This window comes from Pseudomonas sp. PS02303, from assembly GCF_029959925.1.
GTDB lineage: Bacteria > Pseudomonadota > Gammaproteobacteria > Pseudomonadales > Pseudomonadaceae > Aquipseudomonas > Aquipseudomonas mandelii.
Map to the genome: position 1 here is coordinate 1 of NZ_JASCOM010000031.1, position 47,176 is coordinate 47,176.

General features: G+C 60.1%; 37 protein-coding genes and 1 pseudogene. 13 read left to right on the plus strand and 25 right to left on the minus strand.

Annotated elements, in window-relative coordinates:
• Window positions 1-69: 69 nt before the first annotated feature.
• The 7 genes and pseudogenes from QMX98_RS10635 to folE2 all read right to left on the minus strand — a co-directional run bounded on the left by QMX98_RS10635 (window position 70) and on the right by folE2 (window position 6,217).
• Window positions 70-975: a His/Gly/Thr/Pro-type tRNA ligase C-terminal domain-containing protein gene (locus QMX98_RS10635; protein WP_172791955.1), complete on the minus strand. Its 906-nt coding sequence runs from the start codon at window positions 973-975 to the stop codon at window positions 70-72.
• Window positions 976-1,005: 30 nt separating this feature from the next.
• A complete protein-coding gene (locus tag QMX98_RS10640; RefSeq protein WP_282410741.1) occupies window positions 1,006-2,343 on the minus strand; it encodes a dihydroorotase in 1,338 nt (445 codons plus the stop codon).
• Window positions 2,344-2,345: 2 nt separating this feature from the next.
• A pseudogene (locus QMX98_RS10645) lies at window positions 2,346-2,906 on the minus strand (DapH/DapD/GlmU-related protein).
• The gene (locus QMX98_RS10650; protein WP_010465393.1) at window positions 2,903-3,778 is read right to left on the minus strand and encodes a metal ABC transporter substrate-binding protein; all 876 of its coding nucleotides are present in this window, start codon (window positions 3,776-3,778) and stop codon (window positions 2,903-2,905) included. The pseudogene QMX98_RS10645 and the gene QMX98_RS10650 overlap by 4 nt, the downstream one beginning before the upstream one ends.
• An 11-nt stretch (window positions 3,779-3,789) precedes the next feature.
• Window positions 3,790-4,656 (minus strand): metal ABC transporter permease, encoded by an 867-nt coding sequence (locus tag QMX98_RS10655; RefSeq protein ID WP_083375421.1) that lies wholly within the window; start codon window positions 4,654-4,656, stop codon window positions 3,790-3,792.
• The gene (locus QMX98_RS10660) at window positions 4,656-5,324 is read right to left on the minus strand and encodes an ATP-binding cassette domain-containing protein (protein WP_282410752.1); all 669 of its coding nucleotides are present in this window, start codon (window positions 5,322-5,324) and stop codon (window positions 4,656-4,658) included. The genes QMX98_RS10655 and QMX98_RS10660 overlap by 1 nt, the downstream gene beginning before the upstream one ends.
• Window positions 5,321-6,217, minus strand: coding sequence for a GTP cyclohydrolase FolE2 (folE2, locus tag QMX98_RS10665; protein ID WP_010465390.1), 897 nt, complete (start codon window positions 6,215-6,217; stop codon window positions 5,321-5,323). The genes QMX98_RS10660 and folE2 overlap by 4 nt, the downstream gene beginning before the upstream one ends.
• A gap of 86 nt (window positions 6,218-6,303) precedes the next feature.
• Between folE2 and QMX98_RS10670 the strand changes: the two genes are divergently transcribed.
• The gene (locus QMX98_RS10670) at window positions 6,304-7,500 is read left to right on the plus strand and encodes an N-acetylmuramoyl-L-alanine amidase (protein WP_282410742.1); all 1,197 of its coding nucleotides are present in this window, start codon (window positions 6,304-6,306) and stop codon (window positions 7,498-7,500) included.
• Here the strand turns inward: QMX98_RS10670 and QMX98_RS10675 are convergent.
• The gene (locus QMX98_RS10675; protein WP_282410743.1) at window positions 7,497-7,874 is read right to left on the minus strand and encodes a glutamine synthetase; all 378 of its coding nucleotides are present in this window, start codon (window positions 7,872-7,874) and stop codon (window positions 7,497-7,499) included. The two genes, QMX98_RS10670 and QMX98_RS10675, sit on opposite strands and share 4 nt — an antisense overlap.
• A gap of 143 nt (window positions 7,875-8,017) precedes the next feature.
• Between QMX98_RS10675 and zigA the strand changes: the two genes are divergently transcribed.
• Window positions 8,018-9,226 carry a zinc metallochaperone GTPase ZigA gene (gene zigA, locus QMX98_RS10680; protein WP_154502311.1) on the plus strand — a complete coding sequence of 403 codons (1,209 nt, stop codon included), beginning with the start codon at window positions 8,018-8,020 and terminating at the stop codon, window positions 9,224-9,226.
• Window positions 9,226-9,876 (plus strand): DUF1826 domain-containing protein, encoded by a 651-nt coding sequence (locus QMX98_RS10685; protein ID WP_282410744.1) that lies wholly within the window; start codon window positions 9,226-9,228, stop codon window positions 9,874-9,876. Before zigA ends, QMX98_RS10685 begins: the two co-directional genes overlap by 1 nt.
• On the opposite strand, the gene QMX98_RS10690 is transcribed toward QMX98_RS10685, so the two are convergent.
• Window positions 9,873-10,229 (minus strand): NADH:ubiquinone oxidoreductase, encoded by a 357-nt coding sequence (locus QMX98_RS10690; RefSeq protein WP_172791950.1) that lies wholly within the window; start codon window positions 10,227-10,229, stop codon window positions 9,873-9,875. The genes QMX98_RS10685 and QMX98_RS10690 overlap by 4 nt on opposite strands.
• A 27-nt stretch (window positions 10,230-10,256) precedes the next feature.
• Between QMX98_RS10690 and QMX98_RS10695 the strand changes: the two genes are divergently transcribed.
• Window positions 10,257-11,222 carry a CobW-like GTP-binding protein gene (locus QMX98_RS10695; protein ID WP_282410745.1) on the plus strand — a complete coding sequence of 322 codons (966 nt, stop codon included), beginning with the start codon at window positions 10,257-10,259 and terminating at the stop codon, window positions 11,220-11,222.
• Here the strand turns inward: QMX98_RS10695 and QMX98_RS10700 are convergent.
• Window positions 11,219-11,632, minus strand: coding sequence for a DUF3301 domain-containing protein (locus QMX98_RS10700; RefSeq protein WP_010465383.1), 414 nt, complete (start codon window positions 11,630-11,632; stop codon window positions 11,219-11,221). The two genes, QMX98_RS10695 and QMX98_RS10700, sit on opposite strands and share 4 nt — an antisense overlap.
• Before the next feature lie 118 nt (window positions 11,633-11,750).
• On the opposite strand from QMX98_RS10700, the gene pdxY reads away from it, so the two are divergent.
• The gene (gene pdxY, locus QMX98_RS10705) at window positions 11,751-12,623 is read left to right on the plus strand and encodes a pyridoxal kinase PdxY (RefSeq protein WP_010465382.1); all 873 of its coding nucleotides are present in this window, start codon (window positions 11,751-11,753) and stop codon (window positions 12,621-12,623) included.
• Between the two features lie 51 nt (window positions 12,624-12,674).
• Here the strand turns inward: pdxY and QMX98_RS10710 are convergent, their stop codons facing one another.
• Entirely contained in the window at window positions 12,675-13,157 is a 483-nt protein-coding gene (locus tag QMX98_RS10710; protein ID WP_010465381.1) for an acyl-CoA thioesterase, read from the minus strand.
• A 204-nt stretch (window positions 13,158-13,361) separates the two neighbouring features.
• Here QMX98_RS10710 and QMX98_RS10715 point away from each other — a divergent pair, with 204 nt between their 5' ends.
• Window positions 13,362-15,125, plus strand: coding sequence for a cation:proton antiporter (locus QMX98_RS10715; protein WP_010465380.1), 1,764 nt, complete (start codon window positions 13,362-13,364; stop codon window positions 15,123-15,125).
• A gap of 21 nt (window positions 15,126-15,146) precedes the next feature.
• Here the strand turns inward: QMX98_RS10715 and QMX98_RS10720 are convergent, their stop codons facing one another.
• The 3 genes from QMX98_RS10720 to uvrD form a co-directional block, all read right to left on the minus strand.
• Complete coding sequence (locus QMX98_RS10720; RefSeq protein ID WP_008007803.1) at window positions 15,147-15,554, minus strand: SMI1/KNR4 family protein; 408 nt, start codon at window positions 15,552-15,554, stop codon at window positions 15,147-15,149.
• Window positions 15,555-15,690: 136 nt separating this feature from the next.
• Window positions 15,691-16,563: a Tim44 domain-containing protein gene (locus QMX98_RS10725; protein WP_010465378.1), complete on the minus strand. Its 873-nt coding sequence runs from the start codon at window positions 16,561-16,563 to the stop codon at window positions 15,691-15,693.
• A gap of 311 nt (window positions 16,564-16,874) precedes the next feature.
• Window positions 16,875-19,058, minus strand: a complete 2,184-nt coding sequence (gene uvrD / locus QMX98_RS10730; RefSeq protein ID WP_282410746.1) for a DNA helicase II — start codon at window positions 19,056-19,058, stop codon at window positions 16,875-16,877.
• Window positions 19,059-19,316: 258 nt separating this feature from the next.
• Between uvrD and QMX98_RS10735 the strand changes: the two genes are divergently transcribed.
• The 3 genes from QMX98_RS10735 (at window position 19,317) to QMX98_RS10745 (ending at window position 23,653) form a co-directional block, all read left to right on the plus strand.
• Window positions 19,317-22,190 (plus strand): EAL domain-containing protein, encoded by a 2,874-nt coding sequence (locus QMX98_RS10735; protein WP_010465376.1) that lies wholly within the window; start codon window positions 19,317-19,319, stop codon window positions 22,188-22,190.
• Between the two features lie 135 nt (window positions 22,191-22,325).
• Entirely contained in the window at window positions 22,326-23,192 is an 867-nt protein-coding gene (hexR, locus tag QMX98_RS10740) for a transcriptional regulator HexR (RefSeq protein WP_008027445.1), read from the plus strand.
• A gap of 251 nt (window positions 23,193-23,443) precedes the next feature.
• Window positions 23,444-23,653 carry a hypothetical protein gene (locus QMX98_RS10745; protein WP_010465375.1) on the plus strand — a complete coding sequence of 70 codons (210 nt, stop codon included), beginning with the start codon at window positions 23,444-23,446 and terminating at the stop codon, window positions 23,651-23,653.
• Here QMX98_RS10745 and QMX98_RS10750 read toward each other — a convergent pair.
• A complete protein-coding gene (locus QMX98_RS10750) occupies window positions 23,595-24,557 on the minus strand; it encodes a LysR family transcriptional regulator (protein ID WP_282410747.1) in 963 nt (320 codons plus the stop codon). The two genes, QMX98_RS10745 and QMX98_RS10750, sit on opposite strands and share 59 nt — an antisense overlap.
• A 190-nt stretch (window positions 24,558-24,747) precedes the next feature.
• On the opposite strand from QMX98_RS10750, the gene QMX98_RS10755 reads away from it, so the two are divergent.
• Window positions 24,748-26,163, plus strand: coding sequence for an acetyl-CoA carboxylase biotin carboxylase subunit (locus tag QMX98_RS10755; protein ID WP_169857215.1), 1,416 nt, complete (start codon window positions 24,748-24,750; stop codon window positions 26,161-26,163).
• An 11-nt stretch (window positions 26,164-26,174) separates the two neighbouring features.
• The gene (gene oadA, locus QMX98_RS10760; protein WP_010465372.1) at window positions 26,175-27,983 is read left to right on the plus strand and encodes a sodium-extruding oxaloacetate decarboxylase subunit alpha; all 1,809 of its coding nucleotides are present in this window, start codon (window positions 26,175-26,177) and stop codon (window positions 27,981-27,983) included.
• Between the two features lie 135 nt (window positions 27,984-28,118).
• On the opposite strand, the gene QMX98_RS10765 is transcribed toward oadA, so the two are convergent.
• The 4 genes from QMX98_RS10765 to QMX98_RS10780 all read right to left on the minus strand — a co-directional run bounded on the left by QMX98_RS10765 (window position 28,119) and on the right by QMX98_RS10780 (window position 35,388).
• Complete coding sequence (locus QMX98_RS10765) at window positions 28,119-29,978, minus strand: autotransporter domain-containing protein (RefSeq protein WP_282410748.1); 1,860 nt, start codon at window positions 29,976-29,978, stop codon at window positions 28,119-28,121.
• A 707-nt stretch (window positions 29,979-30,685) separates the two neighbouring features.
• Window positions 30,686-33,649: an autotransporter domain-containing protein gene (locus QMX98_RS10770; protein WP_282410749.1), complete on the minus strand. Its 2,964-nt coding sequence runs from the start codon at window positions 33,647-33,649 to the stop codon at window positions 30,686-30,688.
• A gap of 84 nt (window positions 33,650-33,733) precedes the next feature.
• Window positions 33,734-34,570 carry an amino acid ABC transporter permease gene (locus QMX98_RS10775; protein WP_010465367.1) on the minus strand — a complete coding sequence of 279 codons (837 nt, stop codon included), beginning with the start codon at window positions 34,568-34,570 and terminating at the stop codon, window positions 33,734-33,736.
• Window positions 34,567-35,388 (minus strand): ABC transporter substrate-binding protein, encoded by an 822-nt coding sequence (locus tag QMX98_RS10780; RefSeq protein ID WP_077748538.1) that lies wholly within the window; start codon window positions 35,386-35,388, stop codon window positions 34,567-34,569. The genes QMX98_RS10775 and QMX98_RS10780 overlap by 4 nt, the downstream gene beginning before the upstream one ends.
• A gap of 113 nt (window positions 35,389-35,501) precedes the next feature.
• Here QMX98_RS10780 and QMX98_RS10785 point away from each other — a divergent pair, with 113 nt between their 5' ends.
• Window positions 35,502-36,401, plus strand: coding sequence for a homocysteine S-methyltransferase family protein (locus tag QMX98_RS10785; protein ID WP_282410750.1), 900 nt, complete (start codon window positions 35,502-35,504; stop codon window positions 36,399-36,401).
• A 130-nt stretch (window positions 36,402-36,531) separates the two neighbouring features.
• On the opposite strand, the gene QMX98_RS10790 is transcribed toward QMX98_RS10785, so the two are convergent.
• From QMX98_RS10790 to QMX98_RS10800, 3 genes are read right to left on the minus strand one after another with little or no spacing between them, the layout of a single operon-like run.
• The gene (locus QMX98_RS10790; RefSeq protein WP_172791945.1) at window positions 36,532-37,203 is read right to left on the minus strand and encodes a GNAT family protein; all 672 of its coding nucleotides are present in this window, start codon (window positions 37,201-37,203) and stop codon (window positions 36,532-36,534) included.
• A 17-nt stretch (window positions 37,204-37,220) separates the two neighbouring features.
• Window positions 37,221-37,667 (minus strand): GNAT family N-acetyltransferase, encoded by a 447-nt coding sequence (locus QMX98_RS10795; protein ID WP_083375434.1) that lies wholly within the window; start codon window positions 37,665-37,667, stop codon window positions 37,221-37,223.
• Window positions 37,668-37,676: 9 nt separating this feature from the next.
• Window positions 37,677-38,300: an FMN-binding negative transcriptional regulator gene (locus tag QMX98_RS10800; RefSeq protein WP_221107817.1), complete on the minus strand. Its 624-nt coding sequence runs from the start codon at window positions 38,298-38,300 to the stop codon at window positions 37,677-37,679.
• A gap of 90 nt (window positions 38,301-38,390) precedes the next feature.
• Between QMX98_RS10800 and QMX98_RS10805 the strand changes: the two genes are divergently transcribed.
• Window positions 38,391-39,941 (plus strand): PLP-dependent aminotransferase family protein, encoded by a 1,551-nt coding sequence (locus tag QMX98_RS10805; protein WP_221107815.1) that lies wholly within the window; start codon window positions 38,391-38,393, stop codon window positions 39,939-39,941.
• Between the two features lie 132 nt (window positions 39,942-40,073).
• On the opposite strand, the gene QMX98_RS10810 is transcribed toward QMX98_RS10805, so the two are convergent.
• From QMX98_RS10810 to QMX98_RS10820, 3 genes are all read right to left on the minus strand, one after another.
• Window positions 40,074-44,657, minus strand: a complete 4,584-nt coding sequence (locus QMX98_RS10810; protein WP_282410751.1) for a DUF6543 domain-containing protein — start codon at window positions 44,655-44,657, stop codon at window positions 40,074-40,076.
• Between the two features lie 150 nt (window positions 44,658-44,807).
• Window positions 44,808-45,908, minus strand: coding sequence for a polyamine ABC transporter substrate-binding protein (locus QMX98_RS10815; RefSeq protein WP_010465352.1), 1,101 nt, complete (start codon window positions 45,906-45,908; stop codon window positions 44,808-44,810).
• A 12-nt stretch (window positions 45,909-45,920) separates the two neighbouring features.
• Window positions 45,921-46,952, minus strand: coding sequence for a histone deacetylase family protein (locus QMX98_RS10820; protein ID WP_221107811.1), 1,032 nt, complete (start codon window positions 46,950-46,952; stop codon window positions 45,921-45,923).
• Between the last annotated feature and the right edge of the window lie 224 nt (window positions 46,953-47,176).

Genomic DNA, 47,176 nt, shown 5'->3' on the forward strand with positions numbered 1-47,176 from the left:
GGCAAGCCTCGCTCCTACAGGGTCGATGCAGATCCTGTGGGAGCGAGGCTTGCCCGCGAAGGAGCCGGCTCAGACTCTCGCAATGCCAATTGACCTCAACCACTCACACACCGCATCAACCGCCATCCTGCCGAAATCCTCTCCGGTGCGGCTGCGCACACTGACAAACCCGCCGGCTTTTTCTTTCTCACCGATCACCACCAGATACGGCACTTGCTGACTGTGCTCGCGGATCTTGTGGCGGACTTTCTCGTTGCGCAGATCGGCACGAGCGCGCACGCCACCCCGGCGCAACGCCTCGGTCACCGACTGTGCGTAATCCGCCTGACGCTCGTCCATGCTGACAATGATCACGTGCAGCGGCGCCCGCCAGTCATCCAGTTCCTGTTGGCTGGGCCAGCACGTTCCATAAATCCGTTGTGGCGTGGTGCCGCTGATGTGATCGAGCGCGAATGCCTGCAACACCCGGGTTGCGGGAACATGCGGCCCCACTGACAGACACTCGAAGTCCCCAAGGAGATAGGGCAATGACTTTTCCGGGGGCGTCGATCCGGTTGGCGGCTTTCTGCGCCGGATCGAGTGGTTGGTTGCAGCCAGGGTCCTCATGCGCGCTTCGATACCGGCAAGGTCGACCAGGTGTAACAGACGCTCAAACGCAAACTCGTAGAAGAAGCCATCACCCATCGCCGATCCGATCTGTAATTGCGCTTTTGGATAGAGTTGCTTGATGGCCACCGCCAGCATCAATGCGCAGGAGCGTCGCAAGATCTCCAACCCATCGGGTTCCTGAGGCGTGACGATTCCGACCCGGGCATCGGCCTCGATCATGAACTCACAGTCCACCAGAACACCGTCCACCCGACCAGCCACGGCCGCTCTGGCCAGCCCGGCACCGATGCTCGCGGCGAATTCATACACCGACAACGGCTGGTCGTATTCACGCAATGAACCATCGCTCAGGGTGATGTGAATCATGTCGGTGCTCTCGAGTGCAATTAACGCGCGTTAGCGCATAAACCGTAGGGGTAAACCCTGGCAGTTGTCATTAAGACGTTTGTCGTGCCAGGCGATTTGCCCCGATACGATCGTGGTGCTGACGCTGTGGCGAAAACGCTGGCGAGCGAAGGGTGTCCAGCCGCATTGCGACAAGATCGGCTGCCTGGAAACGGCCACGCCCTCTGGCTCGGCTTTGATCAGAACGAGGTCGGCCCAGTAGCCTTCGCGCAGATAGCCACGGTCGGGAATGGCAAACAGATCAGCCACGCGATGACTGGTCTTGGCCACGAGGGCAGTTATCGGCAGTACTTCGTCGATCACCAGTTCCATTAACGCGGGCAGGGCGTGTTGCACCAATGGCAATCCGGACGGGGCCTGGTGATAGGGCCGTTGTTTTTCCGCCCAGGTGTGCGGCGCGTGATCGCTGCCGATGACGTCCAGCCGATTGCTCATCAGGGCTTGGCGCAGGGCATCACGATCGGCCTGAGTCTTGATCGCCGGATTGCATTTGATCAGGTTGCCGAGGCTCGGGTAGTCGCGATCATCGAACAGCAAATGATGCAGGCAGACTTCGGCGCTAATGCGCTTGTGTGTCAGCGGTTTGTCTTCGAACAACGCCAGTTCACGCGCGGTGGTCAAATGCAAAACGTGCAGGCGGGTGCCGTGTCGCCTGGCCAGGTCCACGGCCATTGAGGACGAACGAAAGCACGCTTCGGCATCGCGAATCTGCGGGTGCACCGAGGCGGGAATGTGCTCCCCTAAACGCTCGAGCACTTTTGCAGCATTGGCTTCGATGCTGGGTGTGTGTTCGCAATGGGCCAGCAGAAGGGTCGGCACCTCGGCGAACAATCGTTCGAGCGTCTGCGGATCGTCCACCAGCATGTTGCCGGTAGAGGCGCCCATGAACACTTTCACACCGGCTACTTCACAGGGATTGAGCGCCGCCACGGTGTCGAGGTTGTCGTTGCTCACGCCGAAGTGAAAGCCGTAGTTGGCGACGGAGTTGATCGCTGCTCGACGCTTCTTGTCATCGAGTGCCGCGAGGGTCAGGGTTGCCGGATTTGTATTGGGCATGTCCATGAAACTGGTGATGCCGCCCGCCACGGCCGCCCGCGATTCGGTGTAAAAGCTACCCTTGTCCGGTGCCCCGGGATCTCGGAAATGCACCTGGTCATCGATCATTCCAGGTACTAGCCACTGTCCTTGTGCATCGATTTCGACGTGGGCATTTTCTCCGTGGATACTGCCCGCGATCTTCACGATCCTGCCGTTGCTCACCAGCAGGTCGCCATCGAATTCACGACCTTCGTTCACCAATCTGGCATTGCGAATCAGCACGCTGCTCATGGTTAAAACTCGTTCTGCAGGGCTTTGTAGCCGCGCACCAGGTCGACGTTGGTGCGCGCCACGTCCTCGGAAAATTCCGAGGCACTGACGCTCACCGGTGGGAACTGCTACAGGTCGGTGTTGGGGCCGATACGGGTGGTGGAGGGCACGTAGAAGTCTTCGGGCAAGTCACGACCGTCGACCACCGAGTTGTGCCGCACCACGCAGCCATCGCCGACCGCGCAGTTGAACAGTACGCTGTTGAAACCGATGAACACTCGATCGCCAACCGTGCAAGGGCCATGAACGATGGAGCGGTGAGCGATTGAACTGAACTCGCCAATGGTCACCGCCGCGCCGGACTTGGAGTGGATCACCACACCATCCTGAATGTTCGAGTTGGCGCCGATAGTGATGGGCTCCATCTCGCCTGACGCGTCCACTTCGTCAGCCCGAATGACGGCGTAGGGGCCGACGAAGACGTTCTCGCCAATCACCACCTTGCCGCAGATGATCGCAGTTTTATCCACATAGGCGGATTCCGCAATCAGTGGCAAATCGCCTGAGGGGTTCTTGCGGATCATGGCTTGCTCAATGCGTCGTAGAGGGTGTTGAGGTTGTATTCGAACAGGCCGGCAAAGGTACTCGCCGGACCGCTTGCGGCGAGCGCATCGGAGTACAACGTGCCACCGATGTGCGCGCCGCTTTCATCGGCAATCTGCTTGAGCAGACGGGCGTCCTTGATGTTTTCCATGAACACCGCTTTGACCTTGGCCTGACGAATCTGGGTGATCAGTGCAGCGACTTCCGCAGCTGAAGGTTCGCGTTCCGTCGACAGGCCTTGCGGCGCCATGAAGTCGATGCCGTAGGCCTGGCCCAGATAACCGAACGCATCGTGAGAGGTGACGATCTTGCGATTGCCTGGTGGTAGCGAACCGAGCTTGGCCTTGGCTTGGGCGAGCAGTGCGTAGATCTGTTTCAGGTAGGCCTGGCTGTTGCGTTGGTAGTCGGCTGTGTTCGCCGGGTCGGCGGCGATCAGCGCCTTGGTGATGTTGCTGATGTACAGCTCGGTGTTGGCCAGGTTGTGCCAGGCGTGAGGGTCGGGCACGGTCTCGCCGTCTTCATCCAGGGAGCGCGGGATGACGCCGTGGCTCGCACTGATGACGGGGGCCTTGGTCTCGGTGCTGGTCACCAGGCGGTCCAGCCATGGCTCGAAACCCAAACCGTTTTTGATGATGAGTCTGGCCTTGAGCAAGGCTTTGGCATCGTCCGGAGTCGGCTCGTAGGTGTGGGCATCGGCGTCAGGACCGACCATGTTGGTGATCTGGATATGGTCGCCGCCGACCTGATGGGTCATGTCGGCAAGGATGCTGAAACTGGTGACCACCTGAAGTTTTTCCGCCGCAGACAACGACATCGACAGCATCAGACTGAACAGCACGAGTAAAGCGCGCATCGGAAAGAACCTCATTGGGATGTGAGCAAAGGTGGGCGGCGCAGCAAACCGTGCACCGGACCGAACACCACGGACAGCGCATACAAACCGCCCGCTACCAGCACGATCGCCGGGCCGCTGGGCAGCGAGTAATAGAACGACAGCAATAAGCCGAGCCATACCGAGAGGCAGCCGAGCAGGGCGGCAATCGCTATCAACATGGGTAAACGGCGACTCCAGAACCGCGACGCGGCGGCCGGCAACATCATTAAACCGACCACCATCAAGGCACCGATGGCCTGGAAGCCGATCACCAGGTTCAGTACCACCAGGGTCAGGAATACGCCGTGAGCCAGCGGGCCAAGACGGCTGACGGTTTGCAGGAAAAGCGGGTCGAGGGTGTCCAGCAGCAAGGGGCGGTAGATCAGTGCCATGGCGATCAGGCTGAACCCGGAGACCCACAGCATGCCGGTCAGCGTCGGCCCATCGACCGCCAGCGCGGAGCCGAACAGCAGGTGAAGCAGGTCCAGGCGTTTGCCGGCAATGCCGAGGATCAGCACGCCGCTGGCGAGGGAAATCGGATAGATCGCGGCGAGGCTCGCGTCTTCGCGCAACCCCGTTCGGCGGGTGATCCATGCGGCGAGTCCGGCCATGCTCAGGCCTGCACCAAGTCCGCCAATGGTCAGTGCCGGGAGGCTCAAACCGGCGAACCAGAAACCGAGCGCTGCACCCGGCAGGATGCCGTGAGCTACCGCGTCGCCGATCAGGCTCATCCGGCGAAGGATCAGAAACACGCCCAACGGCGCGGTGCTGCAAGCCAAGACCAATCCGCCCAAGAGTGCCCGGCGCATGAATACAAACTCGTGGAACGGTTGCCAAAGCTGAGCGGCAGCGAGCATCAGGCCACCTGCACTTGCTGTGGTTGGCGGATCAGTTCGGTACTGGGTCCGAGGATGCAGCCGCTGCTTTTGATCAGCAGGCTTTGAGGAATATGTTGGCGAACGGCGGCCAGGTCATGACACACGACCACCAGGGTTCGACCTTCGGCGTGCCAGTTATGAAGGTGTTTCCAGAGCAGCGACTGGCCCAGCTCATCGAGTGCGGCGTGGGGTTCATCGAGTAACAGCAAAGGCGCTTCGGCAAGACTCAAGCGAGCGAGCAGGGCGCGCTGCAATTCGCCGCCGGAAAGGGCCATCAACGGGCGCTGTTCCAATCCCGTCAGGCACCAGTCTTCCAGCACGGCTTTGATACGTTGGTGGCGTATCTCTGGCGATTGCTTGCTGCCCCAGAAACCAGCGGCTACCAACTCCTGAAGGCTGATGGGGAATTGCCTGTCCAGGTGTTGCTGTTGAGGGAGGAAGGAAAGCGAGCCCTTGCGTGGAATAGCGAGGCTGACTTTTCCGGCCAAGGGTTTTTGCAGCCCCGCGATGACTTTCAGCAGACTGCTTTTACCCGAGCCATTGGCGCCGATCACGGCAGTCAGACTGCCTTCGGGCAATTCAAAATTCACAGGGGGCGTAAGCGGTTGACCGGGCGCCCCCCAGCGCAATGCCTGACAACGGATCATGCGGTTACCCAGTTCCATCGGCTTTCGGCAACGGCATCATGGGCATGAAGGCTTTCGGCGTGGACGACGCGTATGTGGAAAGCGTTGATACCGGGGGAGCGTTTCAAGGCCAGATTCAATCGGCGAGCGGCGTCCTCGCAGAACATCAGGTTTTGCCCATTGGCCAAGGCGAAGGCTTGTTCATCGGCACGCTTCACCGCGGTTTGTACGGCGGTGCCGAGTGCCGCTTCGGCGTCATTGATGAGTGCGATCAGCGGCAGGTCATCCAGATAGTCGTCCAGCCGCAGCTGTAAACGTGCGTTGCTGCGTTGGCTGTGCGGTGTCGCAACAATGCCTTTGGTAGAACCAAGCCACGCCAATACATCAGCGTGTTGCAGCGACTTGTTGGCGAAGTCGTCGACGAATTGTTGCTGAATCAACTGCCGGGCAAGTGCGGCTGAACACGGACAGGTCGAGGAGTATGGAACATCGATTTTTAGTTCCACGTGGAACATCGCGTTTTTCAAACGCGCTTCGATGCTCACTGGATAGGTTTTCCAGCCGGCCAGCGGACTGATCAACGCAGGCCTTTTGAGCAATAAATCCGCATCAATTTTTAAATAAGCGCCGTGGGACAGCCCTTCATGACTGTCGAGAAAACGTTGAAGAGCTCGCCGCAATAGGGCGGGCGTCAGGTTTTCCTGTTCAAGTGCTTCCAGCGCTAAATACAGCCGGGACATGTGAATACCGCGCGCTTCTCCATCATCGAGGCTCACGCCGGCGTCCACCTTTGCACTAAGCCGTTGGCCATCGAACAACACAGGAAGAGCGATGCCGCACATGCCCACCCAGTCGAGTGGCAGGGCTTGGCGGGAAGCCTGCGCGGCGATATCCGGCAGAGTCAGCGCATTCATGAGCAGGTCCGTCGTAGGAGTGGGGTTCCATATGTTATGTTATTACATTGAAATCGACCATGCCTTTTTCACGAGCGGCTTCCAACATGCACCGACGTCACTTGCTCAACTGGATGCTGGCCTGCGCGGCCTTCGCGTTGCCCTTTGGTGTTTCGGCTACGCAGATTCGCAACGCGCGGCTCTGGCGATCGGATGACAAGCTGCGTCTGGTGTTCGATTTGAGCGGGCCGGTGCAGTACAAAACCTTCTCGCTAAGCACTCCCGAGCGGCTGATTGTTGACCTGCGTGGTGCCAGCCTCAGCGGCGACTTCAGCCAACTGGCGCTTGGCAATACGGTCATTCGTTCGATCCGGTCCGGGCGTTTTGGTCAGGGCGATACGCGGATCGTCCTCGACCTCAGCGGCCCGGTTCAGCTCAACAGCTTTCTGCTGCCGCCGCAGGATGGCCAAGGAGACCGGCTGGTCCTCGATCTGAAGCCATCAGCGCCGCTCAACATCGCCGAGGCGACCCAGGCGAGGGTCGACAAGGCTCACCCCAGGCGCGACATCATCGTGGTGGTCGACCCCGGTCACGGCGGCAAAGACCCCGGTGCAGTGGGCGCCAAAGGGGAGCGAGAGAAAGACGTCGTCCTGTCCATCGCCCAGCTATTGGCCAAGCGGTTGAAACGCGAGAAGGGCTTCGACGTGAAGCTGGTGCGCAACGACGACTTCTTCGTTCCGCTGCGTAAACGTGTCGAGATTGCCCGCAAGCACAACGCCGATATCTTCATCTCGGTGCATGCGGACGCGGCGCCGCGTCTCACCGCTTCAGGCGCGTCGGTGTATTGCTTGTCGGAGGGCGGCGCCACCTCGGCCACGGCGCGTTTCATGGCGCAGCGGGAGAACGGCGCGGACTTGTTGGGCGCCACCAGTCTGCTCAATCTCAAGGACAAGGACCCAATGCTCGCCGGGGTGATTCTCGACATGTCGATGAATGCCACTATCGCCGCGAGCTTGCAGCTAGGGAGCACCGTGCTCGGCAGTCTGGCGGCCATCACCTCGCTGCATCAGAAGCGTGTGGAACAAGCGGGATTCGCGGTGCTGAAGTCGCCGGACGTGCCATCGATCCTGGTGGAAACCGGCTTCATTTCCAACGCTCGCGATAGTCAGCGACTGGTAACCGCCCGCCATCAGCAGGCTGTGGCTGATGGATTATTCGAAGGATTGCTGCGCTATTTTCAGAAGAACCCGCCGCTCGACAGCTACATCGCCTGGCAACAGCAACAGAAAAAAGCGCAGGCCTAGCAGCCGCTGATCCTGCTACAGGTGAACCTGGCGCTACTGCCGCCTGAGCTGGAGAAGCGGTTGATCGTAGTCCAGCCGACTCGCCGGTTGTAACCGACCCAGGCTTCGCCGTCGGAAGCGATGCCGGTGAAAAACGTGAGCTGACCGTAACGGCTGTTGGTCTGCGCCCAATAGCGTTTGCCTACCTTTTCGAAACCGCGCAAGTAGATCGTGCTGCCAACGGTGTTGACGCTATAGGCATTGCCATCGGCATCCATGCAGGCGAGCAGATTGGCGCTTCGGGTGCATGTGGCCAGGTTCGGGATCTGAGCCCGGGCGTCTATGGCGAGCAACAGCGAAAAGGTAACCAGCGCTGATTTCAGGGCAATGCGCATGGGAATTCTCACGGCGTGGGCGGGTTTCAGCATCGTACCCTTTATCGTGAAGGACAAGAGCAGACTGGCTTGATTGCATTGTTATACTATAACATTGAAGTCAGCCCGACACTGCGATCGGGCATCTCTGTGAGGAAATCCTGATGCCCAATCGTCTCCCCGTGACCGTCCTGTCCGGCTTTCTCGGCGCCGGTAAAAGCACGCTGCTCAATTACGTGTTGCGTAATCGCGAGAACCTGCGAGTCGCGGTAATTGTCAACGATATGAGCGAGATCAACATCGATGGCAGCGAAGTCCAGCGCGACGTCAGCCTGAACCGCGCCGAAGAAAAACTCGTGGAGATGAGCAATGGCTGCATTTGCTGCACCTTGCGCGAAGACCTGCTCGAAGAAGTCAGCAAGCTCGCCAAGGAGGGGCGTTTCGATTACCTGTTGATCGAATCCACCGGTATCTCCGAGCCATTGCCCGTGGCCGAAACGTTCACTTTCCGTGATGAAGAGGGGCAGAGCCTGGCCGACATCGCGCGGCTCGACACCATGGTCACGGTGGTCGATGGCATGAACTTCCTGCTCGACTATCAGGCGGCCGAAAGCCTCGCTTCCCGTGGTGAAACATTGGGCGAGGAGGACGAGCGCTCGATCACCGACCTGCTGATCGAGCAGATCGAATTCGCCGACGTGATCCTCATCAGCAAGATCGATTTGATCAGCCGCCACGAACGTGAGGAGCTGATCGCGATTCTTGAACGCCTCAACGCTCAGGCGCACATCATCCCGATGGTCATGGGTGAAGTCCCCCTGAAGGAAATCCTCAACACCGGGCGTTTCGACTTTGAAAAGGCGGCTCAAGCGCCAGGCTGGCTGCAGGAGTTACGCGGCGAACACGTGCCGGAAACCGAGGAGTACGGCATCGCCTCGACGGCTTACCGAGCTCGCCGACCGTTTCATCCGCAACGTTTTTTCAGCTTCATCGATCGACCGTGGGTGAACGGCAAACTGTTGCGCTCCAAAGGCTTTTTCTGGCTGGCCAGCAAGCATATGGACGCGGGTAGCTGGTCCCAGGCCGGCGGCTTGATGCGCCATGGTTTCGCCGGGCGCTGGTGGCGCTTCGTGCCGAAAACCCAGTGGCCGCAGGACGAAGAAAGCACGGCCGGGATCATGGAAAACTGGACGGCAGCCACCGGCGATTGCCGTCAGGAGTTGGTGTTTATCGGTCAGAACATCGACTTTGCGCAACTCACCGCCGAACTCGACAATTGCTTACTGAGCGATGATGAAATGGCCTTGGGTATCGAAGGCTGGCGTTTGCTGTCAGATCCGTTCGGCCCTTGGGACGAAGAGGTTGCCGCCTGATGCTGGCGCCCAGTCTGAAGTCGCGGCCGGTCGTTCATCAGGTTCAAGGTGAAACGCCGCAAACCCTGACCCGAATTCTTGAAGACGGGGTAAATCTGGCGATCTGGCAGCGCCAGCTCCCGGCGCACATCAGTGATTTCGGGTGCTTGTTGCTGTCCCTGAACGAGCCACTGGCCGAGTCGCTGGTCCTGGAGTTACCCAACGAAGACACCGAGCCCGATCTGCATGAATTGGCATCCGGTTTCCGCGATCTCGAAGGCTATGCCGGTTTCATTGCCGACGTGTCCTGGCTGGTCAGCGCATTCGCTTGTCTGTTGGGCGCCAAGCGCATCGGCCTGCGCGTGCGCGTTCTGGACAAGGCCATGTGCCCGCGTTTTCACGTCGATCATGTGCCGGTGCGGTTAATCACGACGTATTCCGGAGCTGGCAGTCAGTGGCTGAAAGAAGGGGTGATGGATCGCCGGCAACTGGGCCAGCCTGGTGCCGAGCCCACGCAGCATTCGCTGATCGAGCAGATCGTCAGCGGTGAAGTGGCACTGCTGAAAGGCGAGAAATGGCACGGCAACGAAGGATTCGGCCTGATCCACCGTTCGCCGCAACCCGCATCGGGCGAACGCCGTTTGATCCTGACCCTGGATTGGCTGGCCTAAGGCTTGAGCCAGTTGCCCTGGCTCTGGCCTTCGCAAAACGGCTTCAGATACGCCGCATCGGTGGCTACGCCGTAATAGTGAATATCCTGTCGGTAAGGCATATTGGCGACTTGGGCGTTGCTGCACACGCCGAACGCGCCCGTGGGACATTGGTCGACGTATTGCACGTCGACGTTCTGCCCGGGAAGGTTCGGCTGGCAGAATCCGTCGGCGAAGAGCTTTTGCGGGATGTTGCGGTTCTGCTGGCAGACTTTCACGTCAAGTCGTTCGGCTGTGCTATGTACCACGCAAGCCTGGGCCAGCGCCTCACCGGAACAGAGCGCCAACAGCAACGACAATTCCATCAACCGCATCCATTACCTCCTCAGAAAACATCGACCATGTTGCAGAACATTCCCACTCACGTCATTGCCGGCCCATTGGGCGCGGGCAAGACCAGTTTGATCAAGCACCTGCTGGCGCAGCGGCCAGCGAGCGAGCGCTGGGCGGTGCTGATCAATGAGTTCGGCCAGATCGGCCTCGATGCCGCGCTGCTGACCCGGGACGCCGATGGTATCGCACTGGGGGAAGTGGCCGGGGGCTGTTTGTGTTGCGTGAATGGTGCACCGTTTCAGATCGGCCTCGGGCGGTTGCTGCGCAAGGCGCGGCCGGATCGGCTGTTCATCGAGCCATCAGGGTTGGGCCACCCGGCGCAGTTGCTCAAGCAATTGAGTGAAGCGCCGTGGCAAGGCGTACTGGCGGTACAACCTTGTGTACTGGTTTTGGATGCCCAGGCGCTCGCCGCTGGCAAACCATTGCCCGAGGCGCAACAGGAGGCGTTGAGCCGTGCCGGTTTGTTGGTGCTGAACAAGGCGGAAGGTCTCGACGTCAATGATCGCCAGCGAATCGCCGCGCAGCTGCCTGCTCGTCCTTTGTACTGGACGCAGCAAGCGCGCCTGCCGTTGAACGAATTACCGGGCCTTGGCGTTCAGGCGGAGGCGGGTGTGGATAACTTTATCGTGCCCAAGGGATTGGCGCAGATGCCGGCCATCTGGACCGATCCTGCGCTGCCGATTTGCTTGAGTCAGGCGCAGGACGGCGGCTGGAGCGTCGGTTGGCGGTGGCATCCGACTCAGACCTTCGATGCGGCTCGCGTTGGCCAGTGGCTTGAAAGCTTTGCCTGGCGGCGGGCGAAGCTGGTTATCCACAGCGTCGACGGTTGGGTATCAGCGAATGCGCTGGATAACTCGCCGTTGGAATGGCAGCCGAGCGAATGGCGCCAGGATTCGAGGATCGAATTGATTTTCGGTGAGCCGCAGGAAGTGGCTTCACTGCAAAAAGCGTTGGCCGACTGTCGGACCGGTTAAGGACGCCACTTGGTGTGCTCTTGCCGCCACTGGCTCAGCTCGATCACTTCCGCGCGAGGCTTCTCCACGTCGACCACAGCAGGCGTGTCGTCGAACGGCATTGGGTAAGGCGCCAGTTCGATCTGTGCGCTGTGGGCGCCGAATTGGGTGATGGTGCCGTTGTGGCGGGTTTCGCCGGTCACGGTGAACTCGAAGTTATACACACGAGCCAGGCGCCGCCGGTCGTTGGCGTCTTTGATGAACGCGATCTTTTTCAGCGCCACGTTACCGTCCAGCAACTCGATCCCGAGCTTGGTGCAATGCAGCTTGACCCTTTCCAGCGCGCGCTCGCGCAAGCCGTGGTTGTGCCACAGCCATGCGCCGCCAGTGGCGAGCAGCATCAGCACGAAGATATTTCCGAGGGTCAGCATCAGCAAATTGCTCCAACAAGATAGTGCCAGCTTAACTGCGTCGCCGGTCTGTCGTACAGGCCGTGTTTCGTCGCATACTGCGCGGCTCGAATTTCAATCGTTTTACGGAACTCACCGCATGAAACGTACGCCCCATCTGCTCGCCATCCAGTCCCACGTGGTGTTCGGCCACGCTGGCAACAGCGCCGCGGTTTTCCCGATGCAGCGGGTCGGGGTGAATGTCTGGCCACTCAACACCGTGCAGTTCTCCAACCACACGCAATACGGCCAGTGGACCGGTGAGGTGCTGGCACCGCACCAGATCCCCGATCTGGTTGAAGGGATCGCGGCGATTGGCGAGCTGGGCAATTGCGATGCGGTGCTGTCCGGGTATCTCGGCAGTGCGGCTCAGGGCCGGGCGATCCTGACGGGTGTGGCGCGGATCAAGTCGATGAACCCCAAGGCGCTGTATTTGTGCGACCCGGTAATGGGCCATCCGGAGAAGGGCTGCAGCGTGCCGGCCGAAGTCAGCGATTTCCTGCTGGAAGAGGCGGCTTCGGTGGCGGACTTCATGTGCCCGAACCAATTGGAGCTGGACAGTTTCTCGGGGCGCAAGCCGCAGTCGCTGTTCGATTGCCTGGCGATGGCACGCGCACTGCTGGCGCGCGGACCGAAGGCGGTGTTGGTCAAGCATCTGGACTATCCCGGCAAGCCGGCGGATGGCTTTGAGATGTTGTTGGTAACGGCGGAAGGCAGCTGGCACCTGCGTCGTCCGTTGCTGGCGTTTCCGCGTCAGCCGGTGGGCGTTGGCGACCTGACGTCGGGGCTGTTCCTGGCGCGTGTGCTGTTAGGCGACAGCCTGTTGGCGGCCTTCGAGTTCACGGCGGCGGCGGTGCATGAAGTGCTGCTGGAAACCCAGGCGTGTGCCAGCTATGAGCTGGAGCTGGTGCGGGCGCAGGACCGGATTGCGCATCCGCGGGTGAAGTTCGAAGCGACTGCCATCAGCCTTTAAAAGCTTCGCGGGCAAGACTTGCCCGCGAAAGCGATCTAAAGCCTGAACACGTCAGGCATCGCCCTTGATTTCCTGATACCGCTTTTCCAGTTCCTGACGAATCTGCCGGCGTTGCTGAGCCTGCATGAAGCGGCGCTTGTCTTCGCTGTTCTGCGGTTGCAGCGGCGGTACGGCAGCCGGTTTGCGGTCGTCATCCACTGCCACCATGGTGAAGAAGCAGCTGTTGGTGTGGCGCACCGAGCGCTCACGGATGTTTTCGGTCACCACCTTGATGCCCACCTCCATGGAAGTGTTGCCGGTGTAATTGACCGAGGCCAGGAAGGTCACCAGTTCGCCGACATGAATCGGCTCGCGGAAAATCACCTGGTCCACCGACAAGGTCACCACGTAGCGACCGGCGTAACGGCTGGCGCAGGCGTAGGCCACTTCGTCGAGGTATTTGAGCAGGGTACCGCCGTGAACATTGCCAGAGAAGTTGGCCATGTCAGGGGTCATCAATACCGTCATCGACAGCTGGGCGTTTCCGGGTTCCATAGCGTTCTCACGGGTCAAGGCAGAATGGCGGAAGGGCGGCACCTCTGCGGGTGCCTGGTCGGTTTTTTTCAAACCACAGTTATCGGGACGCCGGGCGGCTGCTCGCCGTCACGCCGGATCGATCTGTTTCCATATATTGCACCGCCTTTCTGGCGGAAGTCCCGGTGTTAACCTCCGGACGTCCACCTCAAGGAGCCCGACACCATGCATGCCATCAGTTTTATTCAGGATCTGGCAGTGATCATGTTGGTCGCAGGGGTGGTGACGGTGCTGTTCCACCGCTTCAAACAGCCGGTGGTACTGGGTTATATCGTCGCCGGCTTCATCATCGGTCCGCACACGCCGCCGTTCGGCCTGATCCACGACGAAGAAACCATCAAGACCCTCGCGGAACTCGGGGTGATTTTCCTGATGTTCTGCCTGGGCCTGGAGTTCAGCCTGCGCAAGCTGTTCAAGGTCGGTGCCACGGCATTCATCGCGGCGTTCCTCGAAATCGTGCTGATGATCTGGATCGGCTACGAAATCGGCCAATGGTTTGACTGGAACACCATGGATTCGCTGTTCCTCGGCGCGATCCTGGCGATTTCCTCGACCACCATCATCGTCAAGGCGCTCAACGACCTGAAGATGAAGAACGAGCGCTTTGCCCAGCTGATCTTCGGTGTGCTGATTGTCGAGGACATCCTCGGTATCGGCATCATTGCCTTGCTGTCGAGCATCGCGGTCAGCGGCACGGTCAGTTCCGGCGAAGTGTTTTCCACGGTGGGCAAGCTCTCGCTGTTCATGATCGTGGCACTGGTCATTGGCATCTTGCTGGTGCCGCGATTACTGGCCTATGTGGCGAAGTTCGAAAGCAATGAAATGCTGCTGATCACTGTGCTGGGCCTGTGTTTCGGCTTCTGCCTGCTGGTGGTCAAGCTTGAATACAGCATGGTCCTGGGCGCGTTCCTGATTGGGGCGATCATGGCCGAGTCACGGCAATTGCTGAAGATCGAGCGCTTGATCGAGCCGGTTCGCGACCTGTTCAGTGCAATCTTCTTTGTGGCGATCGGGTTGATGCTCGATCCGATGATCCTGCTGCAATACGCCTGGCCAATTGCAGTGATTACCGTGGCCGTTGTGCTCGGCAAAATGCTTTCCTGCGGCCTCGGGGCCTTTATCGCCGGCAATGACGGACGCACCTCACTGCGCGTGGGGATGGGGCTTTCGCAGATTGGCGAATTCTCCTTCATCATCGCCGCGCTGGGCATGACGCTGCAGGTCACCAGCAACTTCCTCTACCCGGTCGCCGTGGCAGTCTCGGTGATTACCACGTTGCTGACGCCGTATCTGATCCGCGCGGCTGATCCGCTGTCGATCAAGCTTGCCGCGGTGATGCCGCAGCGGCTGGCGCGAGTGTTGGGGATGTACGGCGAGTGGCTGCGCAGCATTCAGCCTCAGGGCGAGGGCGCGCTGCTGGCGTCGATGATCCGGCGGATTCTGTTGCAGGTCGGGGTCAATCTGGCGCTGGTGATTGCGATCTTTTTTTCCGGCGCGTATTTCGCCGAACGCATGTCCGTGTACCTGCAAGCGTGGATCAGCGATCCGAGCTGGCAGAAAGCGTTGATCTGGGGCGGGGCGTTGCTGTTGTCGCTGCCGTTTCTGATCGCCGCTTATCGTAAGCTCAAGGCGCTGTCGATGCTGTTGGCGGAGATGGGCGTGAAGCCGGAGATGGCAGGGCGCCACACGCAGCGAGTGCGCCGGGTGATCGCCGAAGTGATCCCGATCCTCTCGCTGCTGGTGATCTTCCTGCTGCTGGCAGCCTTGTCGGCCAGTATTTTGCCGACCAACAAGTTGCTGGTACTGATCGTCGTGGTGGCCGCCGGGGTGGCAGCACTGCTCTGGCGCTGGTTCATCCGCGTGCACACGCGGATGCAGGTGGCGTTGCTCGAAACACTGGACAACCACAAGGAGTCGTCCGGGCATTGACCACGCGGCGCGTCAGACGACTCAGCTTTCCAGCCAGACGTCCCGCGCCCAGTGCCACACCGATTCCCAGGTTTCTTCGGCAATCAGTTCTTCCTCGGCCAACCACAGCACCACTGTGCCGTCTTCTTCGACCAGGTAGTAATTGTCGCCGTCCTGGCAGATCGGGATCATGCTGCGATCAACACCCGCATCCCAGGCGTTGGCAGCAACGTCCGGCAGGTAGGTGTGGGATTGCGGGTCGGTGACGGTCACCGGCTCCAGGCTGCCGTAGACAACGTCGCTGACAGTCAGCAAAAACTCTCTGAAGACGAAGGGAATGTCGATGAACAGTTGTTCCTCGATTTCCACGATCTGGTCTTCGTCAGGCAACTCCAAGGGGACCGGTACCGGTTCGTTGGCTTCACGCAGTTGTTCGATGATTTCTTCCACGTCCGGGATCCTCTTGCTTGATGGCGCGGTTTAGTTGGGGCGGTTTATACAGTAGCTCGCTACAGATGCAACTGCGAAATAGAAAACCCCGGCCGAGGCCGGGGTTTCTATTACAGCATGCGTAACGCGGAGGGGATCAGCCGTTCTGGCGGATACCGGCCACCAGCCAAGGCTGGTTTTCGCCCTGCGGACGTTCCATGTTCCAGCTTTCGCTGAACACTTCGCCCTGGTCGAAACGCGAAGTCTTCGACACACCGGTAAAGGTCAGGGTGGCGATGGTCTTGTCGGCACGATCATCCACGCCGTCCAGTTGAACATTGAGGTTATCAATGTAGGTGGACTGGAAACCTTCGCCGAGGTCGGCACGTTCGCGCTTGAGGAACTCCAGCAATTGCGGGGTCACGAACTCGGCGATCTTGTCCATTTCGTTGGAGTCCCAGTGTTGCTGCAGGGACTGGAAGTGGTTGCGGGCCGCTTCAATGAAGTTCTGTTCATTGAACCAGGCTGGCGCGTTGATTACCGGACGAGCGGCAGCAGGTGCCGCCGAGCCGCCGAAGATCGAACCCATGCCGGCTGGCTTCTGCTCGAACACTTCACGTTGCATCGGTGCGCCAGCTGGAGCCAGGTGCTCCTGTTGCTTGCGACGACGAGCGGCGATGAAGCGGAAGATCAGGAACGCAATGACAGCCATGATCAGGATGTCGAAGATCTGCATGCCCTGGAAGCCGTCGCCCATGAACATGGAGGCCAGCAGGCCACCGGCAGCGATGCCGGCCAGAGGGCCGAGCCAGCGCGAAGCTCCGCCGGCCTTGGCGGCAGCGCCAGCGGCACCGGCCGCGCCCGCAGTGGCAGCAGCACCACCGGCGGCAGAAGAAGGAGCCATTTGGCTGGTCTGGTGAGTCGGCGCAGCGCCGGAGCTCTTGCCGCCACCAAAGCGCTTGGCGTTGGCGTCGAGGCTCATCGTCAGGCCGATGCACAACGCCATGGCGATGCTAAGAAAACGTTTCATAAAGGGAATTCCCATTTGTGGATGGCACGCGCGCCATGTTGCACAGCTGAAGTGTTACTGGCTAGCGGCAGAGTGTTTCTGGCTTTTGCCTGACAGGTTGCGTTCAGCTTCGGTCAGCGCAATCGGGCCTGTTAACTTTGGTCTGTAGGACGAGGAGATAAGTTCTGTAGGAATGCCCGTAGCGGGCGCGGCGCAGATAGATCGTTCCCACGCTCTGGTTGGTAACGCCGCCATGGACGCTCTGCGTCCACTGTGACGCGGAGCGTCACGAGATGCATTCCCACGCCGAGCGTGGGAGCGATCATGGGCGCCTAAATAGCTTCCAGCTTGGCGTAACCGAGCATCAGCCACTTGCTGCCTTCGCTGAAGTTCACCTGCACCCGGGCCTGGGCTCCGGCGCCCTCAAAGTTGAGGATCACGCCGTCGCCAAACACCGAATGCCGCACGGCCTGACCGAGGCTGAACCCGGTGTCCGGAATCTCGCTGCCGCCAAACAGGCTGCTGGAGCTCTGTTGCTGACCACCGCCGAACGGACGGCTGACGCTGTTGGACAGCCGCACCTCCTGGATCAGGCCTTTCGGCACTTCTCGCACGAAACGCGACACCTTGTTGTAGGTCTCGCTGCCGTACAGGCGTCGGGTTTCCGCGTAGGTCATCACCAGGTTCTGCATCGCCCGTGTAATGCCGACGTAAGCCAGACGGCGCTCCTCTTCAAGACGCCCCGGCTCTTCCAGGCTCATCTTGTGCGGGAACAGGCCTTCTTCCATGCCCACGAGGAACACGTAAGGGAATTCCAGGCCCTTGGCGCTGTGCAAGGTCATCAGCTGAATGCTGTCTTCGTGCTCGTCGGCCTGGGTATCACCGGCCTCCAGCGACGCGTGGCCGAGGAACGCCGCCAATGGCGTCATGTCTTCATCTTCTTCAGCGTTTTCGAAGTTGCGCGCGGCGCTGACCAGTTCCTCAAGGTTCTCTACCCGGGCCTGGCCTTTCTCGCCTTTTTCCGCTTCGTGGTAGGCAATCAGCCCCGACTGTTCGATAACCGTCTGGGTCATCAGGTGCAGCGGCATTTCCATGCACTTGGCGGCAAGGTTCTCGATCAGCTCGATAAACGCGCCGAGCGCGCCAGCGGCACGCCCGGTCAGGGCTTTATTGGCGACCAGCAAGCGCATGGCTTCCCACATCGATACGTCACTGTGGCGCGCATGATCGCGAATCGCTTCAACGGTTTTCTCGCCGATGCCACGGGCCGGAACGTTGATGACCCGCTCCAGCGCGGCATCGTTGCCGCGACCTTCCAGCAAACGCAGGTAGGCCATGGCGTTCTTGATTTCGGCGCGCTCGAAGAAGCGCTGCCCACCATAGATGCGGTACGGAATGCGCTCGCGCAGCAACGCTTCTTCCAAAACGCGCGATTGGGCGTTGGAGCGGTACAAAATCGCGATATCGCTACGGGCCAAGCCGGTTTTCAGCGCACTTTCGATGGTTTCCACCACGTAGCGTGCTTCATCGTGCTCGTTGAACGCGGCGTACAGGTTGATCGCTTCGCCTTCGCCGCCATCGGTCCACAGTTCTTTACCCATGCGCCCGGTGTTGTTGGCGATCAGGGCGTTGGCAGCCTTGAGAATCCCGGCGGTGGAGCGGTAGTTTTGCTCCAGACGAATGGTCTCGGCATCCGGGAAATCGTCGGAATACTGATAAATGTTCTCGATTTTCGCGCCACGCCAGCCGTAGATCGACTGATCGTCGTCGCCCACCACCATCAAACTGTCGCCGCCCTTGGCCAGCAGACGCAACCAGGCGTACTGAACGGCGTTGGTGTCCTGGAACTCGTCCACCAGAATGTGCCGGAAGCGCTTCTGGTAATGAGCCAGCAGGCCCGGGTGATCGCGCCACAGGTCGAGGGCACGCAGCAGCAATTCGGAGAAGTCGATAACACCGGCGCGCAGGCAAGCGGCCTCGTAGGCCTCATAAATGCTGCGCATGGTCGCCAGGAACAGGTCGCCGCTGGCTTGAATGTGTTGTGGGCGCAGACCTTCGTCTTTCTGCCCGTTGATAAACCACTGAGCCTGGCGGGCCGGCCAGCGTTGCTCGTCCAGCCCCAGCTCGCGGATCACCCGCTTGACCAGCCGTTGCTGGTCGTCGCTGTCGAGAATCTGGAAGGTCTGGCTCAGGCCGGCTTCCTGCCAGTGCGCCCGCAGCAAGCGGTGCGCCAGGCCGTGGAAGGTGCCGACCCACATGCCGGCCGGGTTGATACCCATCAGCTGCTCGATGCGATGACGCATCTCGGCAGCGGCCTTATTGGTGAAGGTCACCGACAGGATCGAGTGGGGCGAGGCGTTCTCGACCTGGATCAACCAGGCGATACGGTGCACTAGCACTCGGGTTTTACCGGAACCAGCACCGGCCAGGACCAACTGACGACCCACGGAGGCAGCTACGGCCTGGCGTTGGGCATCGTTGAGGGAGTTCAGCAGAAGGGAGAGATCATCGCGCATCGGGGCATTCTAGGGTGCGCCGTCACACCGGGCAAACCGAGCTTTGCATTAGCCGATGAAAGAAGCACGAATGACGACCGGTCAGTCACTGGCTGCAAGCGTTGGCGGGGCTCGCTCCAAGGGTTTTGAGGCGGCGGCGGGGGGCTGAAATTTTGTCGATTTTATGATCCGGGGCAGTTTGGTAAGGGCATCGGCTTGTGTATGCTCCGTCCACGTTTCGGGCTCATGCTCACCATTATAAGAACAAGAACATTGCCTATGACCCTCAGCTCCGACCTGTCGGGCCCTTCTGTGGAGCCCCGGGTTATCCGCAAACAGTACGCCATGGAAATGGCGGTCGAGCGCACGCGCCTGCTCTACCAGGGCTCGCTGCTGCCTACGCTGTTCATGCTGATCAACGGGCTGGTCTGTGCCGCACTGCTCTGGAGTCCGCAGCGCTACTTCATCGTCAGTGTCTGGCTGATCTGGCTTCTATCGCTGGTGGCCCTGCGGGTGATTCAAGTCGCGGCCTTCGATTCGGCCATTCCCAATCGCCAGGCCCATCCGGTCTGGCGTCGCATGTTCCTGCTGGGCTCCGCCATGACAGGCCTGACCCTGGCCGGTGCCGGCATCGCTCTGGTTCCCGCTGATAATTTCATGCAGCAAGCCTGGGTATTCGGCCTGATCGGCGCCGCCGCCCTGTCGGCCAGCGTTGCGTATGCGGTCAGCCTGCCGGCATTCTTGTCCTTTACCTTGCCTTGCCTGTTGCCGGCCATCGCCTATCTCTTCTGGGGTGGAGATGAACAAGGCCAGGGTTGGGGCTGGTTCGGGCTGATTTTATTGGGCGCGTTGAGCGTGGTGGCCTGGCAGGTCAACAGGTTGATCGACAGCGGCTTGCTACGGCGCTTTCAGAATCAGGCCCTGATCGAGCATCTGCAGCAGGCGCAGAGCTGCGGCGACCAGCTCAATCACGAATTGGCCAAAGAGATTGATCATCGCCGGTGCGCCGAAGACAAATTGCGCGAAGCCCAGGTCGAGCTGGAAAACCGGGTCGCCCAGCGCAGCCTCGAACTGGACGCGGCCAACCAGGCCCTGAGCAAGAGCGAAGCGCGACTGGCGCTGGCGTTGAAGGCCAGTGAACTCGGGCTGTGGGACTGGAACCTGCAAACTGACGAAGTCCATCACACCCAACTTCAAGAGTTGTTCGGCCTGGAACCGGAATTCGTCACCGCGATGCTCAGCCACCTCAAGCCTCGCCTTCATCCCGAAGACTTGCCGTCGCTGCGTCGTGCCCTGGTCGAGCATTTGAAAGGCCGCAGCGAGGATTACCAGATCGAATACCGGGTGCGGCACGGCGACGGTCACTGGGTCTGGATCGAGGACCGTGGACGAGCGGTCGAGCGCAGCGAAAATGGTCGGGTGATCCGCATGGTCGGCACCCGCCGCGACATCAGCGCGAGCAAGGGCCAGGAAGAACAGCGCCAACTGGCGGCGACGGTGTTTGAGGCGGCCAGCGAAGGCATCGTGATTTTCGACCCCAATTACGCGCTGATCGCGGTCAATCAGGCTTTCAGCCGGGTCACCGGCTACGACATCGACGACATGATCGGGCGCAACGTCGTCGAGTTGCCGTGCAGCCGCGATGCGCGCAGGCACTACGGCGCGATCCATCATGCGCTGGAACAGCACGGCACGTGGCAGGGCGAGCTGGTGGAAACCCGCAAAAACGGCGAGCTCTATCCACAGTGGCTGCAACTCAACGCTGTTCGGGATGCTCGGGGAAAGGTGAGCCATATTGTTGGCTTCTTCGCCGATCTGTCCGCTCGACGGGAATCCGAAGAGCGCATGCGCTATCTGACCCATTACGATGAACTCACGGGCCTGGCCAACCGTTCGCTGTTCCGTGAACGGCTGCGCGAAGCGCATCAGCGAGTGCGTCAGGGCGGGCGTCGCAGCCTGGCGCTGCTGCATATCAACCTGGATCGTTTCAAGCTGCTCAATGACAGCCTTGGCCATGAAGTCGCTGACCAGTTGCTGCAGAAAATGGCCCGGCGGCTGGTCAACGCATTGCCCGAGGCGGACACCATCGCGCGGCTTTCCGGTGACGAATTTGCGGTGATATTCGATGCCTACGGCAACCTGTCGAGCCTGGCGCGCGTGGCGACCCGGTTGTCGACCAAACTGCGTTTGCCGATCACCGTCGATGGCCATGAACTGGTGGTCAGCGCCTCGATGGGCATCAGCATGTTGCCGGACACCGCCAGGGAAATTTCCGCGCTGGTCAGCCAGTCGAACATTGCCATGCAGCACGCCAAACACTTGGGCGGCAACAACTTCCAGTTCTACACCGAGAGCTTGCAGGCCAGCACCCTTGAGCGATTGCAGCTTGAAAATCAGCTGCGCAAAGCGATCGAAGAGAAGCAGCTGCAAGTCTATTACCAACCGAAACTTTGCCTCGCCACCGGACGCCTGAACGCTGCCGAAGCGTTGGTGCGCTGGGATCATCCGACCATGGGGCGTGTGCCACCCGCTGAATTTATCGGTCTGGCGGAGGAAACCGGGCTGATCGGTCCGATCGGCGAGTTCGTGTTGCGCCAAGCCTGTTGGCAGGCCTGCGAATGGCAACGGCAGGGGCTTGAGCCGATTCGCGTGTCGGTCAATTTGTCGGTGCATCAATTGCGCCAGGGCAAGTTGGTCAGCCTGGTGCGGCAGGTACTGGAAGAAACCGGTCTGGCGCCGCACTACCTGGAGCTCGAACTCACCGAAAGCCAGTTGCTGGACAGCGTCGAGCACATCATCGCGACGTTCCAGCAGCTGCGGGATCTGGGCGTGAAACTGGCGATCGACGATTTCGGCACGGGCTATTCGTCCCTGAGTTATCTCAAGCGCATTCCCGTGGATTACGTGAAGATCGATCAGGCGTTTATCCGCGGTCTGGGGCAGGGCAGCGAGGACGCAGCGATCACCCGGGCGATCATCGCCATGGCGCATGGCTTGTCGCTGAAAGTGGTGGCTGAAGGTGTGGAGCGCGCAGAGCAGCTGGAATTCTTGAAAGCCGAGCGCTGCGATGAAGTGCAGGGTTACCTGATCAGCCGTCCAGTCGAGGCCGATGACCTGGCGGCGCTTTTAGGTGAGGACGCAAAACCCTTGTAAGTGCTACATCAAGCGTATGTGGCGTGGAATGGGGACATCGAGTTACGCATTGAGCAGGCAAAAAGCCGATTCATGTAGTATAACTACAAGCTTGCTACATCCCCGGCCCCTGCCAATAACAAAGAGTCCAGACCTTTGAATCTGCTGCAACACATCGCCCAGTCACGCCACCTCTTACGCAAGTCGGAGCTCAAGGTCGCCGACCACGTGCTGCTTGATCCGGCGGCGGTGATGCACAGCTCCATGGCCGACCTGGCCCATAGCGTGGGCATCAGTGAGCCGACCATCGTGCGCTTCTGCCGCGCCATCGGTTGTTCCGGTTTCCAGGACTTGAAACTCAAGCTCGCGCAGAGCCTTGCGGCAGGTGCGAGTTTTGGTCAGTTTGCGATCCATGAAGACGATTCGGTCGCGGACTACAGCCTGAAAATCTTCGACACCACCCTGCACACCTTGATGGAGGTTCGCGAGAAGCTCGATCCGGTGGAATTGCAGAGGGCTGTGTCGTTGATGTCCCAGGCCCAACGCGTGGAGTTCTACGGCTTTGGCGCGTCGGGCGCGGTGGCGGCGGATGCCCAGCACAAATTCTTCCGTTTGCTGCTGACTGCGGCGGCGTATTCCGATCCGCACATGCAAGCGATGTCTGCGGTCACCTTGAAACCGACCGATGTGGCGATCTGTATTTCCCAGTCCGGGCGCTCCAAGGATTTGTTGATCACCGCTAACCTGGTGCGCGAGAGCGGCGCCTCGTTGATCACGTTGTGCCCGAGCCAGACGCCGTTGGCCGAGCTGTCGACCGTCAACCTGGCGATTGATGTGCATGAAGACACTGAAATCTACACGCCGCTGACCTCGCGTATCGCTCACCTGGTGGTGATCGACGTATTGGCGATGGGCGTGGCCATGGCGCGCGGGCCGAGCCTGGTCAACCACCTCAAGAGCGTCAAACGCAGTCTGCGCAGCTTGCGGCTGTCGCCCAAATCAGTGAAAGCCCTCGACGACTGATAATGGCTGGAATTGTGGCGAGGGAGCTTGCTCCCGCTGGGCTGCGGAGCGGCCCCAAACCATTCACAGCGATGTTCTGACCAATCGCATCAGGCTCATTACGACGGCTGTGCAGCCGAGCGGTAGCAAGCTCCCTCGCCACAGGTTCGCGGTCAGTCTGCGAGTTTCATCGTTCTGTAACCCACCCGCCGCCAAACCGTCATCCCTCGCGCCTATCTTGAAACTCCCGTAATCGCCTTGGGAGACTCGAAATGGCCCAGCCCTACGAAGAACGCAACAGCGCCGTCAAAACCCGTCGCCAGCAAGAAGACCAGCGCCGCATGGAATTTCGCCGCGCCATCGAAGATCGCTGCGAGCGCCGCCAGTTGCTGGCCGAGATCGGCGATTTTTCTGATCTGGAACTCAACTACTGGCAGGCAGCTCCCGCAACTTCCCGTCGAAACGCTCAACCAGGGCGCTGATCTGCACCCGTTCGCTGCGGATAAACGCAAGGAATGCGTGGGCCACCGGCGACAGCCGTTTGGCCTTGGCCTGCACCAGGCACCAGCTGCGGTACAGCGGCAGTTCTTCGACCGGTAACTCGACCAATCCGCCGGTCGCCAACTCAAGGTTCAGGGCGTGGCGCGTCAACAGCGCGACGCCCAGACCCGCCAGCACACATTCACGCTGGGCTTCGGCCGATGAGACCTCCTGCGTCTGGTTGAAGTGCACGCGCTTCTCTTTGAAATACTCTTCGCACGCCATACGCGTTCCAGAGCCGGGCTCGCGCAGCAGCAAGGTGTAAGGCTCGAGGTCTTGCAGGCGCAGCGGCCCCATGTGACACAGCGGATGGTCCGGTGGCGCCACGGCCACGATCGGGTTGTTGAGGAACGGCAGGAATTCCAGCCCCATGTCCTGCGGCACCATGGACATGATCACCAGGTCGTCGCGGTTATCAGACAGTCGACGGATCACCTGCCCTCGGTTGACCACCGTCAGTTGCAGATTCACTTCCGGATGCTGACGCTTGAACGCAGCAAACAAGTGCGGGACGAAATACTTGGCGCTGGATTCCACCGCCAGTTTCAGCTGTCCCTGCAACGATCCCTGCATGTCCGACAGCTGCATATCGAGGTTTTCCAGGCGCCCGAAAATGTCTCGACTGGCACGCTGTAGTGCTTCGGCGGCTTCCGTCATGTAGAGTTTTTTGCCGACGTAATCGAACAAAGGCTGACCAATCAACTCCTCAAGCTGACGAATCTGCAAGCTGACGGCCGGTTGGGTGAGGGACATTTCATCGGCTGCCCGGCTGTACGACCTCAAATCACAGACCTCATTGAAGATCTGCAATTGACGCAATGTCATACGCATCAATGACTTACGCATTTTATAAGCACTCTCGCCACAAGCTGATGGATCAACTATAAGTCTTTACTTATGGCTAACCCAATTATTAATCATTTTTGTTAATCCCTTGTGGGGGCTAGTGTGGGGCTGCGACTAAGTCGAAACATTTAGTCACGCGTCGACCTGGTCTAGCAGGTCGTGGGTACCACCGGCTCAAGGGAACCTCCAAGTGATAAAAAAGATCCTGATCGCCAACCGTGGTGAGATTGCCGTACGAATCGTGCGTGCCTGCGCCGAGATGGGCATTCGCTCGGTCGCGATCTATTCCGACGCCGACCGCCATGCCTTGCATGTGAAGCGTGCGGATGAGGCCCACAGCATCGGTGCCGAGCCATTGGCCGGTTACCTCAATGCGCGCAAGCTGGTGAATCTGGCGGTCGAAACCGGTTGTGATGCCCTGCATCCCGGCTACGGTTTCCTGTCGGAAAACGCTGAACTGGCGGACATTTGCGCCGAGCGCGGCATCAAGTTCATCGGTCCATCGGCTGAAGTGATTCGCCGCATGGGCGACAAGACTGAAGCCCGTCGCAGCATGATCAAGGCGGGCGTGCCCGTCACTCCGGGGACCGAAGGCAACGTTGCGGACATCGCCGAAGCCCTGATCGAAGGCGACCGCATCGGTTATCCGGTCATGCTCAAGGCCACGTCCGGTGGTGGTGGCCGGGGTATTCGTCGTTGCGACAGCCGTGAAGAACTCGAACAAGCCTTCCCGCGCGTCATTTCCGAAGCCACCAAGGCCTTCGGTTCGGCGGAAGTGTTCCTGGAAAAATGCATCGTCAACCCGAAACACATCGAAGCGCAGATCCTCGGCGACAGCTTTGGCAACGTGGTGCACCTGTTCGAGCGCGATTGCTCGATCCAGCGCCGTAACCAGAAGCTCATCGAAATCGCGCCAAGCCCGCAACTGACCCCGGAACAGCGCGCCTACATCGGCGACCTGTCTGTGCGCGCAGCCAAGGCCGTGGGCTACGAGAACGCTGGCACCGTGGAGTTCCTGCTCGCCGAGGGCGAGGTGTACTTCATGGAGATGAACACCCGGGTGCAGGTGGAACACACCATCACCGAAGAAATCACCGGGATCGACATCGTCCGTGAGCAGATCCGCATTGCGTCCGGCCTGCCGCTGTCGGTGAAACAGGAAGACATCCAGCACCGCGGTTTCGCGCTGCAATTCCGGATCAACGCCGAAGACCCGAAAAACAACTTCCTGCCGAGCTTCGGCAAGATCACCCGTTACTACGCGCCCGGCGGCCCCGGCGTGCGCACCGACACGGCCATCTACACCGGCTACACCATTCCGCCGTTCTACGACTCCATGTGCCTGAAACTGGTGGTGTGGGCGCTGACTTGGGAAGAAGCAATGGACCGTGGCTTGCGCGCCCTCGACGACATGCGTCTGCAAGGGGTCAAGACCACTGCCGCGTACTACCAGGAAATCCTGCGTAACCCTGAATTCCGTAGCGGCCAGTTCAATACCAGCTTCGTTGATAGCCACCCTGAACTGACCAACTACTCGATCAAGCGCAAACCCGAAGAGCTGGCCCTGGCCATCGCCGCCGCCATCGCCGCCCACGCAGGCCTGTGAGGAATATAAGAATGAGCAAGAAGATCTTTGTAACCGACACCATCCTGCGCGACGCCCACCAATCGCTGCTCGCCACCCGCATGCGCACCGAAGACATGCTGCCGATCTGCGACAAGCTCGACAAAGTCGGCTACTGGTCGCTGGAATGCTGGGGCGGCGCGACTTTCGACGCTTGCGTACGCTTCCTCAAAGAAGACCCGTGGGAGCGTCTGCGCCAACTGCGCGCCGCGCTGCCTAACACGCGCCTGCAAATGCTCCTGCGTGGCCAGAACCTGCTGGGCTACCGCCATTACAGCGACGATGTGGTCAGGGCTTTCGTCGCCAAGGCCGCGGTCAACGGCATCGACGTATTCCGCATCTTCGATGCCATGAATGATGTGCGTAACCTGCGCGTCGCCATCGAAGCCGTAAAAGCGGCCGGCAAACATGCCCAAGGCACCATCGCGTACACCACCAGCCCGGTGCACACCATTGACGCGTTCGTGGCTCAAGCCAAGCAAATGGAAGCCATGGGTTGCGACTCGGTGGCGATCAAGGACATGGCCGGTCTGCTGACGCCATACGCCACCGGCGAACTGGTCAAGGCGTTGAAATCCGAGCAATCGCTGCCGGTGTTCATCCACTCCCACGACACCGCTGGCCTGGCCACGATGTGCCAACTCAAGGCCATCGAAAACGGTGCCGACCACATCGACACCGCGATCTCCAGCTTCGCTTCGGGCACCAGCCACCCAGGCACCGAGTCGATGGTCGCCGCCCTTAAAGGCAGCGAGTTCGACACCGGTTTGAACCTGGAGCTGCTGCAAGAGATCGGTCTGTATTTCTACGCCGTGCGCAAGAAATACCACCAGTTCGAAAGCGAGTTCACCGCAGTCGATACCCGTGTGCAAGTCAACCAGGTACCGGGCGGGATGATCTCCAACCTGGCCAACCAGCTGAAAGAGCAGGGGGCCCTGAACCGCATGGCCGAGGTGCTGGCCGAAATCCCGCGAGTTCGTGAAGACCTTGGTTTCCCGCCGCTGGTGACCCCGACTTCGCAAATCGTTGGCACCCAGGCGTTCTTCAACGTGCTGGCCGGCGAGCGCTACAAGACCATCACCAACGAAGTGAAGCTCTACCTGCAAGGCGGCTACGGCAAGGCGCCGGGCACTGTGAACGAGAAACTGCGTCGTCAGGCGATTGGTAGCGAAGACGTGATCGACGTGCGTCCGGCCGATTTGCTGAAGCCGGAAATGACCAAGCTGCGTGCCGAGATCGGTGCCGTGGCCAAGTCTGAAGAAGACGTGCTGACTTACGCCATGTTCCCGGACATCGGCCGCAAATTCCTTGAAGAGCGCGCGGCCGGCACCCTGACGCCAGAAGTGCTGCTGCCGATTCCTGAAGCCGGCGGTGTGACCTCGGCCGGTGGTGAAGGCGTGCCGACCGAGTTCGTCATCGACGTTCACGGCGAAACCTACCGCGTCGACATTACCGGTGTTGGCGTCAAGGCTGAAGGCAAGCGTCACTTCTATCTGTCGATCGACGGCATGCCGGAAGAAGTGGTGTTCGAACCGCTCAACGAATTCGTCAGCGGTGGCAACAGCAAGCGCAAGCAAGCCACAGCTCCGGGCCACGTCAGCACCACCATGCCGGGCAACATCGTCGACGTGCTGGTCAAGGAAGGCGATACCGTGAAAGCCGGCCAGGCCGTGCTGATCACCGAAGCGATGAAGATGGAAACCGAAGTCCAGGCGGCCATCGCCGGTAAAGTCACCGCCATCCATGTGGCGAAGGGCGACCGGGTGAACCCGGGCGAAATCCTGATCGAGATCGAAGGCTGAGATAACAGCCTCGATACACCGTTTTAAACCTCGGGGGGGCATGTGCTCCCCTTTTTTTTGCCCGCAGTTTCGCGTTTGAACATGTGGGAGCGAGCCTGCTCGCTCCCACTGGGACTGCGGTGAATCAATGGTTGATCAGAACGCCATCCGCCACTGTCCCATTACGCCGTGATTGCGGCTGTCAGTGCCAATCTCGCCGTTAAGGCCGACCCCCAACGTATGTTTCGCTGACAAGCCAAGGTCCAGACCTGTATCAACCAGCAAGCTGTCACGGTCCAGCGGCGCACCGGAAACGGTGAAGTTCTTTCCGCCCGTTGCCAGTCGCTGACGGGTGTCGATGTCGATATCCCCGTAGGTGTGTTTCCAGCCGGCACTGAACCTCGGGGTCAGTTGCATGCCGTTATCCAGGGTGTTGATCTTCGCCAGTCGCAGGCCGAACGTGCTGTTGAGGTTGTTCTGGGTCTGGCCGTGGACTTTCAACGCTGCCGCGCCACCTTTTTCCGTGTAACCGTCGCGCTGATAGCGTTGGTAGCCAAGGCTGGCAAAGGGTTCGATGCTGACATTGGCTCGACCCAGGTTGTAACCCACTTCCGCGAAGGCCTGCTGGGTGCTGGCAGCATAACGGCCTTCGGGGCGGTCGCTGAAACCGTTGAAGGCAACCCGACGTTTAGTGCTGGCGTCGTGATTGCTGTAGGTCGCGCCCAAGCGCAGCGACATGGGGCCGTTCTGGCGCAGGGCATAGGCGCCCAAGTGCCAACTGTCAAAATCGCCGTCGAGTTCACGACTGTCCAGGCGAGTCTCAGACTTGCCGCCCATCACACCGACACGCCATTCCTCATCGACACCCCAATCTGCGCCCAGAACGAGGCCTTTGGTCGACGTTTGCAGAGCGTAGTGGTCGCGATCCAGCGTTCCACCGTGTCCCAAGGCTTGCAGCCAGACCCTGCCGTTTTCCGGGCTGCCGGCGGCGAGTCGTGGCGAGTTGGAACGGTTGCCGCGTGGGTTGTACGCGCTGGCGCGGTCCAGTTGGCGCATGGTCGAGAGCAAGGAGGCGCTGACGGGGCTGTCGCTGTTGAGGGTTGCCTTGACGAGGTTGGCATTGCTGTCACCGGCCAGTTGCTCAAGAGCGTAGGTGGCGGTGGATTTGTCGGTGGTGAGCAGGGCGGTGACGGCCGCATTGGACTCACTTGTTTTAGCCGTCGGCTCGGCCACGCTTTGGCCAAACGCTCGAGCATTGTCGTCTGCGGCGAAATCCTCTATCGGTACTTCATTGCGAGCGTAGTTGAGCACCACATCAGTCTTGGAGTAAGACAGCTTCGGCGTCATGTACGCCAGATTGCTCGTGACGCTACCGAATTTTCCTTCCACCAGGCTGGCTTTCAGCACTGTGTAATCACTGCTGTCGGGATAGTTGCCCGGCAGTGCAGCAACCTCCAGTGAGGCATTTTCAAGCGCTGCAATACCTTCGACGATGATGGTGGGAGGCTTGCCGGTAGCCGTTACGCCGTAGGAGAGCGTGGCACCCTCTGTGAATATCAGGTCTTCTCTGACGTGTGGAGCGCCAAGCCGCTCGCTGACCTGCAATGTACCGTCTACATAAAGATTGCGTACTTCACCTTGGCCACCGTAGCGACCCCCTTCGCGAACAATGGCATCACCCGCGATGCTGCCCATGTTGAACAGCGTTGCGCCGTCCAATACCTCGGCTCCGCGGTCGAAGTCGTCTTTACCCGTCAAAGACCAAGCGCCTTGCGCGACTCGCAACCCGGAAAAGTGACTGGTTTTGTCGAGTACGCCGCCCTCGGGGGAGTCGAGCAGTATTGCGTTTTTCCCACCACCGCCCTGAATTTCTCCTGCAAAGCTGACACCGCTACCGATGATAAGAAGGTCATCTCCCATCCCCAGTGTCAGTGAGACGCCGTCGATGCTTTCGTACCGCCCTGCTGCAGTGGTGCGCTTGACGCCATCGGCATTTGAGAATTCGTCGAACGTCATCGGTAAATCGTTATCTACCGTTTCGAGCGGGACATCATTGTTCCCGGGTAACTCGTAAAGAGGCTCCGCTGGATCGATGGGTTCCGTGGTAGCGGCTACAGGTGGAGCAGGATTCGCTGGCACCTCAGCCGAAACCGGGCCGGGTTCGCCTTCCGGTGTTGCGGGCGATGGTGGTGGGAGCGAATCGTCGGCAGTTTCGGGAAAGTCGTAAAGATGCGCTGCGAGATCTACAGGTTCCGGGGCAGCCGAATCAGTTGGCGGCTGAATTACCGGTTCTTGTGGCTTTAGTGAAGCGGGTTTGACGGCATGCTGCATCGGACCAATGAAGTTCCTGATCGCCAAAAGATCATCACTTTTTCGCCAAGCGGTTGTTCGAGCTTTTTTGTCGGGCGCTTCGACAGCCGCATCAATCTCTGGTTGCTGAGCCATCGATACATCGATGCAGCCAAGGGAGAGGGCGATCGCCAGGGCGAGTCGATGCGGGCGATAAGTGGACGGCGTGGGCATTGAATTTGACCTTGTTTTTGAGAAGGTCAAACTCTAGGAGGGAGCGCTGGTCCTTGAATGCCGGGCGTTTCCGGCATTTTTGAAGGGCCATGGAAATTCGGTTGTAGCAAAAATCCTACTCCGCAGATTACGTGTGCATTGGCCTTCACACGGCGGAGTATTTGCCTACAACCTTTCCGGACTGGTCTGTTTTTTACGGATCAGAAACTCATCTGCCACTGCCCAATCACCCCATGATTGCGGCTGTTGCTCCCCATCTCTCCGCTGTACCCAATCCCCACCGAATGCCGCGCCGAAATGCCCAGGTCCAGCCCGGCTTCCAGCACCAGACTGTCACGGTCCAGTGAACTGCCATCAACGCTGAACGCCGTTCCCCCGACCACAAAAGCCTGACGCGTCGAGTTACTGACATCGCCATAGGTGTGCTTCCAGCCTGCGGTCATACGGGGCGTCAGGCTCATGCCGTTCTCCAGCGAACTCAGGTGCGCCAGGCGCAGGCCGAAGGTGCTGCTGAAGTTGTCCTGGGTTTGTTTGTCGACTTGAAGTGCGGCGGCGCCGCCTTTTTCCTGGTAGCGGTCGCGGTGATAACGCTGGTAGCCGAGGTTGGCAAACGGCTCGGCACTGAGTCGACCGCTGCCCATTGCGTAGCCCAGTTCGGCGAAGGCCTGCTGGCTGTCGGCGTCGTAATCGCCTTTTGGGCGGTCGCTGAAGCCGTTGAAGGCCACCGTGCGTTTGCTTTCACCCTGATGACCGCTGTACGCGGCGCCGAGGCGCAAAACGAAGGGACCGCTTTGGCGCAAGGCATAGACGCCGGCGTGCCAGCTCTCGACATTGCCATCGACTCCCGTGGCATCCAGATCTGTTTTCGAATAACCGCCCAGAACACCCAATCGCCATTGCGGATTGAGCGCCCAGTCGGCCCCGAGCACGCTGCCTTTGGTGCGCTGCTCCAGGCCGCTGCTGCCATGCTCGCCATCGAGCTTGCCGTAGCCACCGATGGCTTGCAGCCAGAGTCGGCCTTGGGCGTTCGGGTCATTGAGGTTGCGGGCTTCAGAGGGAACGCCAGCGGCGGCGAGTACTGGGGTGTCGCGCTGATCCAGGCCGACCAGCAATCCTGGACCACCGCCCATTTGCTGCATCGCCGACAGCATGCTGCTGCCGATCTGGCTGCTGGCGCTGAGGGTGGCGCTGGTCAGGTTAGCGTTGCTGGCGCCGGCGAGTTGCTCGATCGCCGCGCCGGCCGTGGCGCTGGTGGTGTTCAGCAGTGCGTTGTAGAGCGCGTTATTTTTGCCCATCGAGGCCAGGCTGTTGGCGGCGTTGCTGCCGTTACCCGTGACGGCGAATTGGTTGAAGGCGACATCGTTGCGCGTGTAGGTCAGGTCGACTTGTGTCGGGGTGTAAGCGAGGGTCGGCGTGATGAACGCGTAGTCGCTGGTGACCTTGCCGAAGGTGCCGTTGATGTTCGCGGCTTGCAGGACGGTGTAGTGGCTCTGCCACGGATAAGTGCCGCTGCCAGGGTTCACCGCCAGGGTTGAGCCGTTCAGGTTGGCTAAGCCGCCGACCTGGATCGGCGCGCTGCTGCCATCGGCATTGACGCCGTAGGCCAGGGTCGCGCCGCTGCCCATGGTCAAGTCGTGGGTGATGGTTGCTGTGCCGAGTTGAGTGTTGGTCCGTAACGTCCCGTTGACCAGCAAGTTGCCGACCGAACCACCACCTGCGTATACACCGCCCGCATCGACGGTCAAAGTGCCAGCGATGCCGCCCTGGTTGATCAGCGTTGCACCATTGCGCACCGCGCCGCCCTCGCTGAAATCACCGCTGCCGGTCAGCGTCCAGGCCCCGTGCTTGACCTCCAGCCATTCGAAGTTGCGACTCGCACCGAAATGGCCGCCCGCCGCGTCGTCCATCACCACGTGGTCGTCACCGCTGCCGCCGTCGACCATGCCGACGAAGCGGCTGCCATTGCGCACTGTCAGGTTGTCGTTGCCGCCACCCAAGTCCAGCGCCAGGCCATTGCTGCCGCTGATCGTGCCGCCGTTGATCACGCTGTCATCGAACCCGCCGACGAACTTCACGCCGAATCCGTCGAGGCCCTGAATGGTGCCGAAGTTTTCCAGCGTGGTCGCGGCCACGCCCGAACCGCCGCTGCCGTCGTCCACCAAAATGGCGCTGTTGGCGCCGCTGATCAGCGCCCCGCTGGCGTTCAACACATAGCCGCCACCCAACGCGATGCCTTCGCTGCCGTTGGCGAACCCCCCCTTGTCGACACCGCCGGCACCGACACCTTGAATGGTGCCGTAGTTTTCGATGTGGGCGAGCTTGTCGATGTCCACGCCATCACCGTCGCCATTGGGTTGCAGGCCCGAATAAGCACCGGTAATCGTGCCGTGGTTGATGACGGTGCCGTCGCCATCGGAGCCGAAGCCCGAGCCATTGCGGCCGGTGATTTGACCGTAGTTGGTGAGTGTCGCGCCCAGGTCAGTGGTGATGCCATGGCGGCCACCGGAAATGCTGCCGTAGTTGGTCACCGTCACGCCGGTCGCGGTGTCGATGTCGATACCGTCGAATTTGTTGTCAGCGATTCGAGCGTCGCCGGTAGAGATCTCGCCATAGTTGGTGATTATCGCGTTGGCGCCGGTCTTCATGCCATCGCTGGCGTCCCCGCGAATCAACCCGCCTGCGCGATTGATGATCGTCGTTTTGACCCCGGCACTGCGCAGCGCATCCAGGTCCAGCCCTTGGCCGGTGGTCGAGCGGATAATGCCGCTGTTGTCGATCAGCAAGCTGCCGCTGGCGAAGTTGCTGTCGATGCGCAACGCGTCGTTGAAGCCGAGAATCTGCCCACCCGCGCGATTATAAATGCTGTAGTTGCGTGCCTGAGTCAGGTCACCGCTGCTGTCGATCGCCCGGCCGCCGGTCGAGATGATCCTGCCCGAGTTATCGATCACCACACCCACGCCGCTGGTGCCGTCTTTCAGGCTCACTGCCTTGCCAGCGTTGGTGATGCTGCCCGGCGCTAAAATCGTCAGCGTGTCTGCGCCGCCCAGGGTTTGTGCAGCGGTGGTCGGCGTGTCGATCTGCACATTCTTGAAGGGTGCGGCGTGGGCGCCGGTGCTGATCAACAACGCGATGCTGAGTGCCAGGCGCTGGGGGGAGAAGGGCATGTGAGACGGCCTTTTTGTTATAAGCGGGCCGTCTGGTATAGCGGAGGGTTTTTACAGAATGATGTCTGCGTGTGCACCGTCAGCCTAACTCCGACTCAAATACGCCTTCCCGTAATGCCGCTCCATCCTTGCCTGAATCAGCTCCAGCCCAATCGACATCACCCAGTAAATAATCGCCGCCGTCGTCAGCATCTCGATATACCGATAGCTCGACCGTCCATACGATTGCGCCAGGAACATCACTTCCCAAACCCCCATCACTGAGATCAGCGACGAGTCTTTGAGCATCGAGATGAATTGGTTGGTGGTCGGCGGGATGATGGTGCGCATGGCTTGGGGCAGGGTGACGCGCCAGAAGATCACGGTTTCGCGCATGCCCAGTGCCAGGGAGGCTTCGCGTTGTCCATGGGCGACACCGAGGATGCCAGCGCGAAAGATTTCGCTCAGGTAGGCGCCGTAGTTAAGCGACAAGGCGATGATGCCGGCGGTGACTGCGCCTGGAACGACGCCCAGTTGCGGCAGGCCGAGGTAGATCAGCAGGATCTGGATCAGCAGCGGCGTGCCGCGAAAGAACGAGGCGTAGAAACTGGCGATGCCGAAGGCCACGGCGCTTTTCGACAGCCGAGCCAGAGCGGTGACGAAACCCAGCAGCGACGACGTCACAATTGAGGCCAGGCACAGAAACAGCGTCAGCGCCGCGCCTTGCAAGAAGCCGTTCGGTGCCAGGTGCAGGCCGATCAGGTTGGGCAGTTTGTCGAGGATGATCGAGAACTTCAGGTCGAAGCTCAGGAAGAAACTGGCGAACAAACCAAACATCGCCGCCCACGTCAGATACAGCCGCGTGCGGAAACCGAAAATTCGTTGCAGCCGCGACTCAGCCACCGGTTGCGGTGGCTGAGGAGGTGTCGGGAAAGAAGTCATTGGCTGATGTCGGCACCGATCCATTTTTGCGAGAGCTTGCTCAGGGTGCCGTCCTGCTTCAGTTGCGCAAAGACCTCACGCACCTTGGCGTCCCACTGCGCGTCACCTTTCTCGATGGCCACCGAGTTCGGCTCCGAGTACAGCGGCTCGCCGGCCAGCTTGAAGCGCTTGTCTTCGGTCAGACGCGGTTGCGCGGTGACGAGGTTGGTGAGGATCGCATCCAGTCGCACGCCGGCCCCGAGCCCCAGGTCCTGGAACGCCACGTTATCGGTGTCATACGGCGCGATTTGCACATCCTCGAACGGGTACTGCAACTGGGTGTCTTCAGCGCCTTCGATCACCAGGTTTTTATTCAGGTAACTTTCGTAGCTGGAGGCGCTGGTGAGGCCGACTTTCTTGCCGCTGAGGTCCTTGGCGCTGTGAATGCGATCATCCTTGGCATTGACCACGATCACGGCTGGCGAAGCGTAGTACTCGACCGGGAAATCGAAGACTTCGGCCCGTGCCTTGCTCGGCGTCATCGAGCAGACGCAGATGTCGTAACGGCCGCTCCAGCGACCGGCAGCGATGACGTCCCAGGACGGCGTTTCCAGACGCAGTTTGACGCCCAGTTTGTCCGCCACGGCTTTGGCCACATCGACGTCAAATCCGTCGAGTTGGTTCTGGTCGTTGAGGAATGAGAACGGTGGATAGCTTTCCATCAACACGCCCACCAGTTCTTTCTTCTGTTCGATGCGGTCCAGCGTTGCTCCGCCAAAGGCTTGGGTGGAGGCAGCCAGAATCGTCAGGCCCAGGGCCAGGAGTGGTTTAAATTTCACAGTCGATCCCTGAAAAAAAAAGTGGTTGTGATTAACCGAATGGTGCGTATTAAATAGTTATAAGAACTACCTTGGTAGTGAGTTATTTTCATAAGCATATGAGTGAAAAGCATATGGGCGCAGGAAGCACGGTAATTCTGGATGGCGGTATGGGTCGTGAACTGCAGCGCGCTGGAGCGCCCTTCAGGCAGCCCGAATGGGCGGCGCTGGCCTTGAGTGAAGCGCCGCAGGCAGTAGAGGCGGTGCACGCGGCTTATATCGAAAGTGGTGCCAGCGTGATCACCAGCAACAGTTACGCGGTGGTGCCGTTTCACATCGGCGAAGAGCGTTTTGCAGCAGAAGGGCAGGCTCTCGCGGCGCTGGCCGGTGAGTTGGCGCGGCGGGCGGTGGAGGCTTCGGGCAAGGCTGTACGTGTGGCCGGTTCGTTGCCACCGTTGTTCGGCTCCTATCGCCCAGACCTTTTTGACGCTGCTCGGGTGACTGAATTGCTGACGCCGCTGGTCAAGGGGCTAGCACCTCATGTCGACCTGTGGCTAGCCGAAACACAGAGCTCCATCGTCGAGGCGCGGGCCATACACGCCGGCCTGCCCAAGGACGGAAAGCCGTTCTGGCTTTCGTTTACCTTGAAGGATGAGGACACGGACGAAGTGCCGCGTTTACGTTCCGGTGAGCCAGTCGCTGAGGCCGCTGCGGTGGCGGCTGAACTGGGCGTCGAGGTGTTGCTGTTCAACTGCAGTCAGCCGGAAGTGATCGGCGCTGCGATCGATGCGGCGCGGGAAACCTTTCAGCGTTTGGGGGTGAAGATTCACATCGGCGCGTACGCCAATGCGTTCCCGCCACAACCGAAAGAGGCCACGGCCAATGACGGTCTGGACCCGTTGCGCGAGGATCTCGACCCGCCGGGGTATCTGCAGTGGGCGGCGGACTGGAAAGCGCGCGGCGCCAGTCATTTGGGCGGATGCTGCGGGATTGGGCCTGAGCATATAGCGGTGCTTGCGCAAAAATTGGCGTGAAGCCATTCGCCGGAACGCCGCCCGGAGCGAGCCCGCTCCCACATGGGTTATGTGTTGATCACAAAAGTGTGGTCAACCGAGAACCTGTGGGAACGGGCTCGCTCGCGAAAACGTCAGTACAGTCGACGAATTAACCGCGGCATTCAGCCAGTGTTTTCACCTGCCCGGACTCCGTCTGGTTTTCATCGGATAGCCACCGCTCAAACCCCGCACCAATCGCCGGCCATTCTGAATCCAGAATCGAATACCACGCCGTATCCCGGTTCTGTCCCTTGACCACCATGTGCTGACGGAACACGCCTTCAAAGCTGAACCCCAGCCGCTCGGCCGCGTACTTGGAGCGGGCGTTGCCGTTATTGCATTTCCACTCCAGGCGCCGGTAGCCCAGTGCAAAGGATTCCTTGGCCAGTAAGTAAACGGCCTCGGTGCTTTTCGGCGAACGCTGCATCGGCGCGCCGAAGGTGACGTGGCCGATTTCGATGCGACCTTGGGCCGGGACGATCGACATCAGACTCAGGAGGCCCTGTACATCACCGCTGGCACGGTCGATCACGCTGAAGAAATACGGGTCGCTGTTGGCCGCATGGTTGTTCAGCCAATCATTGAAAGCGCTGCGCTCCGGGAAAGGACCGTAAGGCAGATAGTCCCAGAGTTTCGGGTCTGATCCCGGGCCTTGCAGGGCTTTCCATAAACCCTCGGCGTGACGCGACGGGTCGAGTTTTTCCAGGCGGATGAAACGCCCTTCGATGGTTTGAACCGACGGCGCCGGGGCGCCTTTCCAGTCTGCGAGTGAAGTCGACATAGTGTTCTCCTTGAACCTTAAAGGGCTTTGCGAAACTGGATGAAACCGGGGCGTTCTGCGATGCGCTCGTAGAGCTGGATCGCGGTGGCGTTGGTTTCGTGGGTCAGCCAGTGGACCTTGCAGCAACCATCCGCTTTGGCGGTGGCGTACACAAATTCGATGAGCTTGCGGCCGATGCCGGTGCCCCGGGTTTGCGGCGTTACCAACAAGTCTTGAAGGTAGCAGGAGTTTTCGATACTCCAGTTCGAGCGATGGTAGATGAAGTTCACCATGCCGACCGCCTTGCCATCGACCCAGGCCAACGCCGAGTGAGTCGGTTCATTCGGGTCGAGCATGCGCTGCCAGGTGCTGTCCGTGACCGCCTCGGGCAATTCGGTGTTGTAGAAGCGCAGGTAGGCTTGCCACAGCGGCAGCCAGGCGGCGTGATCGTCTGCGCTGACCGGGCGAATTTCAATCTGACTCATGTTCATTCCTTAACGCATCAAGTGGGCGAGGGCCTGGTCATGCACATCAGGGCTGGCGGCGAGCCCCTCGCGCACACCGGCGATGTCTGCAGCGCTGCGGTTCTGACTGAGCTTGCGCTTGCCTTCCAGGCGCTGGATCGGCAGGGCAAACCCGACGATGGCTTTGAGCATGCCGTCGATGTAGTCGGCGGGCGCGTCGGTGACTTTCCACGGCTGCTGGCGACTTGCTTCGTGACGATCGGTCAGCGCACTCACCAGGTTGAGCAGGCGATCGGCATCGGTGAACACGTCGGCGGTTCCGTAAGCGTGCACGGCGACGTAGTTCCAGGTCGGCACGACTTTGCCGTGCTCGGCTTTGCTCGGGTAAAACCCCGGGCTGACATAAGCGTCGGCACCGGTAAAAATCACCAGGGCTTCGGCGCCGTTCTGCAGTTCCTTCCACTGGGGATTGCCCCGGGCGAAGTGGCCGTAGAGGGTGCCATTCGGGCCCTGCTCAGGATTGAATAACAGCGGCAGATGACTGGCTTGCAAACCTTGCTCGCCGTGGGTGACCACCATCGCGAGACGCGTGTCGATTATCTGCTGCTGCAGTTCATGCAAATCTTTGATGGCAAAGCCGCTGGGGTTGTACATGGAAATATTCCTTGGCGAATGCATCCATCCTAGGCAGGCTATTGGTCTGTTGTAAGAGCCATTAATGACCAATTTCATAGGTCCATTGTCATGAGCGAGACGTCGCTTTCATTGTCCTTCAACCCCGCGGGTATCGAACTCGACCGTCGCCAAGGTCTGAGTCGCCAGCTCTATCAGGCCTTGCGCCTGCGGGTGCTCGACGGACGACTGGCCGGTGGCACGCGATTGCCGGCCACCCGGGATCTGGCGGCGGCGTTGGCAATTTCCCGCAACAGTGTGGTGCGGGCCTACGACCAGCTCTATGCCGAGGGGTTTATCGAAGGGCGTGTCGGTGACGGGACTTACGTCGCGCAATTGCCTCAAACCGCGGCATCCGGAAAAAAATTATCCACAAAAGTATCCACAGGGTTGTCAACAGGGTTACCCACAGCCTTATCCACAAATTGGCTGGATTTACCTGTGATTTCATCCAGTAAAGTTATCCACAGTGGCGCGTTGGGGCGCGTAGAAAAGAACCATTTGGCCCTGCCGCCGAGCGGTCCGCCGCGGGCTTTTCGGGTGGGTGTTCCGGCGTTCGATCTGTTTCCTTTCGAGGTCTGGGCCAAGCTGAATGCCGCTTTCTGGCGTAAACCGGATTTACAGCAACTGTGTTATGGCGATCCGGCGGGGGACGAGCGTTTGCGCGGCATGATCGCCGCGTATTTGCGCAGTTCACGAGGGATGCAGTGTTCGGCTGAGCAAATAGTGATCACCAGCGGCGCGCAGCAGGGGATTAGCCTTTGTGCACAGCTGCTGGTGGAACCGGGCGATGGGGTGGCGATCGAGAATCCGGGGTATCGGGCGGCAGGTCATGCCTTCGCCGTGGCCGGTGCGCGATTGCATGGCGTGGCGGTGGACAGTGAGGGCATCGACTGCCACGAATTGAATGGCCTCAGCGATTGTCGACTGGCGTATGTCACGCCGTCGCATCAATACCCGACCGGGGTGGTGATGAGCCTGGCGCGACGTCTTGAGTTACTGGCCTGGGCCGAACGTACCCAAGGCTGGATCGTCGAGGACGACTACGATGGCGAATACCGCTACAGCGGCGCGCCACTGGCCCCGTTGGCCGCACTCGACCGGCAGGGCCGGGTTTTGTACGTCGGGACGTTTGGCAAAGTTGCCTTCCCGGCGCTGCGCCTGGGTTACCTGGTATTGCCGCCAACGCTGGTGCAGGCGTTCTCGCAACGGCGAGCGGTGGACGTCCGGCACTCCGAGGTCAGTACCCAAGCGGTCATGGCCGAGTTCATGGCTGCCGGGCATTTCCAGCGGCATATCCGCCGCATGCGTCGCGCGGCCCTGAGCCGGCGCAATACCTTGCTGGCCGGTTGGCCGCGGAATATTCCCGGCGTCGGCAGCCTGCCGAGTGTCGCGGCAGGGCTGCATCTGACCGTGGCGGTCGACTCACAGGCCCGCGAGCGCGAGCTGGTAGAACAGGCGGCGAGTGTCGACGTCGAGATCAATGCCCTGAGCGGATACTGGCTGCCGAATTCGACAGAACCAGTGGACCAGCGCGCGGGGCTGGTCCTGGGTTTCGCGGCGGTGCCCGAGGCGGCCATCAGCGCCGCGCTCGGGCGACTGGAAAAGGTCTGGCGTCCTTAGGTGGGGGCAATGACGAGGCCGGGAAAGCCTCTTGGTGCATCGACGGTAATCAGGCGTCGGCCACTGGAGGTGGTAGATAGATATCGCGGGTAAAAAAAGACCCGCGAATGCAGGTCTCGGGTTCAGTACGGTTTATGACCCTGAGGCCGAGGCCGGTACTTTTGCGAAGAACAGGGACGTCGCCAGTTGCGGACTGATTTCGCTGCGGTAGATTGAGATCGCCTGGAGGTCGTCGTTGGCGTGGCGGGACTCGGATGCGCCACCCAGCAGTCGTTGTTGCACGGTTTTCAGGTGTGCCGCGGTGAAGGCTTGTGCAGGTGAAGCGGGCTCCGCATAGTGAAAGTGGGCATACCACAGAACACTTTGGTTGCTGTGATCGCGGACCTCATATTCCTCGAGATAGTCTCGTTTACGGCTTTTGAGCAAGCGTCGGCCGGGATTCTTGACGATGTCGACCTGACCTTCGCTTTGCAGCCAGCGGACGCGCTCCGCTGTCGGCGGCTGTAGTTTGGTCATGCTGATTCGCGTGACGCGTCCCTGGTTATACAGCTTGGTCGCCGCGTCGTTTAGCTGCTTGACCAAAACGACGACGGATCCCGGACCGCCCTCGGTGGCATTGGTCGCGACCAACGCTGCGTCGATTGCGCTGGCGGCGTCCTGCAGCCGGTGAGCCTGCTGATGAAACATCTCCTCTATTTCCACGGGGATTCGACGCATCCCTTTTGAATGGGCTTGCGTTCGACGAATGAACGCTTCCAATCCCTCCAGCAACGCCTGCCCTTGAGCGGTGCTTGCACTCAAGTCGGGTTGGTGAACGACGGCGGAAACCGGTGGCGGGGCCACTCTTTCAACCCAGACCCCCGGGGTTTTCTCATGAAAAGTCGAGATGACTTTACCGGTCAACGCCGAGGTCACGTCGATCAGTTCTGAACCGTGTGTCATGGAGTCGGCACGAGGCTGGCCCACCACAGTACCTTTGTAGCGGGTCTTGATGATTCGCTTGGCGGGCGCGGTCGGTGGACGGGAAGGGCCGGGTAGCGGCTCGAGCGCCTGGCGCTCCCGCAGCAAGCTCGCCAGGTGTTTCACGGTGCGCTGTTGAAAACCGTCGAGACGTTGGCGCATCACGTCGAGGGCTGGTTGCAGGAACTGACCGGGAAACTCCGTGGGCAGATCGACGATGCGCTGGTCGGTGATCGTCAGTTGCTCCACCAGATCGCTGAGCCCGTCGATCCGATCCGGCAAGTGCAGCACTTCTTCGTCAGCGATCAGGTCCAGTGAGGCCTGAATCGCAAGGCCTGCATTTTCGACAACGCTCTCCAGTGCCTGGCGCGCTTCAGGTGCGGGCTCAACGCTGTTGTCGAGGCACAACTCCTGGCCGAGTGTGATCTGAAACAGTTTGAGGTCCTTTAAATCGAACGACGGCATGTTGGCTTTAACGTCGCGGATAACTTCGATGGCTTCTTTGCCGAGCAGGTTCAGTTGCTCGAAGCACGCCTGTGCCGACTCGATTTTATTGATGTAGCTGGCGGTCAACTCGCCGGTGAGTTGATGGATTTGCCGGGTGGTCTGTGTATTTTCCGTTGACGGGTTGTCGAGAAGATCGAGGGAAAAGCGCATTTGATTGCCGAAAACCGACTGCTGTTGAACGAACCATCTTTGCAGCAGCGATAGCTGGAAATCCAGGCGACTGATCATTGCTTTTCGGTAATTGGGAATCGCCTCGCGAGCATTGAAGGCTTTCATCTGTTCCATGTTGGTGCTGAGGAGTGACATCTGCGCGTCGAGCATTTCAAGGTACACGCGGCGATGGGTGTCGGTGGCGGTCGTCGCCTGGGCGTTTTTTTGAGCTTCCTTGAGCTCTGTTTCGCGGCTTTGGGTCTGGCTTTCGAACGCGATCATTTGCTGTTTCAGTTCAGCCTGGCGTTGCCGGTTTTGTTGCTCCAGCCGTTGTTTCTCCTTGCCTCCGGCCTTGAGCCTCAGCCGCGTATCGATAAACCATTCACCCCTGGCGTTCTTGATCAGCAACGGCCCCGTGCGTGCGGGAGACCGGCGTGAATCAATGATCTGCACATCGTCATTGTCGTTGAGGGTGACCTCGAACCATCGCTGGCCAACCTTCGCATACCATTTTCCCTTGAGCGAACCGAGGTGTTGGCGAAGGCCGGGCTCGCTGGAGGCGGCGGCCATCCCTTTGGGTTCGGCGACGGCCAGTTCATCAAGCAAGACGCCCAGGGATGAAGGCGGCAGCGTGGCGATGGCGTGCATCGCTACCTCATGGGAGGGTGGAGGCTGATTGAGGTCGGGCAGATGACTCACCGTGATGGTGTGCGCAGGCTTGCTTTCGGGTATGACGCGTGGCGACTCGACCTTCTCGGGCAACCGCGAGACGGGTTTGTTGCGAGTGGCAGCGCGATGAGCCAGCACCATGCCGAGGGTCAACAGCAGATCGGTCAGGGCGGACCAGGCGAGTGAGCTGTCATCGTTCTCAGCGGCCTCGGTAATGTCCTGCAAGTCGTCCATGATCTGCCAGATCCACGCAGCCACCCCGGCGGTGCGACCAAGAAAGGGCAGCGCGACATTGAACAGCATCCATGTGCCTTGCTTGAGTGTTGCCCAGCGGGCTTGCGCATTGGACACCGATTGTTGGTCCGCCAAGGTAATCATGGCGTTGGCGTTGGCCTTGAACAGGGCGGCCAGCGGCGTGTCATCAAGGGCTGCTGCACTGAGCGTCACCGTGCCCATCTTGCCCAGGGCTGACGTGGGATCGACCAGCAATTGGGTCAACGTCCAGACCGAAGGCAACTCACCCGAGAACACATACTGGGAATAGTTGAACCGAACATCGTCGGACAGCCAGGCCAGGATCGATTGGCGAAGTGATTTTTCGTGTTTGATGGCATACAGCAGATTGGCCTCGCTCGGGTATTGCATCAACGAGGGGGTGAGCAATGGTCGGTAGAGCAGGCACGGTCCTTGATCGGTGAGCCTGGGGCCGATGACGAACATGTTGGCGACTTCATCGCCTTGGCTGCTGGCGCGATCACCGGTCATAAAGGCCAGCGGTCGAATGACAATCTCCTGCCCGTTTACCCTGCGGTCGGCAGCGTTTTCCAGCATGACGGCGTTAACGTACTGGTAACCACGTTCATCAATACCCGCCTCGCCGCGCATCTTCTGTTGCAGCGCCTGCAAGGGCAGCTGGATACGCAGATGGCGGGTGTAGAGCGTCTGTCGTCGCAACGTTTCTGCCGGGTCGTCAAGCAACTTGCGCTTGATCAGCGCCGGGTAAACCCCACCGATATTGACCTGTGTGACGAGCTTTTCAAGATAGGCAGGGGTCATCCAGATGGGCACTGCGTCGCCGTTTTTGCAGTTTACCGTCTTGTTTCCCAGCGGAATGGCAATCAGGTTTTGCAGCGCCAGCTCGATCAGCGATAGCGTGGTGGTCTGCGTCTTGCCGGGTATCACGACAGCGCCGAGCACCACGACGCTGGTGATGCTGATTTCAATGTCTTGCAGGTCCAGGTCCGCTGCCGCGGGATGATCCTTGATCATCTGCTCTCGCAGGGTCTGCAGCGCAAACGCCGGCAGTGACGCGATGTCCTCGTCGAAGGTTTTTCCGGCGTCCTGTTCCCGCAGCTGTGCCAGGTCCATCAAGTGTCGGCTGTAGCGGGAGAGGTCCGCCGACGAAGCGTTTTTCAGCCAGTCGGTCAGCAACCCCTGAACCCTGTTGAAGCGTGACGATGGCAGGGCTTCAAATTCAGTGAAGCTTTTTGCCGCCGCACTGATTTGTGGCGAAAGAGGTGTGGCAGACGCGCGCTGGACCGCACCGAATGCACCGATGGCTTCGACCTCGAGCGCAATCAGCGCGCAGGCCTGGTGGTGAAAGAAGTTGCCCTCGGGCTCATACAGACGCCATTGCAGGGTCTGCTCAAGGCTTGACGTTCCAGGGTGTTTGAACACGGCTTCACCCAGCGCGGCAACCGAGTCGTAACGCTTGAACCCTTCGGCTATCGAGTGCGTCAGCACCAAGGTGCGCGTGCCCGATGTGCCCACGAACACGGCGATATCCAGAACGCGCAGGTGTTCGCTGACGGCGTTCTCAAGCCGATCGGTGTCGATCAGGCAGGCCTTGGTCAGGTATTTGTCCTGTGTCCGAGTTGCGCGATCCGGATGATCGAAGATGGCCTGGGCCATGGCTTTTTCATCCGCATCCCAGTCCGAGGCGGGATCCGGGCTCCAGATGTCCTGCAGCGATTTCGCGAGCGAATGCCAGCGCGGCGTCGAAGGGCTTGTCTCCTGGTTCCAGTAATCAAGCTGCTGTTGCTGATAGGCGATAAACAACTGCGGTGCGAGCGCATTGAGCAGGCAGCCGATGGCATCGATTTTCACCGGCAGTTGAGCCTGCGGTTCCGCGCCCGGTTGCAGGGTCAGGAAGTGTTCTCCATCGATGAGCGTCACCGTCGATCCTGACAAACCGAGTCGTACCAACACATCGGTGAGCGATTCAAACACGTTGGGGCCGGGCACTACCTCGGTGCCGGTATCGACCCAGGTCGGGGTGACGACCGTGGCGAGTGTCGGGTCAATCCTCAACAGCGGATACAGCGCGTTGAGCGCAGGACTCAGCGCGGCCGCTGCGACTTCTCTGATCGAGGGGCCGGTGACCAGTTGGGTCAGTAGCTCTTCTGCACTCGGGGCAACGGTTTCGGACATGGTCGTCTCCTGACTGAGAGCGCGCCGCTGCTGATTGCGCAGCGCGGAATCGGGAGAAGGTATCGGGCGGCCACCCGTGTCGGGTGGTACATAAATATCGCAGGCAAAAAAAACCCGCGTCGCCGCGGGTCTTCGGTTTTCGGTCGGGTATCAGGTCCCGGACTTGATCTTGGTCCAGGCCCGGGTCCGCGCGCGTTCGGCATCGCGCGGCAACGGTTGCAGGGTGTACAGCGTACCCATCGCGGTTTCGGTCGGGTACAGGTTCGGGTTGTTGCGGATCGCCGGGTCGACCAGTTCCGTGGCGTCCTTGTTCGGGTTCGGGTAGCCGACGAAATCGCTGACGGGTGCAATCACCTGGGGTTGCAGCAGGTAGTTGATGAAGGTGTAGGCGTCTTCCGGGTTCTTCGCGCCTTTGGGGATTGCGAGCATGTCGAACCAGATCGGCGCGCCTTCCTTGGGCAGGCGCATATCGACGACCACACCATTTTTGGCTTCCTTGGCGCGGTTGGCGGCCTGGGAGAAGCTGCCGGAATAACCGACCGCGACGCAGATGTCGCCGTTGGCAATGTCCGCCATGTATTTGGAGGAGTGGAAGTAGGTGATGTACGGACGGATTTTCATCAACAGCGCTTCAGCTTTTTCGTAGTCCGCCGGCTTCTTGCTGTTAGGGTCCAGGCCGAGGTGTTGCAGGGCCAGGGGCAGGATTTCCGACGGCGAGTCGAGCAGGGCGACGCCGCACTGCTTGAGCTTGCTGATGTTCTCTTCCTTGAAGATCAGGTCCCAGCTGTCCACCGGCGCCTTGTCGCCCAGCGCGGCTTTGACTTTGTCCGGGTTGAAGCCGATCAGGATGGTCCCGTACATGTACGGCACGGCGAATTTGTTGCCCGGGTCGTTGCCTTCGAGCAGCTTCATCAGCTTCGGATCGAGGTGGTTCCAGTTCGGCAACTTGCTACGGTCCAGGGGCTGGAACACGCCGGCTTCGATCTGCTTGGCGAGGAACACGTTGGAGGGCACCACCACGTCGTAGCCGGAGTTACCGGTCAGCAGCTTGGCCTCAAGTGCTTCGTTGGTGTCGAAGATGTCGTAGACCAGTTTGGTCTGGGTGTTCTGCGCCTTGAAGTCTTCCAGCGCCTTGGGAGTGATGTAGTCGAACCAGTTGTAGACGCGCAACGTTCGCTCTTCAGCGTGGGCGGCGCCACCGAGTACCGTGGCGCACAGTACCGGTGCGATAAAACGCGTGAGTCTGTTCATTGTTCTAATTCCTCATTGGGCGCTTTCAAAACCTTCGAGAACGTTCACGGCATTGATGCCGATTTCTTCTACCGCGTAGCCGCCTTCCATCACGAACAGCGTCGGCTTGCCGAGTTTCGCGATGCGCGCGCCCATGGCCAGGTAATCGGGGCTGTCGAGCTTGAACTGGGAGATGGGATCGTCCTTGAACGTATCGACGCCCAAGGACACGACGACGATGTCGGCGCCGTATGTTTCGATCTCTTTGCAGGCTTGCTCCAGCGCTGCACTCCAACGGTCCCAGCCGCTGCCAGCCGGCAAAGGGTAGTTGAAGTTGAAGCCTTCACCGGCCCCTTCGCCGAGCTCGTCTTCATAGCCGAGGAAGAACGGGAACTCGGCTTCCGGGTGGCCGTGGATCGAGGTGAACAGCACATCGCTGCGTTCGTAGAAAATCGATTGGGTGCCGTTGCCGTGGTGGTAGTCGACGTCGAGGATCGCGATCTTTTTGTGGCCTTGATCGAGGAACGCTTGAGCGGCGATGGCGGCGTTGTTGAGGTAGCAATAACCGCCCATCAAGTCGCTGGCGGCGTGGTGTCCCGGTGGACGGCACAGGGCAAAGGCACTGCGAACGCCGCGCTGGATGGCGGCTTGCGCGGTGAGGGCCACTTGCGCTGCGCTGTATGCCGCTTGCCAAGTGCCGGCGGTGATCGGCGCGCCGCCGTCGAAGCTGTAATAGCCGAGCTGGCCGTGCAGGCTGGTGGGGATGATCCGGCGCAAGGTGCGGGCTGGCCAGGTGTAGGGCAGCAAGTCGCCGTCGGTTTTGAATTCGGTCCAGCGTGCCCAGGCACCTTTGAAGAAGTCGAGGTAATCGCGGCTGTGGATGCGCGCGATCGGGTCGAGGCCGAAATCCTTCGGCGCTTCGACAGGGCCGAGGTTCTGCGTTTGCACGCGTTGCAGCACATGGTCGGCACGCGAGGGCATTTCGAAGCAGGGCATCAGTTGCCCGTCCATCAATTCACAACGGCCGTGGTGCAGGTGGTGATCGTCCGAGTAGATCGTCAGCATTTCTTGTTCTCCGCAGGCTGATTCGGTTGAACACAGTCTTGCGGCGCAACGCGATTCGGAGAACGGCAGGAAAGGCCAAAAGGGGATCGATATGGCCAAAAGATCTGACCGGAATTCGCCCTTTATTGGCGCGCAAGTGCCCCGGTGTTGGGCACCCACCTGTTGGAGCGAGGCTTGCCCGCGAAGCGTTTGGCGTACTTGAAGACGCCTTCGCGGGCAAGCCT

Excerpts from the sequence above, each read along its gene's own strand:
- QMX98_RS10635 (WP_172791955.1), bottom strand. The coding sequence starts at position 975 with ATGATTCACATCACCCTGAGCGATGGTTCATTGCGTGAATACGACCAG.
- QMX98_RS10640 (WP_282410741.1), bottom strand. The coding sequence starts at position 2,343 with ATGAGCAGCGTGCTGATTCGCAATGCCAGATTGGTGAACGAAGGTCGT.
- QMX98_RS10650 (WP_010465393.1), bottom strand. The coding sequence starts at position 3,778 with ATGCGCGCTTTACTCGTGCTGTTCAGTCTGATGCTGTCGATGTCGTTG.
- QMX98_RS10655 (WP_083375421.1), bottom strand. The coding sequence starts at position 4,656 with ATGCTCGCTGCCGCTCAGCTTTGGCAACCGTTCCACGAGTTTGTATTC.
- QMX98_RS10660 (WP_282410752.1), bottom strand. The coding sequence starts at position 5,324 with ATGATCCGTTGTCAGGCATTGCGCTGGGGGGCGCCCGGTCAACCGCTT.
- folE2 (WP_010465390.1), bottom strand. The coding sequence starts at position 6,217 with ATGAATGCGCTGACTCTGCCGGATATCGCCGCGCAGGCTTCCCGCCAA.
- QMX98_RS10670 (WP_282410742.1), top strand. The coding sequence starts at position 6,304 with ATGCACCGACGTCACTTGCTCAACTGGATGCTGGCCTGCGCGGCCTTC.
- QMX98_RS10675 (WP_282410743.1), bottom strand. The coding sequence starts at position 7,874 with ATGCGCATTGCCCTGAAATCAGCGCTGGTTACCTTTTCGCTGTTGCTC.
- zigA (WP_154502311.1), top strand. The coding sequence starts at position 8,018 with ATGCCCAATCGTCTCCCCGTGACCGTCCTGTCCGGCTTTCTCGGCGCC.
- QMX98_RS10685 (WP_282410744.1), top strand. The coding sequence starts at position 9,226 with ATGCTGGCGCCCAGTCTGAAGTCGCGGCCGGTCGTTCATCAGGTTCAA.
- QMX98_RS10690 (WP_172791950.1), bottom strand. The coding sequence starts at position 10,229 with ATGCGGTTGATGGAATTGTCGTTGCTGTTGGCGCTCTGTTCCGGTGAG.
- QMX98_RS10695 (WP_282410745.1), top strand. The coding sequence starts at position 10,257 with ATGTTGCAGAACATTCCCACTCACGTCATTGCCGGCCCATTGGGCGCG.
- QMX98_RS10700 (WP_010465383.1), bottom strand. The coding sequence starts at position 11,632 with ATGCTGACCCTCGGAAATATCTTCGTGCTGATGCTGCTCGCCACTGGC.
- pdxY (WP_010465382.1), top strand. The coding sequence starts at position 11,751 with ATGAAACGTACGCCCCATCTGCTCGCCATCCAGTCCCACGTGGTGTTC.
- QMX98_RS10710 (WP_010465381.1), bottom strand. The coding sequence starts at position 13,157 with ATGGAACCCGGAAACGCCCAGCTGTCGATGACGGTATTGATGACCCCT.
- QMX98_RS10715 (WP_010465380.1), top strand. The coding sequence starts at position 13,362 with ATGCATGCCATCAGTTTTATTCAGGATCTGGCAGTGATCATGTTGGTC.
- QMX98_RS10725 (WP_010465378.1), bottom strand. The coding sequence starts at position 16,563 with ATGAAACGTTTTCTTAGCATCGCCATGGCGTTGTGCATCGGCCTGACG.
- uvrD (WP_282410746.1), bottom strand. The coding sequence starts at position 19,058 with ATGCGCGATGATCTCTCCCTTCTGCTGAACTCCCTCAACGATGCCCAA.
- QMX98_RS10735 (WP_010465376.1), top strand. The coding sequence starts at position 19,317 with ATGACCCTCAGCTCCGACCTGTCGGGCCCTTCTGTGGAGCCCCGGGTT.
- QMX98_RS10745 (WP_010465375.1), top strand. The coding sequence starts at position 23,444 with ATGGCCCAGCCCTACGAAGAACGCAACAGCGCCGTCAAAACCCGTCGC.
- QMX98_RS10750 (WP_282410747.1), bottom strand. The coding sequence starts at position 24,557 with ATGCGTAAGTCATTGATGCGTATGACATTGCGTCAATTGCAGATCTTC.
- oadA (WP_010465372.1), top strand. The coding sequence starts at position 26,175 with ATGAGCAAGAAGATCTTTGTAACCGACACCATCCTGCGCGACGCCCAC.
- QMX98_RS10765 (WP_282410748.1), bottom strand. The coding sequence starts at position 29,978 with ATGACGTTCGACGAATTCTCAAATGCCGATGGCGTCAAGCGCACCACT.
- QMX98_RS10770 (WP_282410749.1), bottom strand. The coding sequence starts at position 33,649 with ATGCCCTTCTCCCCCCAGCGCCTGGCACTCAGCATCGCGTTGTTGATC.
- QMX98_RS10775 (WP_010465367.1), bottom strand. The coding sequence starts at position 34,570 with ATGACTTCTTTCCCGACACCTCCTCAGCCACCGCAACCGGTGGCTGAG.
- QMX98_RS10785 (WP_282410750.1), top strand. The coding sequence starts at position 35,502 with ATGGGCGCAGGAAGCACGGTAATTCTGGATGGCGGTATGGGTCGTGAA.
- QMX98_RS10790 (WP_172791945.1), bottom strand. The coding sequence starts at position 37,203 with ATGTCGACTTCACTCGCAGACTGGAAAGGCGCCCCGGCGCCGTCGGTT.
- QMX98_RS10795 (WP_083375434.1), bottom strand. The coding sequence starts at position 37,667 with ATGAGTCAGATTGAAATTCGCCCGGTCAGCGCAGACGATCACGCCGCC.
- QMX98_RS10800 (WP_221107817.1), bottom strand. The coding sequence starts at position 38,300 with ATGTACAACCCCAGCGGCTTTGCCATCAAAGATTTGCATGAACTGCAG.
- QMX98_RS10805 (WP_221107815.1), top strand. The coding sequence starts at position 38,391 with ATGAGCGAGACGTCGCTTTCATTGTCCTTCAACCCCGCGGGTATCGAA.
- QMX98_RS10810 (WP_282410751.1), bottom strand. The coding sequence starts at position 44,657 with ATGTCCGAAACCGTTGCCCCGAGTGCAGAAGAGCTACTGACCCAACTG.
- QMX98_RS10815 (WP_010465352.1), bottom strand. The coding sequence starts at position 45,908 with ATGAACAGACTCACGCGTTTTATCGCACCGGTACTGTGCGCCACGGTA.
- QMX98_RS10820 (WP_221107811.1), bottom strand. The coding sequence starts at position 46,952 with ATGCTGACGATCTACTCGGACGATCACCACCTGCACCACGGCCGTTGT.